At 49.6% G+C, this 57671-nt stretch carries 55 protein-coding genes and 2 other annotated features (2 of these 57 cut by a window edge); of the genes, 44 read left to right on the top strand and 11 right to left on the bottom strand.

What is annotated here, in order from left to right; all coding sequences use genetic code 11:
- Positions 1-1058, top strand: partial view of a diguanylate cyclase domain-containing protein gene (locus LQV63_RS31725; protein ID WP_233696067.1) — the 3' portion only. 466 nt of this gene lie to the left of the window's left edge; 1058 of the gene's 1524 nt are visible here — the last part of the coding sequence; its start codon lies off the left edge, out of view; the stop codon is at positions 1056-1058.
- A 91-nt stretch (positions 1059-1149) separates the two neighbouring features.
- Positions 1150-1347 (top strand): AbrB/MazE/SpoVT family DNA-binding domain-containing protein, encoded by a 198-nt coding sequence (locus LQV63_RS06340; RefSeq protein ID WP_019422660.1) that lies wholly within the window; start codon positions 1150-1152, stop codon positions 1345-1347.
- 61 nt (positions 1348-1408) lie between these two features.
- Here the strand turns inward: LQV63_RS06340 and LQV63_RS06335 are convergent, their stop codons facing one another.
- On the bottom strand, positions 1409-1726 hold the full coding sequence (locus LQV63_RS06335; protein ID WP_233696066.1) for a hypothetical protein: 318 nt from the start codon (positions 1724-1726) through the stop codon (positions 1409-1411).
- Between the two features lie 38 nt (positions 1727-1764).
- On the opposite strand from LQV63_RS06335, the gene LQV63_RS06330 reads away from it, so the two are divergent.
- From LQV63_RS06330 to LQV63_RS06320, 3 genes are all read left to right on the top strand, one after another.
- The gene (locus LQV63_RS06330; RefSeq protein ID WP_233696065.1) at positions 1765-2166 is read left to right on the top strand and encodes a hypothetical protein; all 402 of its coding nucleotides are present in this window, start codon (positions 1765-1767) and stop codon (positions 2164-2166) included.
- 106 nt (positions 2167-2272) lie between these two features.
- Complete coding sequence (locus tag LQV63_RS06325) at positions 2273-2653, top strand: VTC domain-containing protein (protein ID WP_233696064.1); 381 nt, start codon at positions 2273-2275, stop codon at positions 2651-2653.
- Positions 2601-3191, top strand: coding sequence for a DUF4956 domain-containing protein (locus LQV63_RS06320; RefSeq protein ID WP_233696063.1), 591 nt, complete (start codon positions 2601-2603; stop codon positions 3189-3191). Before LQV63_RS06325 ends, LQV63_RS06320 begins: the two co-directional genes overlap by 53 nt.
- A gap of 78 nt (positions 3192-3269) precedes the next feature.
- Here the strand turns inward: LQV63_RS06320 and LQV63_RS06315 are convergent, their stop codons facing one another.
- The gene (locus LQV63_RS06315) at positions 3270-3641 is read right to left on the bottom strand and encodes a helix-turn-helix domain-containing protein (protein WP_233696062.1); all 372 of its coding nucleotides are present in this window, start codon (positions 3639-3641) and stop codon (positions 3270-3272) included.
- Positions 3642-3871: 230 nt separating this feature from the next.
- On the opposite strand from LQV63_RS06315, the gene LQV63_RS06310 reads away from it, so the two are divergent.
- From LQV63_RS06310 to LQV63_RS06215, 20 genes are all read left to right on the top strand, one after another.
- Positions 3872-4330 (top strand): PilZ domain-containing protein, encoded by a 459-nt coding sequence (locus LQV63_RS06310; protein ID WP_019422655.1) that lies wholly within the window; start codon positions 3872-3874, stop codon positions 4328-4330.
- 124 nt (positions 4331-4454) lie between these two features.
- On the top strand, positions 4455-5216 hold the full coding sequence (locus LQV63_RS06305; protein WP_233696061.1) for a tyrosine-protein phosphatase: 762 nt from the start codon (positions 4455-4457) through the stop codon (positions 5214-5216).
- A 16-nt stretch (positions 5217-5232) separates the two neighbouring features.
- Positions 5233-6000 (top strand): YveK family protein, encoded by a 768-nt coding sequence (locus LQV63_RS06300; RefSeq protein ID WP_019422653.1) that lies wholly within the window; start codon positions 5233-5235, stop codon positions 5998-6000.
- The gene (locus tag LQV63_RS06295; RefSeq protein ID WP_019422652.1) at positions 5981-6652 is read left to right on the top strand and encodes a CpsD/CapB family tyrosine-protein kinase; all 672 of its coding nucleotides are present in this window, start codon (positions 5981-5983) and stop codon (positions 6650-6652) included. The genes LQV63_RS06300 and LQV63_RS06295 overlap by 20 nt, the downstream gene beginning before the upstream one ends.
- A 292-nt stretch (positions 6653-6944) precedes the next feature.
- The gene (locus LQV63_RS06290) at positions 6945-8294 is read left to right on the top strand and encodes a lipopolysaccharide biosynthesis protein (protein ID WP_019422651.1); all 1350 of its coding nucleotides are present in this window, start codon (positions 6945-6947) and stop codon (positions 8292-8294) included.
- Complete coding sequence (locus tag LQV63_RS06285) at positions 8242-9609, top strand: phenylacetate--CoA ligase family protein (RefSeq protein WP_233696060.1); 1368 nt, start codon at positions 8242-8244, stop codon at positions 9607-9609. Before LQV63_RS06290 ends, LQV63_RS06285 begins: the two co-directional genes overlap by 53 nt.
- 16 nt (positions 9610-9625) lie before the next feature.
- Entirely contained in the window at positions 9626-10720 is a 1095-nt protein-coding gene (locus LQV63_RS06280) for a glycosyltransferase (RefSeq protein WP_233696059.1), read from the top strand.
- A gap of 16 nt (positions 10721-10736) precedes the next feature.
- Positions 10737-12125: a hypothetical protein gene (locus LQV63_RS06275; protein ID WP_233696058.1), complete on the top strand. Its 1389-nt coding sequence runs from the start codon at positions 10737-10739 to the stop codon at positions 12123-12125.
- 37 nt (positions 12126-12162) lie between these two features.
- A complete protein-coding gene (asnB, locus tag LQV63_RS06270) occupies positions 12163-14127 on the top strand; it encodes an asparagine synthase (glutamine-hydrolyzing) (protein ID WP_233696057.1) in 1965 nt (654 codons plus the stop codon).
- A gap of 96 nt (positions 14128-14223) precedes the next feature.
- Positions 14224-16236, top strand: coding sequence for a carbohydrate-binding protein (locus LQV63_RS06265; protein WP_233696056.1), 2013 nt, complete (start codon positions 14224-14226; stop codon positions 16234-16236).
- A gap of 134 nt (positions 16237-16370) precedes the next feature.
- On the top strand, positions 16371-17561 hold the full coding sequence (locus LQV63_RS06260) for a glycosyltransferase (protein WP_233696055.1): 1191 nt from the start codon (positions 16371-16373) through the stop codon (positions 17559-17561).
- A gap of 44 nt (positions 17562-17605) precedes the next feature.
- Positions 17606-18628 (top strand): NAD-dependent epimerase, encoded by a 1023-nt coding sequence (locus tag LQV63_RS06255; protein WP_233696054.1) that lies wholly within the window; start codon positions 17606-17608, stop codon positions 18626-18628.
- Positions 18629-18634: 6 nt separating this feature from the next.
- Positions 18635-19807: a glycosyltransferase family 4 protein gene (locus LQV63_RS06250; protein WP_233696053.1), complete on the top strand. Its 1173-nt coding sequence runs from the start codon at positions 18635-18637 to the stop codon at positions 19805-19807.
- Between the two features lie 21 nt (positions 19808-19828).
- Positions 19829-20722: a UTP--glucose-1-phosphate uridylyltransferase GalU gene (gene galU / locus LQV63_RS06245; RefSeq protein ID WP_019422642.1), complete on the top strand. Its 894-nt coding sequence runs from the start codon at positions 19829-19831 to the stop codon at positions 20720-20722.
- Positions 20723-20727: 5 nt separating this feature from the next.
- A complete protein-coding gene (gene tuaD / locus LQV63_RS06240; RefSeq protein ID WP_233696052.1) occupies positions 20728-22056 on the top strand; it encodes a UDP-glucose 6-dehydrogenase TuaD in 1329 nt (442 codons plus the stop codon).
- 62 nt (positions 22057-22118) lie between these two features.
- The gene (locus tag LQV63_RS06235; protein ID WP_233696051.1) at positions 22119-23525 is read left to right on the top strand and encodes a right-handed parallel beta-helix repeat-containing protein; all 1407 of its coding nucleotides are present in this window, start codon (positions 22119-22121) and stop codon (positions 23523-23525) included.
- 96 nt (positions 23526-23621) lie between these two features.
- On the top strand, positions 23622-24221 hold the full coding sequence (gene rfbC / locus LQV63_RS06230; RefSeq protein ID WP_233696050.1) for a dTDP-4-dehydrorhamnose 3,5-epimerase: 600 nt from the start codon (positions 23622-23624) through the stop codon (positions 24219-24221).
- A complete protein-coding gene (gene rfbD / locus LQV63_RS06225; RefSeq protein WP_233696049.1) occupies positions 24218-25111 on the top strand; it encodes a dTDP-4-dehydrorhamnose reductase in 894 nt (297 codons plus the stop codon). The genes rfbC and rfbD overlap by 4 nt, the downstream gene beginning before the upstream one ends.
- A gap of 29 nt (positions 25112-25140) precedes the next feature.
- On the top strand, positions 25141-26172 hold the full coding sequence (locus LQV63_RS06220; RefSeq protein ID WP_233696048.1) for an LCP family glycopolymer transferase: 1032 nt from the start codon (positions 25141-25143) through the stop codon (positions 26170-26172).
- Positions 26173-26252: 80 nt separating this feature from the next.
- The gene (locus LQV63_RS06215; RefSeq protein WP_233696047.1) at positions 26253-26468 is read left to right on the top strand and encodes a diaminopimelate decarboxylase; all 216 of its coding nucleotides are present in this window, start codon (positions 26253-26255) and stop codon (positions 26466-26468) included.
- Between the two features lie 55 nt (positions 26469-26523).
- Here LQV63_RS06215 and LQV63_RS06210 read toward each other — a convergent pair whose 3' ends face one another.
- From LQV63_RS06210 to LQV63_RS06200, 3 genes are all read right to left on the bottom strand, one after another.
- A complete protein-coding gene (locus LQV63_RS06210; RefSeq protein ID WP_019422635.1) occupies positions 26524-26976 on the bottom strand; it encodes a bactofilin family protein in 453 nt (150 codons plus the stop codon).
- A 26-nt stretch (positions 26977-27002) separates the two neighbouring features.
- Positions 27003-28076: a M23 family metallopeptidase gene (locus LQV63_RS06205; protein ID WP_233696046.1), complete on the bottom strand. Its 1074-nt coding sequence runs from the start codon at positions 28074-28076 to the stop codon at positions 27003-27005.
- A gap of 115 nt (positions 28077-28191) precedes the next feature.
- Positions 28192-30393 carry a penicillin-binding transpeptidase domain-containing protein gene (locus LQV63_RS06200; RefSeq protein ID WP_233696045.1) on the bottom strand — a complete coding sequence of 734 codons (2202 nt, stop codon included), beginning with the start codon at positions 30391-30393 and terminating at the stop codon, positions 28192-28194.
- Between the two features lie 222 nt (positions 30394-30615).
- Between LQV63_RS06200 and cls the strand changes: the two genes are divergently transcribed.
- Positions 30616-32043, top strand: a complete 1428-nt coding sequence (gene cls / locus LQV63_RS06195) for a cardiolipin synthase (RefSeq protein WP_233696044.1) — start codon at positions 30616-30618, stop codon at positions 32041-32043.
- 99 nt (positions 32044-32142) lie between these two features.
- Here cls and ligD read toward each other — a convergent pair whose 3' ends face one another.
- From ligD to ku, 3 genes are read right to left on the bottom strand one after another with little or no spacing between them, the layout of a single operon-like run.
- Positions 32143-33051, bottom strand: coding sequence for a non-homologous end-joining DNA ligase (gene ligD / locus LQV63_RS06190; protein WP_233696043.1), 909 nt, complete (start codon positions 33049-33051; stop codon positions 32143-32145).
- A gap of 48 nt (positions 33052-33099) precedes the next feature.
- Positions 33100-34083 (bottom strand): ATP-dependent DNA ligase, encoded by a 984-nt coding sequence (locus tag LQV63_RS06185; RefSeq protein WP_233696042.1) that lies wholly within the window; start codon positions 34081-34083, stop codon positions 33100-33102.
- 3 nt (positions 34084-34086) lie between these two features.
- Entirely contained in the window at positions 34087-35166 is a 1080-nt protein-coding gene (gene ku, locus LQV63_RS06180) for a non-homologous end joining protein Ku (RefSeq protein ID WP_233696041.1), read from the bottom strand.
- 182 nt (positions 35167-35348) lie between these two features.
- Between ku and LQV63_RS06175 the strand changes: the two genes are divergently transcribed.
- From LQV63_RS06175 to LQV63_RS06145, 7 genes are all read left to right on the top strand, one after another.
- A complete protein-coding gene (locus LQV63_RS06175) occupies positions 35349-35540 on the top strand; it encodes an H-type small acid-soluble spore protein (RefSeq protein WP_019422628.1) in 192 nt (63 codons plus the stop codon).
- 175 nt (positions 35541-35715) lie between these two features.
- Positions 35716-36195, top strand: coding sequence for a tRNA (adenosine(37)-N6)-threonylcarbamoyltransferase complex ATPase subunit type 1 TsaE (gene tsaE, locus LQV63_RS06170; RefSeq protein WP_019422627.1), 480 nt, complete (start codon positions 35716-35718; stop codon positions 36193-36195).
- Between the two features lie 2 nt (positions 36196-36197).
- A complete protein-coding gene (gene tsaB / locus LQV63_RS06165; protein WP_233696040.1) occupies positions 36198-37055 on the top strand; it encodes a tRNA (adenosine(37)-N6)-threonylcarbamoyltransferase complex dimerization subunit type 1 TsaB in 858 nt (285 codons plus the stop codon).
- A gap of 70 nt (positions 37056-37125) precedes the next feature.
- Positions 37126-37629, top strand: a complete 504-nt coding sequence (rimI, locus tag LQV63_RS06160) for a ribosomal protein S18-alanine N-acetyltransferase (protein ID WP_051004521.1) — start codon at positions 37126-37128, stop codon at positions 37627-37629.
- A 63-nt stretch (positions 37630-37692) separates the two neighbouring features.
- Positions 37693-38742 (top strand): tRNA (adenosine(37)-N6)-threonylcarbamoyltransferase complex transferase subunit TsaD, encoded by a 1050-nt coding sequence (gene tsaD, locus LQV63_RS06155; protein ID WP_233696039.1) that lies wholly within the window; start codon positions 37693-37695, stop codon positions 38740-38742.
- 193 nt (positions 38743-38935) lie between these two features.
- Positions 38936-39218, top strand: a binding site (T-box leader).
- A gap of 80 nt (positions 39219-39298) precedes the next feature.
- Positions 39299-39572, top strand: a binding site (T-box leader).
- Positions 39573-39654: 82 nt separating this feature from the next.
- Complete coding sequence (locus LQV63_RS06150; RefSeq protein WP_233696038.1) at positions 39655-41268, top strand: 2-isopropylmalate synthase; 1614 nt, start codon at positions 39655-39657, stop codon at positions 41266-41268.
- Between the two features lie 325 nt (positions 41269-41593).
- Positions 41594-42634, top strand: coding sequence for a S66 family peptidase (locus LQV63_RS06145; protein WP_233696037.1), 1041 nt, complete (start codon positions 41594-41596; stop codon positions 42632-42634).
- Between the two features lie 351 nt (positions 42635-42985).
- Here LQV63_RS06145 and LQV63_RS06140 read toward each other — a convergent pair whose 3' ends face one another.
- Positions 42986-44959: an ABC-F family ATP-binding cassette domain-containing protein gene (locus LQV63_RS06140; protein WP_233696036.1), complete on the bottom strand. Its 1974-nt coding sequence runs from the start codon at positions 44957-44959 to the stop codon at positions 42986-42988.
- Positions 44960-45340: 381 nt separating this feature from the next.
- Here LQV63_RS06140 and LQV63_RS06135 point away from each other — a divergent pair, with 381 nt between their 5' ends.
- From LQV63_RS06135 to groL, 7 genes are all read left to right on the top strand, one after another.
- The gene (locus LQV63_RS06135) at positions 45341-46000 is read left to right on the top strand and encodes a 5-formyltetrahydrofolate cyclo-ligase (RefSeq protein WP_233696035.1); all 660 of its coding nucleotides are present in this window, start codon (positions 45341-45343) and stop codon (positions 45998-46000) included.
- Positions 46001-46028: 28 nt separating this feature from the next.
- Positions 46029-46508 carry a cyclic pyranopterin monophosphate synthase MoaC gene (moaC, locus tag LQV63_RS06130; protein WP_233696034.1) on the top strand — a complete coding sequence of 160 codons (480 nt, stop codon included), beginning with the start codon at positions 46029-46031 and terminating at the stop codon, positions 46506-46508.
- Positions 46509-46576: 68 nt separating this feature from the next.
- A complete protein-coding gene (locus tag LQV63_RS06125) occupies positions 46577-47068 on the top strand; it encodes a MogA/MoaB family molybdenum cofactor biosynthesis protein (protein ID WP_019422618.1) in 492 nt (163 codons plus the stop codon).
- A gap of 161 nt (positions 47069-47229) precedes the next feature.
- Positions 47230-47499: a twin-arginine translocase TatA/TatE family subunit gene (locus tag LQV63_RS31720; RefSeq protein ID WP_026011179.1), complete on the top strand. Its 270-nt coding sequence runs from the start codon at positions 47230-47232 to the stop codon at positions 47497-47499.
- A 99-nt stretch (positions 47500-47598) separates the two neighbouring features.
- Positions 47599-48381, top strand: coding sequence for a twin-arginine translocase subunit TatC (gene tatC / locus LQV63_RS06115; RefSeq protein ID WP_026011178.1), 783 nt, complete (start codon positions 47599-47601; stop codon positions 48379-48381).
- A 400-nt stretch (positions 48382-48781) separates the two neighbouring features.
- Entirely contained in the window at positions 48782-49063 is a 282-nt protein-coding gene (gene groES, locus LQV63_RS06110) for a co-chaperone GroES (RefSeq protein WP_019422615.1), read from the top strand.
- Positions 49064-49186: 123 nt separating this feature from the next.
- The gene (gene groL / locus LQV63_RS06105) at positions 49187-50815 is read left to right on the top strand and encodes a chaperonin GroEL (protein ID WP_019422614.1); all 1629 of its coding nucleotides are present in this window, start codon (positions 49187-49189) and stop codon (positions 50813-50815) included.
- Positions 50816-50951: 136 nt separating this feature from the next.
- Here groL and LQV63_RS06100 read toward each other — a convergent pair whose 3' ends face one another.
- A complete protein-coding gene (locus tag LQV63_RS06100; RefSeq protein WP_233696033.1) occupies positions 50952-51665 on the bottom strand; it encodes a hypothetical protein in 714 nt (237 codons plus the stop codon).
- A gap of 542 nt (positions 51666-52207) precedes the next feature.
- Between LQV63_RS06100 and LQV63_RS06095 the strand changes: the two genes are divergently transcribed.
- Both LQV63_RS06095 and LQV63_RS06090 read left to right on the top strand, forming a co-directional pair.
- Positions 52208-55447 carry a polysaccharide lyase family 8 super-sandwich domain-containing protein gene (locus LQV63_RS06095; RefSeq protein WP_233696032.1) on the top strand — a complete coding sequence of 1080 codons (3240 nt, stop codon included), beginning with the start codon at positions 52208-52210 and terminating at the stop codon, positions 55445-55447.
- A gap of 107 nt (positions 55448-55554) precedes the next feature.
- Positions 55555-55734 carry a hypothetical protein gene (locus LQV63_RS06090; RefSeq protein WP_233696031.1) on the top strand — a complete coding sequence of 60 codons (180 nt, stop codon included), beginning with the start codon at positions 55555-55557 and terminating at the stop codon, positions 55732-55734.
- Between the two features lie 114 nt (positions 55735-55848).
- Here the strand turns inward: LQV63_RS06090 and LQV63_RS06085 are convergent, their stop codons facing one another.
- A complete protein-coding gene (locus tag LQV63_RS06085) occupies positions 55849-55956 on the bottom strand; it encodes a DUF6254 family protein (protein ID WP_019422609.1) in 108 nt (35 codons plus the stop codon).
- Between the two features lie 338 nt (positions 55957-56294).
- Between LQV63_RS06085 and mgrA the strand changes: the two genes are divergently transcribed.
- Together mgrA and LQV63_RS06075 are read left to right on the top strand one after the other, a co-directional pair.
- Positions 56295-57284 carry an L-glyceraldehyde 3-phosphate reductase gene (gene mgrA / locus LQV63_RS06080; RefSeq protein WP_233696030.1) on the top strand — a complete coding sequence of 330 codons (990 nt, stop codon included), beginning with the start codon at positions 56295-56297 and terminating at the stop codon, positions 57282-57284.
- Positions 57285-57381: 97 nt separating this feature from the next.
- A protein-coding gene (locus LQV63_RS06075) for an alpha/beta hydrolase family protein (RefSeq protein ID WP_233696029.1) crosses the window boundary here: on the top strand, positions 57382-57671 show its 5' portion. It continues 1405 nt past the right edge of the window; the window shows 290 of its 1695 coding nt (coding positions 1-290); the start codon lies at positions 57382-57384; the stop codon falls past the right edge of the window.

Here is a 57671-nt window from a genome sequence, read left to right as displayed (position 1 = left end):
CCTCGGATGAGGACAACCTGCTCGGCACTGTGTCGATTATGACGTCCATGGAGTATGCACATCCCTATTTCATGGCGGTGCTCAATACTGTAGCTGACTCGATTGAACGCGAGCTGCTCTTGCGGAGCCAGAACCGCAAGTTGAATATTTTGAACCATATTATGATGGATACGACGCGCAATGGCATCATCATTACGGATCGGCACGGTCGCATTACTGAATTCAATTCATACGCGGAACAATTGACAGGGCTATCCCGGAACGCTCTTATACAGCAGCCGGTATTCGATATCAAGCCAATGGGGCCTTATATCGATGAGGTTATTCGCACCGGCAAGACCTGCGAGGATATTGAGGTAGTCGTCTGTCACACCGCAACGGGGGCAAGACAGGTGTGCCTGTTCAATGCGCTTCCCATTTTGGACGAGCACGGCAACAGAACCGGGGCGTTCGGGCAATTCCGGGATATTACGGAAAGAGTCGAGGCGGAGGGACGCTACAATTACTTGGCTTATCACGACGACTTGACGGGCCTGCCGAACCGCAGGCACTACAAAGAGCATGTGGCCCAGCTAATCGCAAAAGCGAAGAAGGATAAGCAGATGATGGCCGTTCTTTACTTGGACTTGGATCGCTTCAAGCAGGTCAATGATACGCTCGGACACAGTAAGGGCGACTATCTGCTGCAGGAAGTAGCTGCTCGAATGCGGACCTTTTTGCCTGCGGAGATGATGATGAGAATGGGCGGGGATGAGTTCATTATTCTGCTTCCGAACATCAGGCGCTTGGAAGATGCTCAGAATACGGCGCAGGAAGTGCTGCAGTTGTTCGAAGAGGATTTTATGATTGCTCATTACCAGTTCCGTCTAACGACGAGCATAGGCATCGCGATCTTCCCCCATGACGGCCTGGATGCGGAGACATTGCTTACACATGCCGATATGGCGATGTATGAGGCGAAAATGCTCGGCAATGGATATGCCGTCTATTCTCCGGCCATGGCCCGCAATTCTCCTGAAAAGCTATCGATGGCGCCTGAACGGAGACGCGCACTGTAGCAGCGTGAGTTCATTATGTACAAATTCATGAATGAATATTAGTGAAAAAATCAATGCCTGCGCCGCGGGAAAACGAAAGGAGTGCAATGAATTGAAGCGTAAGCTCATGCGAATCGGGAACAGCTTCGGTGTCATTTTTACTAAGGAGATGTTGGACAAGCTGGATGCGGAGTGCGGTGATACGTTGGATGTGGAGATTAGTGAACGGACAGGGGAAGTCATCATCAGAAAGTCTCCCACAGGCGGCAATCAAAAACGGTTTCATGAGTTAGGCAAGGCGTCTATATGAAATATTTAAAAACGAGAACATAAACATGCACTCCGCCACAATCCAGGGAGTGCATGTTTATTTATTTCCCATACAGTTCCGGAATGTGATAGAAATGATGCCCGGGCTCGGAATGCGTGAGGAATCCTTTTCGTTCGTACTCGAGCTCTTTCTGAACCGTTTTTGGCTTGAGCTTGATGTCGTAGTAATCCATATAATGCTCGAAATAAGGGAAGGCTTGCACTGCGTTGCGATTTTTTGTTCCTGCGCTGTAGTCCCATGCTGCCACGCCGTAGCCGTCGAGCGAGAAGACGCCGGCAGCCGCCTCGTTTATACGGAAGAACTTGCGCAATACGTTCTCGGACAGCGAATCATAGTCCATTTTGCTGATGGACAGCATCTTTGTTCCGTAAATTTCTCAAGGCTAAGGTAACAGAAATGAAAACCTGCATTAACCCGGAAAGAACGAAAGCCCTGCTCGATCATTACCGTCAGGCGGCGCCCGGGATTACGCTGCGTCCGCCGGATATCGGACATCTTCCCGGAACGCCGCAGGAGTATGCTCGGGAGTGGGAGCGGCTAATCGGACTCCCCGAACAGAACGAGAAGCGCTTCTTCACTGCACTGGAGAATCCGTTGCCGGTCTACCTAGGTGAAGTGAAGCGGGAGAATGGGGAGTGGCTGTTCGTATGGTCGAACTCATACGATTTGCAAGGGGACGATATAGCCTACCACTTTCAAATTAGCCAAACGCCGGACTTTGCGAAGCCGGTAGTGGAGCAGGTGCCGTGTGTCTATGGCCGGGGGCGAATCGAGCAGAGATTGAATGGAATAAGATGAGAGAGAAGAAGGTTAGAGATATGCGGGATCGAAAGAAGCTTCGGCACGAATTGAAATTTTATATCCATTATCATGAATTTATGGGCTGCGGGAACGGATTAAATCGTTGTTGCTGCTGGATCAGAACTCGGTTGACGAGCACGGGTATCATATCCGGAGCCTATATTTCGACAACATCTATGAATCTGCGTTGCACGATAAGGTCGATGGCATTTTGAACCGGCGGAAATATCGCATTCGCATTTATAACAAGAGCGATGCCGTCATCAAGCTCGAACGGAAGAGCAAGTGGAACGAATATGTCGCCAAAGAATCGGCTCCGATGACACGCAGTGAATTTGAACGGCTGTACCGGGGTGACGCTGAATTTTTACGGGAAGCGGATTCGGAATTGAAGCTGGGGCATTCAATAAAATTGCGTGGGTGGACATGTTTTGGGGGATGGTCGCTTCGTTCCTCATCGGATGTTCATCTACTGGACTTATAAGAAGTGCTTCCGCGGCGTCGTCTACAATCATAGCTACAATGTCACGTTCGTATTGATGTCGATTATGACGCTTATCATCATGACGATCAGCACTAATATCGTCCTGTCTTTGGGCATGGTCGGCGCATTGAGCATCGTGCGCTTCCGCACGGCCGTTAAAGATCCGATGGACATCGTATATATGTTTTGGGCCATATCGGTTGGCATTGCGAACGGAGCAGAGATCTACCCCGTGTCCGTATTCGGTTCGCTGGCTGTAGGAGCAGCAATCTTCTGGCTGTCCCGCCGCAAGGTGAGGGATGCCCCTTATCTGCTTATTGTCAAATATGAGGAACCGGCTCAGGACGAGGTGCTCTCGCGCTTGCGCAAGTTGAAGTATGTGCTTAAATCGAAGACGGTGCACAAGCAAATGACCGAAATGACGGTCGAAACCCGACTGCGCGATGACAATACCACTGTCATCAAGCCATTGGATCCCCCCGATCTAACGAGACATCGGGGGGGGGGATCTTTATGCTTGCAGCGCGTAGAAATATAAATTATGCCCCGAACTACTCCTATTGGGAGTGGCTAGGGCGTTAAATGCTTAGGCTAGTTTTTACGTTGATGCGCAGACCTAAAGCCGCATGGACCGTTCCGCCCGCACGAAAGCAATGAATCGACGCGCTTCTTCCTCCGTTAATTCACGACCGTCCACAGTAAGCCGGAACTTTTTGAGCAGCTCCTCATCCGACAGTTCAAGCCCATCTGCAAACATAAGTACCTCTTGCGTTGCCTGCGCATTCGGACTGGACAGACGCCCGACTAAATAATCGATGGAAACCCCAAATTGATCCGCTAGTTTAGTCAACGTTTCAAAGTCAGGTTTGCGGCGATCCTTCTCGTAATGAGATAACGCAGCCCGCGTAATCCCCAGCAATTCAGCCAACTCTTCTTGAGTCCATCCTTTTCCTTCGCGCAGCTCCGCGATACGGATTCCGGTGCTCATTTGAAATAAACCTCCCTTTTCAATCCAAATCCAATCATTGTGAAACAAAACGTATCGAATGCACAAAACAAACCTGAGAAAAGGATTGACATGTTACAAATCGTATCGTAAAGTAAAGAAGTGATTCGATACATAATGTATCTAAAGGAATGATGATGTAACATCAAGTATCATTATGCCATGCTGCAATGAGTAGTAACATCACTTTATATCAAGAAGAGGATGAAGTTATGGAGCATAGTGAGCCTAAAGAACAAAGAAACTATGTACGGCTTCATATGAATGAGACCATCATCGCAAGGATGTCCATCGAGCAAGTAAACGGTGTGTCCGTAAACAGTCGATCCAAGCCTGTCCTCATCACTGAACTTAGTCCGGGCGGTCTGCGCATGCTAACGCACTTGGAACTCCCGTCGTCCTCCCATTATTTGCTCGGTTTCCAATTGATGATCAAGCAGGTTGAAATGAAGCTGAATGGTCATGTTGTATGGAGGGACGCGGACGAAAGCCAATTTCGCTATGGCATCTCTTTACGTTTAACAGCATCAGAGCGTCGGGCGCTCATCTCCCTATTAAACATGTACCTCACGACGCTGTGTCCAGACCAGCTAAAAATTCACGAGCTGTACAAGTCAATGTCTCTCTATTATTTGCATACTAGCAAACAGCACCTGGACCAGAGCATATGAAATCCAAATTCCAGTCTATTTTACCACATAAAAATTTTGTAGTTCAATCATACTCGTCAAAGAAATCCATTATACAGATGATGCCGATTCGGCGCCAAGCGCCTGCCCAGACGGAGTGTAAATTATGATCGATATTCATTGTCATCTGCTGCCTGGAATGGATGACGGACCGGCCCATGAAGAAGAGGCGCTTCGCATGGCTCAAGCAGCTGTTCGAAGCGGAATTCATACGATTATAGCGACTCCCCATCATGCTACGAGACGCTATCGTAATGCCTCCGACCATATTAAGCAACAAGTAGGGGCGTTTAGTGAGCTGCTGAAGGAACGCCTTATTGAGTTGCGTGTCTTTCCCGGACAAGAATATCGGCTGAATGGCAACTTCGTTGAAGATTACCAGTGCGGTTCCATTCAACCGTTAGCTGATGGGCCATACGTGCTTGTCGAATGGCCAGCGCAAGAAATCCCGGTCTATTTCTCCAAGTTCCTCACTTATATGAATCAATATCAACTACAAATCATTGTTGCCCATCCTGAACGAAATGCAGCCATTATGAAACGTCCAGAACAGGTGTATGACTGGATTGAGCAAGGTGTTCTGTTCCAAGTGAACGCGCAATCCTTATTGGGTGGATTCGGAACAAAAGCACAAAAATCAGCAGTGCTGCTATGTAAAAAGCATTGGGCGCATTTTCTTGCTTCTGATGCCCACAGCGTACTGAAACGAGGCTTCTTCCTGCGCGAAGGTTATGCGGCGCTGCAAGAAATCGGCGGACTTTTTTATGTCGATACGATGAAAGAAAATGCCCGTCGGGTACTGCATGGCGAGCAGGTGCTTCCGTTTCGGGCGGCCAGTCCGATGAAGGCGATACGTTTTTTTCAATAAGGAGGACAGTAAGGCAATGAAGGAATGGGACTTGAAAACGATGCTGCGCATGCTGAGGAAGAAGTTGTGGCTCATTTTACTTTTTACATTGATTTGCACCGGCGGAACATTGTATTACAGTATGGCTCTGGTGACACCGGTCTATGAAGCATCTACGAAACTGATTGTAAACAAAACGAGAATCGTCGAAGGGGAAAGCACACTCAATCTGAATGATTTGGAAGCTAATATGCAATTGATTTCCACATATAAGGAATTGATTAAAACCGACTGGATGATTAAAGACGTTCTTGCGAAATACTCCGAGCTTAATATGAACAGCAAAGCATTGCGCGACAGTGTCACGGTAAGCTCTACGAATAAGACTCAAGTGATGACCATTAGCGCCATAGCCCCTTCTTATGAGCTTGCCAGTAAAATCGCAAACGGCATTGCGGAACAATTCATGAAAAAAATACCCGACTTAATGCAAGTGGACAATGTAACAATATTAAATCCGGCAGACCCTGCGCTTGAGCCGGGACCGGTGAAACCGAACATCATCCTAAATGCGTTGGTAGCCTTTATACTTTCGTTCATGATAAGCATCGGGACGATCTTCGTACGAGAGTACTTCGATGATTCCATTCGCGTGGAAGAGGAGCTGCAGCAGCTGCTGTCTTTGCCGACCTTGGCCGTCATTCCTAAAATAAACCGCAAATCCTACAAGTCAGCCAAACATCGTCAGACTTCGATCTCATACACAAAGGCAGGTGAGGCTACTAATGCTTCGACAAATGCGTAAACCGGCATTCATTACTAGAGACTATCCTCACTCTTACGTTTCCGAGCATTATCGCCAATTAAGGACAAATATAACCCAGTTGCTGAATGAAGGACGCATGAAGAGCATTGCTGTCACGTCGGCGAACCAAGGAGAGGGCAAGACGACAACCGTAATTAATTTGGCGATCTCGTTTGCAATGGGAGGGAAACGGACCGTCATTGTGGATGCGGATTTGCGGCGGCCTTCTGTCCATCAAGTATTCAATGTAGGTAAAAGCTTGGGACTATCCTCGCTTCTAAATGACACGACCGCTCTGGATCAAGTGCTGCGGGAAACGGAAATTGAGCATTTATGGGCCCTCCCGGCCGGCGCAATTCCCGATAACCCGGCTGAGTTGCTCTCTGGTCAGCCAATGAATGAATGTCTGCAGCAATTGCAGTCAAGGTTCGATGTTGTGCTGGTCGATTGCCCGCCGGTATTGCCCGTAGTTGATTCCAAAATTATAGCAAATAAATGTGACGGAGTCGTGCTGGTCGTCTTGGCCGGCAGGACGAAAGTGCAAGCGATAAAAAAGGTGAAGCAGCAATTCGAAATCGTAAAAGCGAATCTGCTGGGTACCGTTCTAAACGGTCAGGAGAAATATAAATCGGAATGGTATGACTACTATTAGTCGTGCTCAAAAGGGTCAGTCCACTAAGGGACTTTCGTAAACTTTCGTAAACTTTCGTAAGGTAATGCCTACTACACCTATATCATTGTAGGCACTCGGCCATGCTGTGGGTAAGCTTGGGGCCTTAGACGTTCGTCGTCGAGGGTGTGGCGTGAGGAGGGGTTTGATGCCCCAGTCTGCATGATGACGGCTTGTCAGGCAAGGTATGAAGTTAAAGCGATTTAACGCCGTACTTTGTTTTACAAGCATTCTTCGGATCGATGCAAATACATTAGATTGTAGGTGTTGAAATTTGTCCATATTGGCGCTCCCTAAAAGCAAGCTTTTCAAAAATGCAGCCGTTCTAATGTCGGGAACCGCGCTGTCACAGGGGATTACGATTGCAGCGGCCCCATTGCTAAGCAGACTCTATACGCCGGAACAATTCGGAGTTTTTTCAATATATACGGCATTTGTCAGCTTGTTCTCCGTGACAGCGTGTTGGAAGTATGAAATGTCTATTGTCGTGCCTGAGCGGGAAAAAGAAAGCGTGAATCTCGTAAATGTGTCGATGATTGCGCTGCTGCTCACAACGTTGTGCACTGGTCTTCTAATGGTTATTATCGGACCGTATATCGGCAATTGGTTTGACGTCCCCCGCATGGATGTAGTGTGGACGGTATGGCTGCCGCTTACCGTATTTTCTATCGGAGGCTATCAATGCTTAAGCTATTGGTGCACCCGGAACAAAAAATATAAAAGACAGTCCATATCGCAAATCTTTCGTTCCACGGGTGTTACGGGCATGCAAATGACGGGCGGTGTGACAGGGTGGGGGGCGATTGGGCTTGTTCTCGGGCAGTTCGTAGGTCAAATGATCGCTACGGGAGTGCTGTTCTTCCAAGTATGGAAAGAGGACAAAGCAAAGTTCATTCAAGAAACGCACGTGGCGACGATGAAGGAGCAAGCCCGTAAATTTAAACAGTATCCGTTGTATAACATGCCGCAGACGATATTGAATTCGGTGGCTCAAAACATGACCCCCTTCTTGCTGGCCGTGTTCTTCGGACCGGCTGTCGTTGGGCTGTACGGATTATCTCTTCGCATGCTGCAGCTTCCCATTCATGTCATAAGCGAATCGGTTCGCAACGTTTATTTTCAACAGGCATCAGATATGCAAAATCAAGGAATGCCCCTATTTGGTTTATTGAAGAAGACGACCTTGGCGCTGATTGGCGCCGGTATTATCCCTGTGCTCATTGTTGTAGTGTTCGGGCCGCAATTATTCGCATTCGCGCTCGGAGGAACGTGGTACGAAGCAGGCGAATATGCCCGGTGGATGGTTTGCTGGTGGTTTGTCAATTTCTTTATGCCGCCTGCCTTTGTAACCGGCCAGCTCTATAATTTGCAGAAGCATTTGCTAGTGTATGAGATTATCTCGCTTCTACTTCGAGTGGCGGCCTTATTCAGCGGATTTGTATATAGCAGCCCGCTGCTGAGTATCGCGCTATATAGCTTGGTGGGAGTTGTGATGAATATGGGTTTGGTTGCGTCTATGCTGATCGTCTCGCGTAAACGCAGCTTACTTGCAGAGAAAGGAAGAGAAGAAGTTGATGGTGTTGAATCCGCTGAAAAAAGGGTTGACTCGAATTCGGATGTATAGACAAAAAGATGTGTTTGGCAAATATAAAACGCTGCATCAACAACAATGGCTCGCGCCTGAGGAATACGAGCAATATGTGCATGCGAAGATGAGCGCATTGCTTAAGCATGCTTGCAAGCACGTTCCCTTCTATCGCGACAACATCGGTGTGAACGAACTTATTCATCACAATGTCATCGATTGGCCCCGTTTTATGCAAATTCCGCTGCTGACGAAAGAGATCATACGAGAACATTACGGGCAATTGATATCGGAAGATATACAGGAGCGGAAATGGTTCGAAGAAACTTCCGGGGGATCAACGGGAGAGCCGATCCGGTTCATTCAAGACGAGGATACGATGTCTTGGATGCTGTCGTTGAAATTACTCTATGACCAGTGGACGGGTCGGGTGCCGGGAGACCGGCAAATACGCTTATGGGGATCGATGCGCGACCTGCTCATCGGCAAAGAAACGATGCGAACTTATGTTGGAAGATGGATGCGTAATGAACGATGGATTAATGCGTATCGCATGGATAAAGAACGGGTGAAAATGGCGGTCCATAGCATTAATGAATACAAACCGAAGCAAATCCTGGCCTATGTGGAAAGTATATATGAGCTGGCTCAATATATCGAACATCATCAAGTCTCAATCCATCATCCTCATTCGATTATGACGACGGCTGGCGTATTGTTTCCGCATATGCGGCAAACGATTGAAGACGTCTTCCAGACCAAAGTATACAACCGGTACGGATCGCGCGAAGTGGGTGATATTGCCTGTGAGTGTGAGCAGCATAAGGGATTGCACGTATCTGGACTTACCCATTATGTAGAAGTGCTGCGGGAGGATGGGACGCCAGCCGCACCGCATGAAGTCGGGGAGATTGTCGTTACGCCTTTATGCAACTTTTCCATGCCGCTAATACGATATCGTATCGGTGATCTGGGCGTCTGGTCTGATGAGAGCTGCACCTGCGGAAGGCCGTTCAAACTGCTCAAAGAAGTTACCGGCAGAATATGCGATACATTTATTAACGCGAACGGAACAAAAATTCAAGGGACCTATTTCAGTCAGCTCTTCTTCTACCAAGATTGGGTCAAACAATATCAAATCATACAAGAAACGGTTGAACGAGTGAAAGTTTTCGTTGTGCTGAAACATCCCGAAGTCGGCTTAAGCGGATATGAAGCTGAAATCCAAATGATTGACGATCAATTCAAGGCTGTGCTTGGTGAAGGCTGCGATATTACATATGAGCACGTTGAGGCTATATCTCCGCAAGCTTCAGGGAAATATCGCTACTTGATTTCCCATGTGATGGCATGACCAAAAGGAGCTGGATATGAAGAAAAAAGTGCTTTTTATTACTCCCAATTTGCATGGCGGCGGTGCAGAGCGAGTCGTTGTCAATTTATTGAAGCATATCGATCGGGATCGAATCAGCCCGTGCTTTATGACGCTGTCTTTGCACGGGCCATTTGTATCCCACTTGCCGGAGGATATAGCAGTTACCGATTTAGGCATTTCCCAAGTGCGTTACAGCGTGATCAAACTCGTCAATGAAATCAATCGTATTCAGCCGGATGTCATCATGTCTACGTTAATGCATTTGAACATCGCGTTGTTGGCGATTAAGCCGTTCTTGAAGGGGAACCCGAAAATCATCGTACGCGAGGCCAATATGCCCAGCCAGGAGTTGAAGCGCCGCGGCAAGCTGCACCGGCTATTATACAAATGGTATTATCCTAGGGCCGATCAGATTATCGCCCTGTCGAATGATATGAAGAACGATATTTTGCAGTCTAATGAACAGATCCAATCGCAACAAGTTACGATTATTCACAATCCGGTCGTACTGCATGAAATTCGGAAGTATGCGCAGGAACAGGTCAATCATAGGTGGTTATCGGATAAAAAAATGCCGGTCATCTTAAATGTGGGACGTTTGGAAGAGCAAAAAGACCACATCACATTGCTCCATTCATTCGCAATCGTTCATCAGCGCATGGATTGCCGGATGATTATTTTAGGTACCGGCAGTCAATATGAGAGGCTTAATGCGCTGGCACAGCAGCTTAACATTAGGGAGCATATCGATTTTGCGGGCTTTGTTGAGAATCCGTATATGTATATGAGACAATCTGATTTGTTTATTTTATCTTCCAAATATGAAGGCTTGCCGAACGTCTTGCTGGAAGCAATGGGGCTCGGTCTTCCGATCGTCTCTACCAATTGTGCAGGTGTTCCGGACGTGCTGGAAGAAGGAACGTACGGGAAAGTGGTGCCGATCGGAGATGCCGAGCAATTGGCTGACGGCATTTATGCCAAATTGACTTCCCCTGATCCTTCTGACTTTATGAAGCTGCGAACCCATGCAGAAAAATTTGATATTGAACGAATTGTGGACCAGTATACGGATTTATTTGTTGCCATTTGAGGGGAGGAAAACAAGAATGGGGTGGCTGGCCGTACCTGTTGCGATACTGCTCGGAGGGGTCATCCTGGTCACTGAACATGTTCGAAAAAAAAGAAATGGCCCGTTTGACTTTTTGTTTGCTGTCAGCGGCATTTATTTTATGTGCTTCAGTGTCATCCCGATCTATTGCGCTTTTTTACTTCCTGAAGAGTTGGATAGCTGGAGTTGGATTCTTATGAACTCCTTCTCTTCAACCTCATACTTCTACGCATCATTGTGCAGTCTGATCGGGTATCTGTTCATCGTGGCCGGATATTCCGCATGCTCGCGATTTCGCCAGGGCCAGGCTGACGACATGCAGCGGGAACGACCCGATAAGAAGGAACTATTTCCAGAGAGCCGTATGTTTGCCGCTTCCGCTGTGATCGCCTGTATCGGCTTAATAAGCTTTGTCATTTATACGTCCTCCATCGGCGGATGGTCCAAATTGTTCGAGTATGCGATCTTGCTTCGTTCCGGCACCGATTTTATTGAATCGAAATGGTTGTTTTTCAAAAACTTATCGACGTTCATTATGGTAGCCTCCTTATGTTTTTTTGCGCTTGCGAAGGAAGCAGAGCGTTCCAGCATTCGCTCGTGGTCACGTTTATGTTTTGTGCTGACCTTCGGCTTGTCGATGGTGCTGCTGTTTCATAAAGCAGGAAGAATGGAGATGGTCTCCTATTTAATTACGTTCCCGCTGGTCAACGTCGTCAGAAATAAAGCATGGAATATCAAACTCATCTTCGGGTTTGGGTTTTTTTTCGTCCTTATCGTCTTGTTTGGAAAACAAATTTTTAATTATTTTATTTATCCCGAAGGCGTCGGGAACCAGATGTCCAACATCGGATCGGAAGCGGGCAACATTATTTCTAAAGTGTTGCTGGAGTTCTCATTCCCATATGTGACGTTAGCGAATGCCATTCAGACGTTTCCGTATGAGAACATGTATCGGTTCTTCGTGGACATCCCGCTTGGCGTGCTCCATCTGGTGCCGTCCCGGCTCATCCCGCTTAATCTCCCGGAGACGGTGTCCGAGCTGAATACGTGGATGTTCCAAACAAAAGGTACAACGCCTGTCGATTTCGTCTCCTTCGGTTACTTCAATCTGGGGATTGCGGGTGTCGCTATTCTCGGATTCGCTTTTGGCGGTTTGCTTATTTTTATGGAACGGATATTTTCGGCAAACAAAAACTGGTTTATTGTCATTTACCGGGTTCATTGGATACTGTATTTCGCGTTTCGCATCATGTACAGCGATCCGCAGATGGCCTATCAATCCGCCTTTACGTACTTGATCGGATTAGGACTTGTGCTCATGTTTACGAATATAAACCGGCACAGAACAGCAGCCAATAACGGCTGGAAGATGAACTTAATTCATTAATGAGGTTGAACACGCACTTAAAGGGGAGTTATATCGAATGTGTGGAATTGTCGGAGTTGTCGCTCGGAATGCACCACTGACTATGGCCAAGATGGAAGCAACGATTAAAGATATGACGGACCGAATCGTCCATCGCGGACCGGATGCGTGCGGATGGTGGGGGGAAGATGGAACCATAGGGCTCGGCCACCGCAGACTGTCCATTATCGATTTGTCCGAACACGGACGACAACCGATGCTCTCTCCCAGCGGCCGCTATGTCATCGTGTTTAATGGCGAGATATACAACTACAAGGAGATCCAGACTTGGCTTCAATCAAGCGCGCCCGAACTGTATTCCCAATTGCGCGGACATTCCGATACAGAAACGATGCTGGCAGCTATTGAACAGTTAGGGGTGTACCGTGCTGTGCATCGGTTTATCGGCATGTTCGGATTTGCACTGTACGATCGTAAGGATAGGAAATTGCATCTTGTCCGGGATCGGATGGGGGAAAAACCGCTCTATTATGCTATTGGACAACAGAATGAGTTTCTGTTCGGTTCGGAATTAAAAGCACTGCAGGCGCATCCCCAATTCGTGAAGCATGTCGACCGGGATGCCATTGGCTTATATTTGCAGCATTGTTACATTCCCGCCCCGTATACGATCTTTCAAAGTTGCTATAAGCTGCTGCCAGGGACGATATTGACTTACGATACGCAGTCTGGAGCGCATGAAATACAGTCGTATTGGACGGTGGAACAAGCGGTTCAGAAGGGTCAAGGTAACACAAGGGGGATGAGTGAGCAAGAGGCGGTGAAGCAGCTGGATGCGCTGCTGCGCCAGTCGATCCGGGGGCAAATGGTTTCGGATGTGCCGATCGGAGCTTTTTTGTCGGGAGGGCTCGATTCCTCGACCATCGTGTCCATCATGCAAGCGCAAAGCTCGCAAAAGGTAAAAACCTTTACGATAGGCTTCCATGAGGAAGGATACAATGAGGCGGTGCATGCGAAGGAAGTAGCCCGTCATCTTGGCACGGATCATACGGAGCTGTATGTTACGCCGCAAGAAGCTCTGGATGTCATCCCCAAATTGCCGCAACTATACGATGAGCCTTTTTCCGATTCTTCCCAAATTCCGACCTATCTGGTCTCTGAGCTCGCTCGCAAGCATGTGACGGTCAGCTTGTCCGGAGATGGAGGGGATGAACTGTTCGGGGGATATAAGCGATATTTCATCACGCAGGATATATGGAGCAAATTAAACAAAGTGCCGGCGTTCGGCCGCGTCGGCGCTTCCAAGCTCATTCACTCGATTCCGGTATCCACATGGAATCAATTGTCGCGTTGGTGGTCTCCACTCAGAAAACGGGCTACCACGCCAGGCACGGCGGGGGACAAAATGTACCGTCTGGCGGAACTGATGAAAGACAGCAACTTGAATTCCCGCCAATTTTACCGGTACATGATTTCGCATTGGAAAGATCATTCCATCGTCATCGGAAGCGGTGCCCTGAATACGGTGTTTGAAACGGTGCCGAATCATGTCTTTTCCGACTTCTCCAATGAAATGATGTATTTGGATATGATCAGTTATTTGCCGGATGATATTTTGGTCAAGGTCGATCGTGCGGGAATGGCCGTCAGTCTGGAATCACGCATTCCTTTTCTTGATCACCGGATTGTAGAGTTCGCTTGGCAGCTGCCCGTTAACTACAAAATCAAAGGCGGTCAGGGGAAATGGCTGTTGCGGCAGGTATTGAATCAATACGTGCCGGAAACCATCATGAATCGGCCGAAGATGGGCTTCAGTGTGCCCATCGGTTCATGGCTGCGCGGACCGCTGCGCGAATGGGCGGAGCACTTGCTGAGCGAGTCGAGGTTAAAGCAGCAAGGATATTTGAATCCGGCGCCGATTCGTCAGCGGTGGAAGGAGCATTTGGAGGGCAAGCGAAATCGGCAGTACGATTTATGGGATGTGTTGATGTTTCAAGCTTGGCTGGAGGAGCAGACGAAATAGGCTGGAAGCCCATAGTGTTATAACTATACCATTCTTCTTCCTCACTCATATTTTATAGCAGGAAGCCCGACTGCTTGGGTGTGAGGGGGAATCAACATGGGCTCGAACACGGATAAGCTTCAGTTGAATTTATGGAATTGTTTTTTTCTAAACCGCGGCCAATATAATGAAAATTTATTCAGGATCGATAATGCCTATGGCGTGATCGATACAGTCAAGCACGATCTCGGCACCGTGAACGAACGATTAGGCCCGCTGCAGAGCGGGATCGCTTCCGTTCAACAGCACATGGAAGAAATACGAACCAAGCAGGCAGCCATGCGTGACGACATGACGAAGCTTCAGCACGACGTGGCGGAGTTGGAGCCGGGCGGCACATTTCCCCTGCAGGAATTTATCGAGCGGGGAGTAAACGTCACCTGGTACAAACAAGATACCGACAATGATTACACGAAGGCTTTGGCGGAAGCGTTGAAAGTCGGGCGCAACATCTATTTTCCGCCGGGAAGCTATGAAGTGAACTTTCCGAAGCTGCCGGAGGGCGTTCTCATTTACGGTCAAGGCGCGGTAATCATTGGCGGATTGAGTCTGAGCAGCAATACGATGATAAGCGGAATCCAATTTGCCGGCAAGACGAATTCCGGCACGTATTTGAATCCAGGCGTGTGGATAACAGAGGGGACTGGAATTTCGATCGAGAATTGCTTATTCGATCAAACCCGGATATATACGGGAGATCCCCAGAACGGCAAGGTCATCTCGAAAATACGAATTCATCGCTGTTCGTTTACCGGGGACTATAATGGGTTTCAGGTCGATCCGCAAGCGATTGAGATGTATGGTGCTTACGACGTGCAAATAACCGACAATCTGTTTGATGTGGCCAACGCACACCGCTTCCTGAAGATTAGTACGGCTAATCCGAGTACGACACCAGTTGTTCAGGACTTCTATAGTCGGCGTGTAGTTATATCCGGCAACGTCATGAAGGGATCCATGAAGGCCAATCATAAGCAGGTCATCGATCTGTTCGACGGTGCAGTGGAATTGGTTATAGCGAACAATGTAGTCGAAATTGACGGTGAGCCTGATGTGTTTCTGGAATGCAAGCCAGACGGGGCCCAGGGAGCTTCGACCAGCAAACATCGTCAAATCGCTGTCACCGGCAATTCCATACAAGTTCGTTCCAAGCATATTATCAGCCTGCTGGGTGCCAACTCCCTTCCATTTGAAGACGGATTGCAGACGTGCACCATCGTCGGAAATGAATTGAAAAGCACGCATCCGTCCCCATCGGAGGCAATCGATGTTCGCGGGTTCAACCAGACGATCATCGCGAATAACAACATTTTTTTTGAAGGTGATCAGTCATACCTTGTTGCCATTTGGTCGGCATGCAACGATGCCTTCTCCATTAGCGGCAACGTCGCGAATAAGGGCTCGATCCTCATTGAGAGCGAGGCTCAGACGAAGGAAGGAACGGATTACCGGACAGACTGGGAGCAAGGTATAGTAAAAGGAAACATTTTGCGCAATTACAGATATTATGGCGGTATTAATTTGATGAAGCTGCATATGACTCAGTTGATTGTCGAAGGAAATGTCATGCAATCCTCTGACGGAGCGAAAGTGAATTCCGCCATCTACATCGACTCTGAATCCATTGCCAACTTGATCTTGATAGGAAATATGAACAAGGCGATGCAAGAGTCGTTCAATCGCGTGCTGCTCGTGAACGGTGATATCGTACGCAGTACCGAAACGGGAAACTCGTGGAATGTGCGGGAAACCGAAGGGACGGCTCCGCCAGTGGGAGGGGCATGGAAAGTCGGTGACACGGTTCGCAACAAAATGGCGGTCAGCGGACAGTATATCGGTTGGGTCTGTGTTGCCGCAGGCCGCGCTTGCAAGACGGTCTGGCAGCCGAACACAGCTTACAATGTGAATGCGCTAGTCAATGCAAACGGAAAAGTGTATAAATGTACAAAAGCCGGCACTTCCGGAAATACCGCACCGACCCGAACGTCGGGCGACATAACGGATGGAACGGTAACTTGGCAGTATATCGACGTATTAGCCGTATTCAAAGCGTACGGAATGATCGTGTAAATGGAGAAGAGCCTATAGCAGGCTCTTTTTTCATATTAAAGTACGAGTTCAAAAAGGTCACTTTGAATATACTTGGTGATCAAAAGGAGGCTTTTTGAACAACCTCTTAAAGAGAATGGGCGGTGGGATATACGGTGGAGAAAACCAAAATTATGTTTCTCATATCCGGCCTTCATGTCGGAGGAGCGGAAATGATGCTGTATCGTCTAACCGATGCGCTGAAGGATCGTTATGACATCATGATTGTCTCCATGCTTCCGGGTGGACCAATAGCGGACATGATGAAGCAAAGCGGATTGCAGGTACAATCGTTGCACATGTCCTCGAAGAAAGACGTGCTTGCATTAATCGGTCTCATCCGGCTGATTCGGACATTCAAACCAGATATACTGCATTCATTTATGTTCCATGCCAACGTTGTCGGCCGAATTGTCGGGCGGATGTGCGGCGTTTCTACTGTCATATCGAGTATACGCAACACCTTTTTCGGCTCAACCCCGATGACAAGGCGTTCCAGATCTAAGTTCCGCGATGCCCTGCTAAGGTGGACGGATCGCTATTCAGACGCAACGACCATTATCTGTCACTTGGCTGCACAACGAATGATTAATGAGCGCATTGTCCCGCCCGAGAAACTGCACGTCATTTACAATGGCATCGATGCTTCTCCTTTCGTATGCCCAGATGAAGAAGCGAGATCGAATGTTCGCCGGGAGCTGGGGATTTCATCTGGGCAGCTAATGATTTTATCGGTAGGGCGCTTACAGGAGCAGAAAGGGCATATGTACTCGATTCAGGCGGCGGCCTTATTGATGAAGGCGGGATTCGATTTCAAATGGTTCGTAGCCGGAGAAGGGGAGATGAGAGAGGAGCTGACAGCGCAAATTGGTGCAAACCATTTACAGGACCGCTTCTGTCTGCTGGGATTGCGCAACGATGTACACCGATTACTGTGGGGATCTGACCTTATGGTGCTCGCCTCGAATTGGGAGGGGTTGCCTGGTGTCATTATCGAAGCGATGGCCGCTTCGACTCCGGTCGTATGCACGGACGTGGGAGGAAGCTCTGAGCTGGTCGTTCCTGATGAAACTGGGTTTTTGTGCCCCCCACAGGATCCGGACTCTTTATTTGCATGCATCTTCCAATATGCTTCACTCTCTCCGCAACAACAACATCTAATGGGAGCCCGCGGCGGGGAAAGAGCGGTTCAGCTGTTTAATCTGGAAAGCATGGTTCAGCGGCATGAAGAGATATATGATTCGTATTCGAAGTCTTCACCTGAATCAGTTGAACACAACAAAGACAAAGTGCTGGAATACAGATAGTGCGTGTTCAAAAAGGGGTTTTTGAAACAAATAGGAGGGGAACTATGGTGAAAGTAGTGACGGGAGCAGCTGGCTTTATTGGCTTTCATACAGCCAAAAGGCTGCTTGATGAAGGAATGGAAGTATTGGGAATCGACAATCTGAACGACTATTATTCGCCGCAGTTAAAGAAGGACCGATTAGAGCTGCTGCAACAGTATGATCGGTTTCAATTTCATCAGCTTGCATTGGAAGACGGAGATGCCATATTCAAGCTCTTGGGCAACGGCCATATTCACACCGTTATTCATTTGGCCGCGCAGGCCGGAGTGCGTTACAGCATTGACAATCCGAAGGCGTATGTGGATTCCAATATCGTTGGCTTCATCCATATATTAGAAGCATGCCGTCATCATAATATTCCCCATCTTATCTATGCATCATCGAGTTCGGTCTACGGGGCTAACGTAAGCATGCCGTTCTCCGTGCAGCATCCTGTGAATCACCCGGTCAGCTTGTACGCAGCGACGAAAAAAGCAAATGAATTGATGGCGCACACCTACAGTCATTTATATGAGCTGCCTACGACAGGACTCCGTTTTTTCACCGTATACGGACCGTGGGGAAGACCAGATATGGCGTACTATAAATTTGCCAGACTCATTCTAGAAGGCAAGCCGATACCGGTATACAATTATGGCCGCATGAAACGTGATTTTACGTACATTGATGATATTGTTGAATCGATCTTCCGCTTAATAGGGCATGTGCCAACAGCCAACCCGGACTGGGATCGGGCAACTCCTGATCCAGGCAGCAGCTATGCGCCATACCGTGTATACAATATAGGGAACCATCAGCCTGTCGAATTAATGCGGATGATCCAGATTCTTGGAGACTATTTGCACCGCACACCAGACTTGAACCTGCTGCCGATGCAGAATGGCGATGTTTGCGAAACCTTTGCCGATGTTGCAGATTTGAGCCGTGTCATTCAGTTCGAGCCGCAATTTACATTAAATGAAGGACTGAAGCGATTTGTCGAATGGTTTATTCATTATGAAGCTAAGCAAAAAACAGGAGCGTGATCGCAAGTGAAGAAAGTGGCGCACATCTGCACGAATGCCAAAAGTCATCGTATTTTGGTCGATAAATTAGCTCTAATTCAAAAAAAGGGCTACGATCTGCATCTGATTTCGTCCAGAGAAGGCTATGATCCGGAGTTGATGAGCCGACATACGATGACCTTGCATTTTGTCCCGATGAAAGAGACGGTAGCGCCTTGGAACGACATGGTTGCCATTGCTCGCCTTGTTCATTTGCTGCGAAGTGAGCGTTACGATATTGTGCATACCCATAATGCCAAAGCCGGAGTCATCGGCAGAATCGCCGCTTGGCTGGCCGGCATACCGTTAATCGTCCATACGACACATGGTCTTCCTTTCTACGAAGGGCAGAGTCGTCTGAAAAATACGATGTATCGCGAAATGGAACGGATCGGAGCTTGGTTCTGTGACGCGATTGCGTCTCAAAATCGGGAAGATATGAGCAAGATTAAAAAATACGCGCCAAGAAAACAAATACTCTATGAAGGCAACGGAGTCGATTTGGAGCTGCTTGACAGCCGCCGCGGCACGATCAGCGCTGCCGATATTGAACAATTAAGACTGCAGCATAACATTGGGCCGCATCAAAAAGTGATTTTAGTCGGAGCTCGTTTCGAGCCGGTTAAAAATCACTTTTTTTTATTGGATGGGTTGAAGCGGCTCAAGGATGAGCTTCAAGTCGATTTTGTCTGTCTGCTAGCTGGCAAGGGCGGATTGGAGCAAGAGGTGGAAGCAAGAATTAAGCTGCTCGAATTGGATCGCCATGTGCTGCGGATCGGTTATCACACAGACATCTATCCATACATTCAAATGGCGGATACCGTCGTTCTGACTTCGGAAAAAGAAGGCATCCCGAGAATATTGATGGAGGCCATGTCGTTCGAGAAGGCGGTGCTGGCGACCGATGTGCTGGGAACACGGGAGCTGATTCGTCATAACGAGACAGGTGTCCTCGTTCCGTACAAAGATGTGAACCTGCTCGCACAGCATTTAGGGCTGCTTCTGAATGATGATGCGCAGCGGGCGCGAATAGGCCGCATGGCTCGCGCATCGATCGAGCTAGAATTCAACGAGGATATCGTCACAAGACGCATACATGCTTATTACCGCGATCTGCTATCCCGCACGAATAGGCCCCAATCTACTTCCGTATCGGTGTAAAGAAAAAGGAGGATACCATATATGAAACTGAAGAAAGCAATCATTCCCGCAGCAGGACTAGGAACCCGTTTTTTGCCGGCTACGAAGGCGCAGCCGAAGGAAATGCTCCCCATCGTAGACACACCGACCATTCAATACATTATCGAAGAGGCAGTCGAATCTGGGATCGAAGATATAATGATCGTGACAGGCAGAGGAAAGCGAGCTATCGAGGACCACTTTGACCGTGCCATTGAACTGGAAGAGACGCTGGAGAAGAAAGAAAAATGGAAGGATCTGAGTGAGATTAGGGAAATCTGCAAGCTCGCTCATATTCACTATGTGCGTCAAGGCGAGCCTAAAGGATTAGGTCATGCCATTTGGTGCGCGCGGAAGTTTATTGGTGATGAACCGTTTGCCGTCTTGCTGGGCGATGATATTGTGCAGGCCGATCAACCTTGCTTGAAGCAACTCATCGAAATATATGACAAATATGAACAACCGATTGTCGGCGTTCAGCAAGTTCCGGAGCAAGATATTTCGAAGTACGGAATCGTTGCGCCAAGCGGCATAGCTCTCGAGCCGAATGTCATGAGGGTGTCGCATTTTGTAGAAAAACCATTGCGCGAGCATGCCCCTTCTTCCTTTGCCATTATGGGACGTTATATTTTGACTCCTGAAATATTCAATATTCTCGAACAGCAGCAGCCGACGACCGGAGGAGAAATCCAACTGACCGATGCGATTTCGAAATTGAATTATGAGCAAGATGTGCTTGCTTTTAATTTTCAAGGAATTCGATACGATGTTGGTGACAAATTCGGATTCATTAAAGCAACCGTTGATTTTGCTTTGCAGCGGAATGATTTACGAGCGGATGTGCTCAAATATTTACACGAGCTGTACGAAAGAGAACTCGTCGGGAGCGGGAGGTAATCTGAATGAATAACATTTGTGTGATGGGTACCGGTTACGTTGGCTTGGTGTCTGGGACCTGCTTTGCCGAGATCGGACATAACGTCATCTGCTGCGATGTGGACGACAACAAGATCGCCAAGCTTCAACGCGGAGAAATCCCGATCTACGAGCCCGGTCTGGAAGACATGGTGCAATCGAATGTGAAGTCAGCGCGGCTGCGCTTTACGACCGATATTGCACAGTCAATCCGTGAATCAGAAATCATATATATCGCAGTCGGCACGCCGATGTCTAACACCGGGGAGGCAGATCTGAGATATGTAATGGCGGTCGCGCAAACGATAGGACAACAACTGAACGGATACAAAATCATTGTTACGAAAAGCACGGTTCCAGTAGGAACGGGCAAAAAAATAGAGCAGGTAATCCGAGAACATATGAAAGACAAAAGCATCAAGTTTGACGTCGTTTCGAATCCGGAGTTTCTGCGGGAGGGCACTGCCATTGGGGACTGCCTATCTATGGAGCGGGCGGTAATCGGCGCTTCCAATCCGGAAGCGGCAATGGCCATTGCGCGGCTGCATGAACCGTTTCATACCAAAATATTCATTACGGACGTCGAGAGCGCGGAAATGATTAAGTATGCGGCGAATTCGTTTTTAGCCGTGAAAATTTCGTTTATTAACGAGATCGCCAACATTTGTGAACGCGTGGGGGCCGATGTGACGGATATTGCGGTCGGCATCGGCTTGGACAGCCGCATCGGCGATAAGTTTTTGCAGGCGGGAATTGGTTACGGAGGCTCCTGCTTTCCGAAAGATACGGAGGCGTTGAAGTTTATTGCGGAACAGAATGGAATTGAAGCGCGATTAATTCAAGCCGCCATTGAAACGAATGACAAGCAGCGCATGGTCGTCGTCGACAAATTGATGGAGGGACTCGGAGACATTTCCGGTTATAAAATCGCTATTCTCGGATTGGCATTTAAGCCGAACACGGATGACATGCGATATGCGCCTTCTTTGACGATTATTCCTGAGCTGATGAAGCGTGGTGCTCATGTGGTCGCCTACGATCCAATTGCTCAATACGAAGCGCCCAAATGGCTTCCTGCCGGAGTAGAGTATGTCAATGGCGTGTACGAGGCGGTAACTGACAGTGATGCGGCCATCATCCTCACGGAATGGGACGAAATTAAGTGGATGGATTTACATAAAGTGATGCGACTGATGAAACAACCGATTCTGATTGACGGGCGGAATTGTTTCTCATTAGAGAACATGCAGGGCTTGGGCTACTATTATGCAAGCATCGGGAGGAAGGTCATTACAGCGGAAAAAGTGCTGGCCTAACATAATAAGGGGACCTTCTTGAACTCGCGTGATAGATATACTGATGAAGAAGGAGATCGCAAATGAATATCCGCAACACAAATGGTTGGAATCGGAAAATCGATCGCAGAGCGCTGCTCACTTCATTGGGTATGTTCGGGGTCGGAATGGTAGGCGGCAATTGGTTGTCGAAAGAGCTGGAGCTCGGTGATGAGGGCGGTGACGTGGTGAACGCTGCTGCGGCTGCAGGTTCCGAAGCGAAGCTTAGTTGGCTGAATGTAAAATCGTTCGGAGCTAAAGGAAACAACAAAACAGATGATACCGCAGCGTTCCAAAAGGCATTGAAGCAGGCAGGGGGCGGTGTCGTATATGTCCCGAGAGGAACGTATGTCATCTCTGATACGCTGCAGTTGAAAGGGAACACATCGCTCATTGGGGATGGAAAAGCTCTGTCGATTATTCGGATGAGGGCACGGGGAAAAGACGGGATTCGTATTATCGATGCGAATCAGGCTTACGTAGGCCACATTCAAATCCGTGATGTGCTCAATCCGGGAGAAGCGGAAAGCCATGGCTTCAACATCATGTCGGGCAAACATGTCGTGTTGGAGCATTGCCAGGCCTTCAACTGTGATAATACGGGGATCCGAATCGGGTTCGATCATAGAGGCGTGACGGAAGACTGCAAGGTGCTTTTTTGCGAGGTGTCCAAAGTAGTTGAAGGCTCCGGCATCGAGGTTATTCGTGCCGATGGCGCCGTTGTGTTAGGCTGCACGGTTGCCGAATGTGCGCAGCACGGGATCCGTATATGCGGGGCAAAACGGGCCACTGTAAGTTACAATACGCTGTCCTATAACAACCAATCGGACATCTCGATCCAGGGGTTCGGGGACGGTCAAGACGTGTCGCATCGTGCCGAGCGGTTTTTGGTCTCCCATAATCAGTGTAAAGGCGGCGGGCAAAATGCCGGTATTATGCTGTTTAATTATGCGAATAACGGTGTCGTGTCCGAAAATGTCGTGCAAAACAATGTCGTGGGCATTGAAGCCTATGCGCCTAAGCAGCGGGGCAATTACGATGTGAGCTTCACCAACAATGTAATTATGCAGTGTCAAACCGGGATTCGTGTATTGGGAACGCAGAAAAGGTTGTATTTTAAGCAAAATGCAATTATGGACTTTGGGTTAAATGAGCTGGCTAAAAACACCGCGCAACTGACAGGGATCGATATTAACGGTCTCGGCGAGTCTCTCAATCATATATTTGTGGAGCATAACTCGATCACGAACGCTTGGAGCGAAACGGTTCAAATTGCCGTTAAAGTAAGAGAGCTCAAGGGCAACGCACAAATATGGATACGCCACAATCAAGTGGCGCTCCGCAAGCCGTTATCGGCCGGTTGGCTGCAGCATTTAGGGAATGAAGGGACGATCATTACGCGGGTAGGAAATGAAGAATCGAATGTAATGATTCCTATCGAAAACGTATAGAGTAAAGGACACTTTGAACAACCTCTTAGAGAACACCTTTTTGTGGTGACAAGCATATGATAATCAATATTGTGAGCATCACAAAGAGGTGGAAGAATGAAAGTTACTCATACGAAATTGAAAGAGGTATACATTATAGAACCGGACGTGTTCCAAGATGATCGCGGCTTCTTTATGGAAAGCTATCATGCGTTAAAATTGGAGCCGTACGGCATCATCCATTCGTTCGTGCAAGATAATCATTCGTTGTCGGTGCAGACGGGAACGCTGCGGGGGCTGCATTACCAATTGGCTCCGCAAGCTCAGGCCAAATTGGTGCGGGTGGTGGCAGGGGCCATCTACGATGTCGCGGTGGACATTCGACCGGGATCGGCGACGTTCGGACAATGGGTCGGTGTGGAGCTGAGCGCCTCCAACAAGCGGCAGCTGCTCATTCCGCATGGTTTTGCCCATGGGTTCTGCACGTTGGCGCCCGACACGGAGGTTCTGTATAAAGTAGATGCGTATTACGCTCCCGATCTGGATCGGGGAATTACATGGAATGATCCGGTCATCAACATCGCTTGGCCTATCCAGAGCCCGATCATGTCAGAGAAGGATCAGAAGCATCCCTTGCTGTGTGCCGCCGAACTGCCAAACGTAAATGGTGTGTTCCATGCGCCCACGGACGCTGGAAGCGAAGGCGAGCGCCTATGATGAATTCTCCTGCTGATAAAATACTTGTGACTGGCGCCAAGGGACAGCTAGGCGCCGAAATGATGGCCCTCCTTCAGCGGAAGGGGATAGTCGCGGTCGGTTACGGACGGGATGGACTCGATATTACGGATGCGGAGCAAGTGATGGACGTGATGCTGCGGGAGCGCCCGACTCATGTCATTCATGCTGGAGCTTATACGAAGGTGGATGATGCGGAAGGCGATCGGGATACCGCTTACCTGGTAAATGCGTATGGAACCCGCAATGTTGCGGTAGCAGCAGCGCAAGCCGGGTCGCGGCTCGTGTACATTAGCACCGATTATGTATTTGACGGACGGGCGGCGCATCCATACAACGAGTTCGAACCCGTGCGTCCGATAAATAGGTATGGGCGCTCCAAGTGGGAAGGGGAGCAATTCGTGCGCCAGCATCATTCCCGTGCATTCATCGTCCGCACCTCATGGGTATTCGGGGCTTATGGGGAGAACTTTGTGAAGATGATACTCCGCAAGGCGCAGACCGAGTCAGAGCTGCAGGTCGTTCACGATCAAGTCGGCTGTCCTACTTATACGCTCGACTTGTCAGAGGCGATCATTCGTCTGCTCGCGACCGATAAATACGGTACCTATCATATAACGAATAGCGGTACATGCTCATGGCATTCGTTCGCCGCTGCCATCGTGGCGGAAGCAGGCTTGTCCACGAAGGTTCGCCCTGTCGGAACATCGCAATTTCCGCGTCCGGCACGCCGTCCGGGATATTCGGTGTTGGAGCCAATGGCGCTGCGGCTGAACGGCTTTCCCCTGCTGCGGCATTGGACGGAGGCGCTGCAGCATTTCGTGAAGGAGTGCATGGAGAAGCCGCAGAGCGATTACAACGGGAAGAAGTAAAAGAAATATTACCGGTACCCGGAGGGGTTATGATGAAGCAACTATGGAATCGTTGGCGGCCTTGGCACAAGGTCGCCTTTGTGATGTTCGGCACCCTTCTGATTGCCGGGACGGTGGGGTGCATTACGGTATGGTACATGCTTAAAGAGACGGCAGATACGATGTATGAGCCGCTTCCTTCCCGCGAAAGGCCGTCGTTTCTGACATCCGATGGGGCGAATTCCGGCCGAACGGACCTTCCTAAGCTGTCCGCAGGTTCGGATGCTGACCGCAACCGCGCACCGCTATCCGTGCATGACGGCGGTATGCCCGATTTATCCGCCCAGGACCCATTCACGCTGCTCCTCATTGGAGTCGATGAACGGGACGGGGATCGCGGCCGCTCTGATACGCTTGCGTTCGTTACGGTTCAGCCGAAGCGGGGAACGGCATCTATTCTGAGCATTCCGCGGGATACGAGAACAAGGATTGAGGGGACAAGCACAGAGGATAAAATCAATCACGCCTACGCCTTCGGCGGTGTGCTGATGACCGTAGCGACCGTGGAGAAGCTGCTTCAGGCGCCTGTCCACTTTTATGTGAAGACGAATATGGATGGCTTTACGGCCATGATCGACGCAATCGATGGCGTGGATGTAGCGAACGCGTTTGACTTTGATTTGGATGGAGCCGTGTTTCAACAAGGGAATATTCATTTAAGCGGCAGTGATGCGTTGAAATTTGTCCGCATGCGCAAGCAGGACCCGGATGGTGATTTCGGCCGAATGAGCCGGCAAAGGCAAGTGCTGCAGGCGATGCTGCATAAAGCGGGCCGTCTCAGCTCGGCTGCCAGTTGGGGCACTCTGCTCGACCACGTAAAACGGTATGTGCGCACGAACATCCGGTTTGAGCAGTGGTCCGATTTATGGCTTCATTATCGCTCGGAGATTAATAATGTGGAGCATGACACACTGCAGGGCAAGGGCGCGAAAATTGGCGGAATTTATTATTTGCTTGTCGATGATCAGGAGAGGCAGCGGGTGAGGAAAAATATTTATAAAAATTTGGATGATACACCTTGACAAATGTATTCACAATACTTTACATTTATGATACGAATTGTAACGTGAGAGCGGACAATCGATGCAAAGGGGAGTGCCTAATGAAGACGGACATGCGGCAAACCGAGCAAGCGATATATTGTATTGGGTGCGGACAGATGCTCGACGAGGAACATTCCATGCTGCATTTTCGAACAGGATTTTATTATGGACGTATACCATTAGGCGCGTGTCAACCCTGCATAGCAGCCTATACACCGTTACAAATGCTATGGAGAGCGGTCATGTCGGAAACGGCGTACGGCTATCCGAATTAAGCATCTTTCCTACCGGTAATTCTTCTTCCTCTATATATGGAACGAGAAGCAAGCGCTACCCCGCTTGCTTCTCGTTCACCTTTTTCTCCTCTGTTTCCGAATTGCTTCCTTCCGCCTTGCGTTTTCCTTTGTGGGCGCCCGAATGATCTTCAGTAGGGGCCAGCCGCTCTACGAGACTGGTTCCGTTCAATATCCCACCTTCTTCGATAACGAGCAACCCGGATTCGCAATTGCCGCATACTTGGCCGGTTGAAGTGATAAGCAGCTTGCCGGAAGTATGTATGTCGCCGACGACGGTACCGGCAATGACGATGAAGCTGGCGGACAGCGTGGAGTGCGCTTCACCGCGTTCACCGATCGTGATGGAGCCGCTGCTTGTAATTTCCCCTTTGAATTTTCCGTCAATGCGGATATTGGATTCACAATGGATGTTACCTTCGAATGCTGTGCCAGGCCCGATAAAAGTGTCGGTTTGCTTCGGCTGATACGCTGCACGACGACGGAACATGTGTGATACCTCCTTATATGGCGCAGTTAATATTTCTCTCTGCTGCCTGACGATAGCTGCGGCTCCTTCGGCAGGACAGGCCGGCGATTTAACGGGGAAGGCTGACTGGTTGAAGAAGAAGCGGATGTCACGGACGGGGCGCTCCCTACGAACGGAAGCGGGTCAATCGGCTCGCTTTTCTGCACAACCTGGAAGTGAAGGTGAGGCCCGGTACTGCGCCCCGTACTGCCAACCTTCGCGATTTCATCCCCTTTTGCCACCCGCGATCCTGCCTCGACATCGATACGCTGCAAATGCATATACCAAGTGTCCAGCTGATTGACGTGGCGGATAATAATATAGTGGCCGCGGCCTGAATTGAATCCGGCTTCAATGACATCGCCGTCTGCAGCGGCATATACCGGGTCGCCCATCTCGCCGCCGATGTCGATACCTGCATGGAAGGCGGCTCGCCTGTTGAGGGGGTCCTGCCGGTATCCGAAGCTGGATGTGATGCGGCGTGACGTCGTCGGCCAGATGGACGGCGTTCCGTCTATCGTCGTTTGTTTCGTAAGCGCCTGCTTCATTGTAGCAGGAGCGCTCTGCTGTACTGTGGCGAGCATGTGGCGAACCTGTTCCAGATCGAAGCTGGAACGATGGGCAAGATCGATAATCTGCTCTGAGCGCACCTTTTGTTCCTCGCCGCCGACTTGAACGCGCTCGTTCCAAGCGGTGTGCCGAGCCGTATAGGTTGATGGACTATCTTTTTCCGTTCGGACGTCGATATAGCCCTCGACGAACTGCTGCATCTGCATCTCTAGATTACTCATCTGTTCCACGCGGTCTTTGACCGATTGAGTCTCGGAGGAGAGGCGGACGATCTCGTTCTGCAGCACACGAATCGCCTCATCTTTATCCTTCACGGTAATGTTCAATGCTAACGATTGATTGGAGAGCTGGCCTTCCAAATCGCGAATGTGAGCGGCCGATTTCCACTGCATGCTTAAAATAAGACCGGATATGGACAGTACAGCGGCAATCGGAACGGAGACAATTAGCATTTTCGACATATTCAATTGTCTGACCGTCTGTTCCGCGTCGCGGATGACAAGTAACGTCATTCTTCCCTTCCACCAACGCCGTTTCATCATATCACCTCGGCTTTAGCGTCAACTGCAAGTTTACTCTCTATTGCACTCTATTCAATTGTCTCTCCAAACATACCTTTTTATTTCGTCACTCTTTTACATCAGCTGTCTCTGCGGCGTCCTGATCAGCGTTCCGCTGCTTATAGATCGAGTGGCCGGATGCCAAAAACAGCTTTACACGTCGATTTCCGTCCTGATTCTGTTCCTCTTGCTTAACGACGTAACCTTCCCCCTCAATATCTACCTTCCATTCGAGCAATTGACAGATAGCGAGCGCATCGCGCAACGGCAGACCTGATAGGGAAGGCAGCTTGATTCGTTCGCGCTTGTCCGTCACCAAGTAGACTGCTTCCTCCGTGAACAGCTTTGTCCCTTCTGACGGATATTGCTCAAGCACCTTCGAACCGTTGCCCAGCACGACCGCATCGAGACTTTCCTGCTTAATGGATGCGACGGCAGCCTTGACTTCCTGCGCGATGTAATTCCCAGTGGTTGCCTGCGGCTTCGGCCCGCTCTGGTTCCCTGCGCCCCCGGCAGAATCGGCTGTGCGCGACGTGTCTGCAACGTTCTTTTCCGGCTTGACGCCCATATACTGCATCGTGCGCAGCATCGTGTCGCGGAAGGCGGGCATTGCCACACGGCCTCCAAGGGTATAGTCTCCGTTCATCTGCGGCTGATCCACGACAATAGCGACGACCGCCTTCGGATTGTCTGCGGGCGCATAACCGACGAAGGAAATGAGCCAAGTTGTTTTGGAATAGCCGCGTCCCTCTGGAATCTGGGCCGTCCCCGTCTTGCCAGCTACACGATAGCCGTCGATATAGGCAGGCTTACCCGTGCCATTAAGGATGACCTTCTCCAAGCGTTCGGTTACTTCTTTGGCCGTGGCAGCGGACACGATGCGCCGTTCGCCGCGCGGTGAAGAGGCAGGAGTGTGAATGATGCTCGGCTGCTTCCACGTCCCGCCATTCGCAATCGCTGCATAGGAGGTGGCGAGCTGGAGCGAATTGACGATAATCCCGCCTTGACCAAAGGTTGCCGTAGCGATTTCGGAAGGCCGCTCGAAGGCAATGATTGGTTTGGATTCGCTGCCTAATTCGATACCGGTCTGCTTCGCGAAGCCGAAGCGGGTAATGTAGTCTTTAAGCTTGTCCGCCCCAAGCTGTTCGAGCCCGAGCTTGATGAAGGCGACATTACTTGACTTCTCCAGTCCTTCCTGATAACTGATGTAACCCCATCCTTCAGTTTTGACATCGTGAATGGGGCTCCGGCTCCCTGACACGGTGATGTGTCCGGATTTGAAATGATCCTCCGCCCGGAATACACCTTCCTCGATAGCCGCGGCTAACGTGACTAATTTGAAGGTGGAGCCAGGCTCGTACCCGAAGTGGATCGTATGATTCGTCAAGGCGCCGATGTCGGGAATCTTCCAGTAGCTGTTCGGATTGAAGTCTGGCATGGAGGTCATGGCGAGCACCTCCATCGTGTTCGGATCCATGACGACGCCCATCGCTTTGTGCGGGCGCCATTCTGCCATCACCTGCTTCATTGCATCATTCAGAAAACGCTGAATTTCAATATCTATCGTCAACGTTACCGATTCTCCGTCCGTCGGGTATCGGATCGTCTCCTTGCCGCTTGGAATGGGATTGCCTCGGTTATCCTTCAGGAACTCCACCTTGCCGTCTTGGCCTTGGAGAAGAGCGTCGTATTTTGCTTCAGTTCCCGAGATCGCTTCGCCTTCCTTGTTAATGTAGCCGACAACATGGGCGGCTAATTCATTATAAGGATAGTAACGCTTCGTCGCTTTTAGAAGGCCAACGCCATAGTCTGGGAAATGCAGCCATTCGCCAAAGTCGTTATATTCCCCGAAATGCTCCTTGAAGCGATCCAGTTGGGTATAATCCATATTCCAGCCTTGTGTGTGAACTTCCACTTGCTGCTGCTTCGTTCGCTTGATGAGATCTTCCAGCTCGGATCGCGGCTTGCCAATGAGATTATGCAAGCCGCTGGCCACCTTGTCTTCCTGCTTAAGCTCTGCAATCTCTTTCGGAAACAGCACGAGGTTATATGCGGAGGCTTCCAGCGCCAGAGGCTTGTGATTGCGGTCGTAGATCGTGCCGCGCTTCGCCTGAAGCACTTCGCTGCGGGCCCAGGTTCGCAGGTTGCTTTCCATGTAAAAGTTATAGTTTACGACTTGAATCCAGAATGTGCGTATGATTAATACGATAAAGACGCATACCATGAGCATACCGAGAACGATGACACGCAATCGTATCCTCTGATTCATTGGTAAAATCCTCCTTGCCCGATTCGAATGGTAATATTTACTTTACCTTGATTGTTATTGTAGCGCAAGGCATAGAAGGCACTGCAAAGGCTAAAAGAAGTGTTCAAAAAGTCCACTTTTGACCGCGAAGATTCATGACCGGATTTCCGTTTCGCCCCGCCCCAAATTATGATATAGATTAAAATATGTAATTTCTTAACGAGTTCGGAGGTTAACCTTATTATGATATGGGTCGTAGTGGCGCTGCTCATTTATGTTTTTCAAATCATTACGATCGTGCTATTGGAGTATAAGCATCCTTCCAAAGCCGTTGCATGGCTGCTCATCCTGTTCTGTTTTCCGCTCATCGGCTTTGTGATGTACTATTTTCTAGCCCAGGAATATACAGCCCGCCGCCGGGTAAGGAAGCGGGAGCTATGGGCGGATGATATGAGCAAGCGCGACCAGGTGCAGTTTCGAGAGATACGAAATGTATCGGAATTGAATAACCGTGAAATGCAAGGACAAGCGAGGCTGTTCGCTTTGATTTCTTCGTTGTCCGCGAGCCCGATTACAGGCCGCAACCGAACGAAGGTGCTGACGAATGGTCAAGCCACCTTCGAATCCATGCTTGAGGCGATTCGTGCGGCGGAGCGCCATATCCATATGGAATTTTACATTTTGCGGGATGACGGCATCGGAACGATGTTTCAAGACGCTCTCATTGCCAAGGCGAGAGAAGGCGTAAAGGTGCGCATCATTGCGGATGGAGTGGGGAGCATTGAGCTGCGGCACAAATTTTTGCGCAAATTTCGGGAAGCAGGCATAGAGTTTCATTGGTTTTTGCCGTTGTCGGTTTCCTTCTTCCGCCGCCGCTTGAATTACCGCAATCATCGCAAAATTCTAGTCGTGGATGGAAAGACAGGCTTTGTGGGCGGCATTAATATCGGAGACGATTACTTGGGCCTGAACCGCAAGCTTGGCTTCTGGCGGGATACGCATCTGCGGGTAGAAGGGGATGCGGTATACGCATTACAGGCCGTATTTTTGCATGATTGGTCGTTCGTGAAGGAAGAGGCATTGACCCGTTCGGATATGTTCCCGGAACATCATTGCTCTGGACAGGAGCAGGTGAAGATGATCTCAAGCGGACCGGATACGAACTGGGATGCCATTCAGGAGCTATTTTTCGGGGCATTGAGTACGGCGAAGGATAGAGTATGGATTATAACGCCGTATTTCATTCCCGACCCCAGCATTCAATTGTCACTCAAGACGGCGGCAGTGAGCGGCATTGACGTGCGTATCATCATTCCAGGCAAGTCGGATTCGAAGATTGTGGACTGGGCTTCCTTATCGTATGTCGAGGAACTGATGCAGGCGGGTGTTACTTTCTATCAATATCAAAAAGGCTTTGCCCATGCAAAGACATTCATTATGGATCGTACGCTCGCTTCGGTCGGTACGGCGAATCTGGATATGCGGAGCTTCTTCAGCAATTTCGAATTAAATGCGGTGCTGTTTGATGAACACGCAATCGATCGTTTGGAGGAAGACTTCCACCAAGACTTTGCGGATAGTGTAGAGATTGACTATCATGCGTTCGCGAGACGCTCACGCTGGCAGCGGACTGCCGAGGCTTTTGCCCGGTTGCTATCGCCGCTTCTCTAAGAGGTTGTTCACAAAGTCCCAAGCGGCCTTTTTGAACACGTACTTTTAAGAAGTTGTTTAAAACAGGATGAGTCATCGGGGACAACCTCTATCGGAATTTTATGTTTGCTTCGTAAGCATTTGGGCGGACAGGGCCTGTAAAACCGCCTCAATGGGCTGAGGCACGGCCTGTTGAATGAGATCGCCGATAGCTTGCAGTCGTTCCGCCGCATTCAACAGATTGAACTCCCGCGGCTTCGGATTGCGATGGACCTCGTCCCAAGTAAGCGGCATCGATACAGATGCATAGCGTGTCGCCCGCGGTGTGTACGGTGCGGCAATCGTCCTTCCGGCATCGTGCTGCATGTAGTCAATGTAGATGCGATCGCCCCGGTTTTTTTTGAAGCGCTCAATCGTGAACAGCTTCGGGTGCTGTTCACATAGATAGGTGGCGAGCAGCAGCCCCAGCTCTTTTAACTGGGTGAAGGAAGGACCTTTCTTAATAGGTATGACCAGTTGCACTCCAGTGGCGCCGGATGTCTTCGGGATGGAATGAATGCCGAGCTGCTGAAGGAGCTGACCGACGATCGCGGCTGCCTCCATAATTCGCTCCTCTTCCTGTACGGAAGGATCCAGATCGATAATCCACTCGGAAGGGAATGGATCCTGCACCCGATGAAGGGAAGGATGGTACTCGATGCAGGCCAGATTGCCAAGCCAAATAAGCGTGGGCACATGCTGCAAGACGACATATTCAATCCCTTCCTGAACAGCGGTGTGTACGAATGCCGGTGTCGGGGCAGGCGCATTTTTTTGATAAAAAAAATGGCCGTCCACGCCGTCTGGATAACGAATCGTCGTTAAATAGCGATCTCGGCAGGCGGGCAGCAGAAAGGGGCTCAAGCGAATGAGCTCCTGGATGAACCGCACTTTCGTAATCCCCATCTCTGGCCAGAGCATCTTGTTCGGATTCGTAATGACAAGCTCATGGCCGTCTACATTCAACGCAGTAGACGCTTGTTTTCCCATTGAGTGTTTCCCTCCCGTTTCCTGATTCCTGTGACCCAATTGACCCTATTAGAGGTTGTTCAACAACGGAAAAATTTGAATTCGCGGATGTCGCAGCTGCCCTGCCGGCGTGTATTCGAGCGCAGACACACGAATAGGAATCGGCTGCTGGAACCATACGATCGGTTCGCGCATCAAGGAAGTTGGAATGGATCCAACGGCAGGGCGAGACGCTTCATATTGAACGGCCCAAGCGAGCAGCAGTTGCCGGTGGGTCTCGTCCAACCCAATGGAGGCTTTTCCGATATATTGCTGCTGCTCGTTCGTCAGCACGACGCTGGCGGGGCGCTTGCCGTTCAGCAGGAAGCCGACAGCCCAGCCATCAAGCTGCACGTCCTTCTTATGCTTGTACCAATCGCGGTGCTGCTTGCCCGACACATAGGGGGAAGCTTTGCGCTTGCTTACGACGCCTTCCCATTCATGCTGCTGCACCCATTCCCAGAGCGAAGCTCCATCGGAGAATGTATCTGCGACGAAGCAGTGGGCGCTCTTCTCCGGAATGAGCTCAGTCAGCATATGATGCCGCTCCTCGTACGGAAGTGATCTCACGTTCTGCTCGCGGATGCCGAGCACGTCAAAGACGACGTATGTGGCATGCAGGCCGGTATGGAGCGGATTCTGGCTGCGCGTCCGCTCACGCTGCAGCACGAGCGGGAATGAAGGCCGGTTCAGCGTCGGGTCGAAGACGACGACTTCGCCGTCAAGCAGCACGGATTGTCCGGCAAGCGAGGCGCATCGTTCCAGCGTGACCGTCACTTCGCCAAAGATTGCGGTTTTCTCCAACAATCGTTTGGAGAACAAGCGCACTTGGCCGCGATGGCACTGCGCTATGATACGGACACCGTCCCACTTCAGCTGATGCAGCCAGTCAGCACCCTCCGGGATGCGGTCCACAAGCAGCGGCGACATCGGCGGCGACGGAAGCGCAAGCGAAGCGGGAAGCGTTGGCTCTAATCGCGAATGGCGCGCGGATTCGCCGGCAGCGTCATTCATAGCCTACTGTGCCGCTTCATCCGCTTGCTTCTTCGCGGTCTTGCGCCGCGAGCGGCGAGCGGCTGGCTTCGCTTCTAGCTCTGCTTCCGCTGGCGCTGTGCCAGTCGCTTCCGCCGGAAGCCCTGCCGCCGCCTTGCGGGAAGTCCGCCGGCGCGTCGTTGGCGCCGCTTCCTTCGCCTCGCCCGCCGCTGCGGACGGGTCGGCTGTGGCCTTCTTCCGCGGCTTGCGCGACGCCGGCGCAGGTGCCGCCCCCGCACCGGTGCCCGAGGCGGTTGCCACTGCACGCCCAGTGCCCGGATCGGTGCCGAGCGGCTGCTTCATCGCATTGATGCTCGCCTGCAAGGCGGCCATCAAGTCGACGATGTTGTCCGCAGGCTGCACGGATGGCGCGGCGCTCACTTCTTGTCCAGCAATCTTCCGCTGTATTTGATCCAATAGCCGTGCCCGATATTCATCCGTATATTTTTCAGGTTCAAATTCGGTCGATAATTGGCTAATCAGCAGCTTGGCCATGTCGAGCTCCTTTGGATTCACCTCCACATGCTCAGGGACGTTCGGAACCTGAGATAAGGCACGGATCTCGTCTGGATAGAACATGGTCTCCATGACAAGGCAGTTGTCGATGACCCGAATCGCCGCCAGACTGCTCTTGGCACGAATCGTTACTTTGGCGATGCCAATCTTGGCGGTCTCTTTCAACGCTTCCCGCAGTAGCTGGTACGCATTCGAACCGGCTTGATCAGGGGACAAATAGTACGTTTTCTGGAAATAAACGGGATCGATCTCCTTTAAATCGACGAAATCCAAAATGGTAATGGCCCGGTTAGCATCTTCCTGCAACTGCTCCAACTCGTCCTTGTCGAACAGAACAAACTTGCCCTTCTCATATTCATATCCTTTTATGATCTCATCCCAAGCGACTTCTTTGTCACAGACGGGGCAGCTGCGAACGTAGGACAGCGGGCTTCCGCATTCTTTGTGAATCATGCGCATTGAGATGTCTTTGTCTTCAGTGGCGGTATGCATTTTGACGGGGACGTGAACAAGCCCGAAGCTTATGGCGCCTTTCCATACTGTATGCATGACGGTCCCTCCTTTGTTGTTTCACTGGGTCTGGTACTTGCCTTCTTCCGTGATATTGCGTGTTTTTACGTGCATTACTCTGCTTTCTTCTCAGTATGCGACCGATTTCTCGGATCTACCCATGCATGAAAAAGGCAGCTTTGAGTCACGTTAACAGCGACACCGTAAGGAGGAAGATAACGATGCATGTTAGTCGTGCGAAGCAAATTATCGAGATGACGGATACAGTGCCTGTCCGCTTGGATGACGAGCATCCCGTCTGGATAGAGAGTGTGGACGAAGCGAACGAGATGGCAACGGTTCAAGTAGGAACGAATCCGACCAATACCCATACTGTATCCGTGGGACGTCTGGTGGAAGAGAAGAAAAAGTGAATGATTGAACCGCATGATGGCGTCTGCAGCTTGCAGGCGTCATTTTTTGCGATGTGAATGATGTGGAAGCTTAGGGACAAAGCGGTTGGCAGCTTAGGATTTGTGATATAATAATGAATCAGTTACTAGAGGATGCGACTCATAGATTTTGATGTGGCTTTGTATGGAGGGAATTATGAATCAATCAGCGGAATTTGCCTTCCGATCCACGAGTGAAGCGGATACGGAGCGGTTAGCCGAACGGCTTGCCGCACGATTTCAACCGGGTACGGTTATTGGGCTTGATGGCGATTTAGGAGCGGGCAAGACCCGGTTCTCACAGGCGGTTGCCAAGGCGCTGGGCATTACGGAAATTGTGAATAGTCCGACGTTCACCATCATTAAAGAATACGAAGGCGTTGAATTGCCTTTATATCATATGGATGTATATCGAATATCGATGGCGGAAGCGGATGAACTGGGGCTGGACGATTATTTTTACGGTGATGGGGTATCGCTTGTGGAGTGGTCCAGCATTATTACGCCGATCTTGCCCCCGAAGTATCTTCACTTATTCATTCAGGCGGACGGCGAACACGAGCGCATTATTCGGCTGACAGCCTACGGTGAACCATATGTGACGTGGGTGAACGAACTTAAACGGATGGGAGTATAATCATGGCGGAACAACAAGGCATTCACAACGAACAGGTACTGGCTCTGGACACAGCTACGGCTATGATGACCGTCGCGCTGCTTAGACAAGAGCAAGTCGTCTGTGAGCATGAATCGCAAGCGGAGCGCAACCATTCCATTATGCTCGTGCCTGCCATTCAATCCATGATGAAGGAGCAAGGCTGGACTGGGAACGAAGTGGATCTGGTCACGGTTGGTGTGGGGCCTGGATCGTATACGGGCGTTCGCATTGCTGTAACGGCGGCCAAGACGATGGCTTGGGCGTGGCGTAAGCCGGTGATAGGGGTATCCAGCCTCCATGCGCTCGCTTTGAGCGGGGTGGAGCTGTGCTGTAAGGAACGGTCGCAGCAATGTGCGGGGCAAGGAATGACAGGCGACTGGATATTTCCGTTAATGGATGCACGACGGGGACAGGTCTACACGGCACGCTTTGCTGCAAGAGACAGGGCAACAGAGAACGGATGTCCTTATGTACAGCGTGAGCAGGAAGACGGTATCCGTCTGTTCAGTCAACTCGCAGAAGAGACCGAGCAAGCTTTGCGGGAGAGCGTCGGTGAGCAGGGTACCAAGTTGGCTCATTCCGTGAAGCGTGTATGGTTTGTAGGTGAGGTAGATCCGCAGCGAGAGGCGATCGAGGCGCTGCAGGCACAATTCGGCGAAAGGATTCAAGCGGTGGCCTGCACGATGAAGTCACATTGGATCGGCAGATTGGGGCTGCAGGCATGGCACAGCGGCGAATGGACAGACACACACCGAATCGAGCCGAATTACACGCAATTGGCAGAAGCGGAAGCGAAGCTGCTAGCCAAGGAACAAGCTGCCGCGAGGGCGAACAAGTAACCGTAAAAGGAGCGCGATCCGGATGGGACAAGCTGAACGGAGAGATGAGCAAGCCGCGTCTGAAGGACCAATGGATACCGATAAGCAAGGTGCAACGGGAGATAAGCGTCGTGGTGGCAGAGAAGAGGTTCCCGTCGACTTTCGTTGGATGGTTATTGAGGACATTCCCGGCGTCATGACGGTGGAGCATGCCTCTTTTACGATGCCGTGGACACCAGATGCCTTTCGCAACGAGCTGACGCAAAATCATTTTGCTAAATATGTCGTCATGATTTTCGAGGAACGTATTATCGGTTATGCCGGTATGTGGACGGTTCTTGATGAGGCGCACATTACGAATATTGCCGTTCTTCCCGAATTTCGGGGTCATGGACTGGGCGAGCGTCTGCTCTTAGAGCTGGTGGTGCGCGCCATGGCGCTTCAAATGCAGAAGATGACCTTGGAAGTTCGTGTATCCAATCAAGTGGCACAGCAGCTATACGCCAAGTTCGGATTTACAGGCTGCGGGATTCGAAAAGGTTACTATTCAGACAATCAAGAAGACGCGTTGATTATGTGGACGGATTTGGCATAGATGTTGGCGGTGAAAATTCCATCTTCTTTCAATAGCGTCGAATGACTAAAGCAGGTGAATTTATTGATAAATTGTAGTTCTGCACCATCGAAATCATGCATTATTCTGGCCATAGAAACGAGCTGCGACGAGACGTCGGTAGCGATCGTGCGTGACGGACGCGAAGTGTTGTCCAATATGGTGTCGAGTCAAATCGACGTTCACCGCCGCTTCGGCGGCGTCGTACCGGAGATTGCCTCCCGCAAGCATGTGGAGACGATAACGGTCATGCTGGAACAAGCGGTTGACGAAGCGGGCATTAGGATGTCGGATGTGGATGCGATTGCTGTAACGCAAGGTCCAGGCCTTGTAGGCTCGCTGCTCGTCGGCATTGTCGCCGCGAAGGCGTTGGCCATGGCGTTGGATATTCCGCTCATCGGCACACATCATATTGCAGGACATATATATGCCAATCAACTTACGGAACAATTGGTATACCCTTGTATGGCGCTTGTCGTGTCCGGTGGACACACAGAGCTTGTCCATATCGAGAGCGAAGGGCAGTTCCGCGTAATTGGGAAGACTAGAGACGACGCTGTTGGCGAAGCCTATGATAAAGTAGCACGGGCCGTCGGATTTCCTTATCCGGGCGGCCCGCATATCGACCGCTTGGCTGGCGAGGCTGACGATGTTACTGAGCTGCCGCGCGCTTGGCTGGATTCGGATTCCTATGACTTTAGCTTCAGCGGCTTGAAGTCTGCGGTCTTGAATGCGTTGAATCAAGCGAAAATGCGCGGTGAACTGTCGATTCATGCTGCGGTAGCACGCGGATTTCAGGAATCAGTAATCGACGTGCTGACGGGCAAAGCGATGCGTGCCGTACAAGAGTACAAAGTGAAGCAGCTGTTGCTCTGTGGCGGCGTGGCGGCGAATCGCGGTCTCCGTGCGGCTTTAAGTGAATGCTGCAAGGCGGAAGGCGTACCGCTTCTCGTACCGCCATTCGAATACTGCAGCGATAATGCGGCGATGATTGGCGCTGCCGCCTATTTGAAATGGAAGAGCGGACAATTCACTTCGCTTGATTTCACAGCAGAACCGCAGTTCTCCCTAGAAGGCTGGTCTACCGATAAGTAAAAGTTGTACATTTTACTGGATTATTTTCCAACGGATCTTACTTAGACCGCAGAGAATGATTGAGTACAACATATATAGTTCCGACTTTTATTAGCTAAGTGATCAACTATTTGTTCAAAAGGTATTGACTATGCTTGCAATGGACAATATAATATTCAACAAACCTAATCCTTCCATGGAATGGGAATATCGGTGAAACGCTAGGACCAGGAGTAGTAAGGTATAGACTTGTCTAAGAGAGCTGCGGGATGGTGCGACGCAGCGGCAGTTGACCTGAACTCGCCTGCGAGCGGAATGGTGGAATCGACTATGAAGTACGCCATTACGGAGCCCCCGTCATCGGGCGCGCACAGCGACGAATGTCCGGACATAGGCCCGACGTTGTGCGTATGAAGCGGATGGCTGCTTCATCTTTCGCGAAGATGAAGGCCCATCAAGTAGAGTGGTACCACGGCAGAACACCTGTCGTCTCTAATCGAGACGACGGGTTTTTTATTTTCAGAAACATAACTCGAAATTAAGACATCATTTGGAACGAACCTATAGACATGAATAAGATAACACGATGAACAGGAGTAGTAAGACAATAGACGCCTTGTCAGAGAGCTGCGGGATGGTGCGACGCAGCGGCGGAACGGTCTGAACTCGCCTGGAAGTGGAGCTGCTGAATGCGAAGCTGTATGGTCGATCGATTTCGAGCTACAGCGAAGTGTTAGGCCGCTACGGTCCCTCCCGTTACAAGGATCAAGCGGAAGCATGGCAACGTTACGTTTACGTTCGCCATCGCCTCAATTGGAGTGGTACCGCGGCAGCATCCTGTCGTCTCTATATTTTAGAGACGACAGGATTTTTTTGTGGAAATGGAAGCGTATGTGTACATCAATAATTAATGGATACTGGAGGATGAATACAATGAATAATGAACATCACTTTCATAGCATGAACGGGAAGAGAATCCACATATTCGATACAACGCTTCGCGACGGAGAGCAAGCGCCTGGCGCTGCTTTGACGCTGGATCAGAAGCTGACGCTGGCGTCTCAACTGGCACGGCTTGGAGTAGATGTTATGGAGCCGGGCTTCCCGGTATCCAGTCCAGGCGAGTTCGAAGCGGTGCAGCGTATCTCGCGCATGCTGCCAGAGGTGGAGATCTGCGGCTTTGCACGGGCGGTGCGCGGCGATATTGATGCGGCAGTGCGCGCAACAGCGGATGCCGCCTCTCGCCGCATCCATGTCTTCGTCTCCGCCTCGGATATCCATCTGAAGCACCAACTGCGCAAATCACGGGCAGAGGTAAAGCAGATGGCGCGGGAAACGGTCGCTTACGCAAAGCAATTCGTCGAGCGGATCGAATTTACGGCCATGGATGCGACTCGCGCGGATGTGGATTACGTCGTCGAAATGGTGGAGGCGGCCATTGAAGAAGGGGCGACCATCATCAATCTCCCCGATACGGTCGGTTACGCACTGCCTGAAGAATACGGGGCCTTATTCCGGAAGGTGCGTCAAGGAGCACGCGGAGCGGAGCATGTAACCTTCAGCGCGCACTGCCATAATGACTTGGGTCTGGCCGTGGCAAACAGCCTTGCCGCAATCCAGGCGGGCGCCACGCAGATCGAAGTGACTGTGAACGGGGTCGGAGAACGCACGGGGAATTGCGCGCTGGAGGAGCTCATCATGGCGCTCGACACAAGAGGCGAAGCTTTGCAAGCCGACACGCAAATCCGGCCCGAGTACTTGTATGAGACGTCGCGCATGGTCAGCCGTATGATGCATTTTCCAATTGCCTTCAATAAGCCTGTCGTCGGACGCAACGCCTTCCAGCACGAATCAGGCATTCACCAAGATGGATTGCTGAAGCATCGCAGCACCTATGAAATTATGGATCCGGTGAAGCTTGGCATTCCGCATCATATGATCATTCTCGGCAAGCATTCAGGTCGACATGCGTTGAAGCATCGTGCTGCTCAATATGGAGTGCAGTTGGACACGATAGAATTGGATGAGGTATACGATCGCTTTAAGGAAATAGCAGATAAGCAAAAGGTCGTCACGGACGATCAATTGCTGCAATGCATCGGGGAGACGCTGCATCAGCAACTGGAACCCATTCAACTGCTCGATGTGCAGGTGATCGCGGGCAGTTCTCGCGCTCGTGTCGCTTCCGTTACGGTCAAGGATCAAGCGACAGGGCTGGAATCTACTTATGCGGGAGTTGGCAGCGGGCCAATTGAAGCAGTCATTCGGGCAATCGCGCAATCTGTGCAGGCACCGGTCCAATTTGAAGACTTGGAGCTGCATTCCCTGTCTTCTGGAGAAGAAGCGTCGGGCGAGGCCGTCGTCGCGGTGTCCCTGCACGATCATACGTATCAAGGAAGCGCCATGAATCAAGATATTGTGCTGGCTGCTGCGCAAGCCTATATCGCGGCATGCAATCAAGCGCTTCGCGCCCAAGAGAACAGCGGGGATAGTGAGATCGAAGCCGTTCCAGCAGCTGTTCAAGCGCATGCCAAAGAGATATCCTAAGCCAGTGTGGACAAAGTTATCCACATATCCTGTTGAAAATGTGGATATAACGCTTACAGCCTTTCAGGACTTAAGTTCTATTTGCCATGAAAAAGGGGATAGATTTTGCACACAAAAGTGGTTTCCCTGTGGATAATGTGGATAAATCGGTGGATAATGTTGGTTTACAATAAATAAATACTGGTGCACCAATAAAAAAAACGAAGTTGGCTTGCAAAAAAGTTCTCATTTGCATGGGGCGATTTTGTGCATAACCTGTGACTTTCATGAACACATATTTTTCGTCAGAAGCAAGCATGAAAATCAGCATGCGTCATTCCATCAATTGTCCGACACAATCAAATATCCTGCACCGCTAAGAAAAGGAGATTGCATTGCCATTACCGCCCCTTCCAGTGGGGTTGAAGAACACTTGCATCATTTACTGACACGATCAAAACTGGCGTTCGAGGATTTGGGGTACGAGGTCATCGAAGGAAATACGATTTGGACGAATGATAAATGCGTTAGTTCTGGCAAGGAGCAAAGGGCGCGCGAACTTCAAGCCGTTCTGTCAGATGAGAAAGTGAACGCTGTTATTCCGCCTTGGGGTGGGGAATTCCTTATGGAAATATTGCCTCTCTTGGATTGGGATTCATTGAAAAATCAGCAGCCTAAATGGATTTTGGGATACTCGGATATCAGCACGTTCAACTTCGCCTATACGTTGCGAACAGGATGCGCTACGGCGCATGGAGTGAATTATATCGAGCTCGGTTCCGGCAATTGGGATGAGACTACTGCCCGTTGGGAGGACGTTTTGAACACGGAACATAACCAAACCGTTGTTCAGTCCTCCTCGGCTTTCTTTCAGTCTTTCTGGGACTTCTCCACTCCCGGATATCAATTGGATACCCCGACAAGTTGGAAGACGCTCGGCCAGGAAGAGGATTCAGCTTGCGGGCTTCGTTTTGCAGGGAGACTGTTAGGCGGTTGTCTGGATACCTTATCTATCCTTGTCGGCACACCATTTGCGCCAATAAATGAGTTCTCCCAAAAATATTGCAAACATGACGGGATCATATGGTACATGGAAAGCAGTGAAATGAGTGCGGCCGATATATACAGGCGTTTATGGCAGATGAAGCAATGCAGGTGGTTCGAAAATACGAACGGTTTTCTTTTTGGGAGACCAAATGGTTATGCGCCAACCCAAAATTTCGAACTGCAGGATGCGCTGCACCACATCTTCGATGATTTACAGATTCCTGTCATCTATGATGTCGACATTGGTCATGTTCCCCCGCAATTGACTTTGGTCAATGGAGCCTTAGCGGAGGTGTCCTCGGCTGACGGGGTAGGGAAGATAACGATGTCATTTTGTTAATAAGATGTAATGTGCAGAAGTGAAATATTTGGAGGGCCTAAGCTATGGGAAAAATACAAGACAGTGCTAAAGTGGTACAAAATGGGACTGATTTGTTTGACATGGTAGTGATGTAATCGCATTGGAAAATATGCAGTGGAATGGGGCGTTGTGGCGGCCAAAAGTCATTTAGACGGTATTTTTTCCAGTGGATCGGGCTGCTTTTCAGCGACTGCTGCGGAAAGCAAGCCAAACCACTGGATGATTTCCATTGAAACCTATCGTCATGAGATATAAGTTGGTGTTTCATTGCAGAAAATCAATAGAGGAGAGACAGTGTAGAACTGTCCCTCCCATCAGCCAGACTTGTGTCTATTCTTCCATCAGTTGCTCCCATTCCGCATACACGGCGTTCAGCGCGGCTTTGTTCGCGTCCAGCTGCTCTTGTATGGATTGAACACGCACATAGTCGTTGTACACATCTGGCTCGGCAAGCTCCAGTTCCCGTTCCGAGATTTCCGCTTCAAGCTCCGCAATCTGCTGCTCTAATAGCTCCAGCTTCCGCTGCCGCGCGCGTTCTTCGCGCTTGGCCAGCTTGTCCGCTTCAAATGCCGCGGCTCCGCTCTTGGCATCATCCGCATCATCCGCTGCTTTTCCGCTTTGAAACGTCGAGGGTTTGCCCGTGCTTCCGGTCGGCTGCAAGGAAGCGCGTATCGCTTCATCTTCAGCTAACTCCTGCTTTTTTACTTGATAATCGTCATAATTTCCCAGGAAATGACAGGTTCCCGACGTACTCAATTCCACTATGCGTTCTGCCATTTTGTTCAAGAAGTAGCGGTCATGAGAAATGAACAGCACGGTTCCTTCATAATCCATTAGCGCGGACTCTAATACCTCCTTGCTGAACAAGTCCAAATGGTTCGTAGGCTCGTCCAGTATGAGCATATTGGCTTGCTCGAGCATTAGTTTAGCTAAAGCGACCCGGGCTTTCTCTCCACCGCTCAAGGAAGCAATCTTCTTCAGCACATCTTCACCGCTGAACAGGAAGCTGCCCAGTACGGTTCGAATCCGCACTTCTTCAAGGTGAGGATAAGCGCTCCATACTTCCTCCAGCACGGTATTGCTGTTATTGAGCGTAGTCTGCTCCTGGTCATAGTAACCGATCGAGACGTTCGTGCCCCAATGGAACTGTCCTGCTTGCAAGGGATGCTTTCCAATCAACGTCTTCAGAAGTGTTGATTTACCGATCCCGTTCGGTCCGATTAATGCGACCATCTCTCCGCGCTTTAATTCAAAGCTTGCATGCTGAAAGAGTGGCGGGTGATTCTCATAGCCGACAGCCGCATCCTGGACGTAAAGCACGTCTTTGCCGCTTGGGCGGCTAATCTCGAAACGGAAATTAGCCTTTTTCAAATCACCAAGAGGTTTGTCGAGGCGCTCCATTCGGTCCAGTGCTTTGCGGCGGCTTTGAGCACGCTTGGTCGTCGATGCCCGGACAAGATTGCGTTGCACGAAATCCTCCATACGCGCGATCTCATCCTGCTGCTTCTCGTACATTTTTAATTGCTGCTCATATTCGGCCGCCTTCAATTCCATATACTTCGTGTAATTGCCGGTGTAGCGCTTCGCTTGGTGGCGCTCGATCTCAATAATTGTCGTCACCATCGCGTCCAGAAAATAGCGGTCATGGGAAACAACCAGAACCGCACCAGGATAGGAACGTAAATACGACTCAAGCCAGGTGAGTGTATGAATATCCAGATGGTTCGTGGGCTCGTCAAGCAGCAGGAGGTCAGGCTGTTGCAGCAAAATACGCGCCAGCGCCAGTCTCGTCTTCTGGCCTCCGCTCAACGTATGAATAGGAGTAGACGGATCCATTTGGCTGAAGCCCATTCCATGCAGCACGCTGCGGACGCGTGTTTCCATCTCGTATCCGCCTTGCTGGCGGAACCATTCCGAACGCTCCGCATAACGGTGCAGCGTGTCTTCGTACTTAGCCTCGTCTTCAGCCAGCTTCGGATCTGCAATCTGATGCTCCAAGGCTCTAAGCTCTTGTTCAGCTTCCATTAAATGCTCGAAGACATGCATCATCTCGTTCCATATCGAACGCTCGGATTGCAGGCCGCTATTTTGCGCAAGATAACCGATGCGCGTTTCTTTGGACTTAAAAATGGTACCGCCGTCTGGCGTCATTTCGCCAGCGATCAACTGAAGAAGCGTAGACTTTCCGGCGCCGTTAACACCTACCAGGCCGATGCGCTCCCGTTCAAGAATTTGCATCGTAATGTTCGTTAATACGGGGGTAATCCCGTATTTTTTGCTCATGCCGTTCACTTGAAGCAGCACTTTATATCTCCTCCGTTTTGGACAAGTTAAGGTTAAAGTATGATTAGAAAAGTCCCCAGTAAAAAAATGAGGCAAGTAAAAGAAAAATGTCGAATTTGCCTTAAGGTATACGTCGTAATTTCAAAGGGGTTTTTAAACAACCTCCTTAAGTGTACTAAAAAAAGTGGAAAAGTGCGATAAGCCTTTCTTTAGGAACAACAGTATAACCTATGCGAGAGCTGCTTGGAGAGGAAGAAAAAGCGGGAATGGTGGCGGAAATGGAATAAGGATGGTAAACTAAGGTTGAAAATCGTGAAAAACAATGAAAATCAGTGTAATTGTACATAGATGGAAGAATGGAGCAATCTCTCATTAGGGGTTAACGTGAAGGGGGGATTTCCTATGTCGGTAGTTGAGTTGAAACGACAAATACGGCAGCGCTTCAAGCAGCGACGACGTAATGTCACCGAAGAACAATATCGGTCAGCCAGCTTGGCAGCCTGCCGCAGAGCTGCTGCACACGTTGCGGAGCTGCGCGAACAACGCGGCCGTCCGTTGCGAGTTTTCGCCTATCTCCCTTTTGGCAAGGAACTGGATATTACACAATTGCTTTATGCATGCCGTGCGGCGGGAGATGTAATATATATTCCTCGGACGGAATCAGCCGATCATTCCATGACGCTGCATCGGTGGGATGATCGGACGCAGTATACTACCGGATGCTTCGGGCTGCAGGAGCCGGTGCAAGAGACGGAACAGCTGCCGGTTGAGGACTGGCCGCAGCTTGATGTCATTGTCGTTCCGGGAATTGCCTTTGACCGTCAAGGAGGCCGTATGGGGCTGGGCGCCGGCTATTACGACCGCTTTTGGAATGAATTGATTAACGTGCGTCGGTTATCCTTGGTCTCCGAGGACGAAGGGAAACCTGCATCAGACATACTGTTGCCGATGCGAATAAGCTGTCTTTACGCTTGGCAAGTAACTGAAAGAGTACCGATGGAACCCCACGATATTACGGTCGAGTGTTTGATTACGGAAGCCGACGTTATTTTTTGCATATAGAGCAGGAATTTCAGGAAGGAACACGAACATGGATCAATTAACCCATTTTAATGAAGAGGGACGCGCCAAGATGGTGGATGTGTCAGATAAGGACAGCACCGCGCGGAAGGCGGTTGCCCGCACAGAGGTTGCGATGCATCCGGATACGCTGCAGCGTATCAAGGCTGGACAGGTAAGCAAAGGGGATGTGTTGGCCGTTGCGCAGGTTGCCGGAATTATGGCGGCTAAAAATACGTCGCAGTGGATTCCGATGTGCCATCCTTTACTGCTGACGGGGGTGAATATCTCCTTCACGGATAATGGCGTTGATACGTTAACGATTGAAGCTGAAGTGAAGACGTCAGGCAAGACCGGAGTGGAAATGGAAGCGCTGACGGCTGTATCCGCAACCGCACTCACGGTGTATGACATGTGCAAAGCGATGCAAAAAGATATGGTGATAGGTCCGACGATGCTCATAACGAAGAGCGGCGGCAAAAATGGAGATTATCGAGCGAATCATGCTTAACATAAAGTAATACATAGAATCGATTAAGGACAACCCGATAAGGGGAATTCGTGGAAGGAGGAACGGGCATGCGCTGGAAAGTGGCGATTCTAACAGCAAGTGACAAAGGATCGCGTGGGGAACGTGAGGATACGAGTGCGCAGGTCATTCGCGAGCTGGTAGAAGAAGAGCTTCATGGAGAAATTGTCGAATACCGTATTGTACCCGACGAGATGAATGATATTTCGGCTTCCCTCATTGAGATGGCCGATTACTTTCGAGCGGACCTGATCATTACGACGGGGGGAACGGGGCTGGCGCCACGGGATGTGACCCCAGAAGCAACGTTAAAGGTCGTGGAGCGGGAAGTTCCGGGACTCGCTGAAGCGATGCGGCTTGCATCGATGCAGAAGACGCGCCGGGCCATGTTGTCACGCTCAGTATGCGGTATTCGCGGCAACACGTTGATTATTAATTTGCCGGGCAGCCCCAAGGGTGTTCACGACAATATGATGGCTATCATGGATCAATTGCCGCATGCACTGGAAATTGTAAGTGGCAACTATGGCGATCACGAATAATGATCATATCTTCAAAATATTGTTACAGTTCTTGGTATTTTACGGATAACAGGTATGATATGATGTAGATCACAGGAAGCTTTTAGTGGTTGTTCAAAAAGCTGAAAAACGTCCTTTTTGAACACGTGCTCTACACTAATGCGACGAAGGGAGAATACGCTGTGTTAAATGGTATTGGAGTATCAGGTGTTCTGTTGCTTTTGATCATTGCATTGTTGTTGTTCGGACCAAATAAACTGCCGGAGCTCGGACGAGCATTCGGGCGTACGCTGCGTGAATTCAAGGCGGGCGCGCGTGATATTATGGGAGATGAAGAAGAGACGAAGCCTGCCCGTAAGGAAGTGCAATCCGTCGACGTGAATCAAGCGCCGGCCGCATCGGCTCCCCAACCTGCCGCCAGCACTGAGCAACAACGTCGTTTGCCTGAATAATAGCGGTTTGAGGCGCTATTATTTCTTTGTATGCGCAGGCATGCACAGTGCTTGCGCAAGCTACAACGTCATGAACAGGTTGGTGTAGGTATGTCGCAAATGACTGAAGAGACAGAAGATCAAATGACAATTGTCGAGCATATTACGGAGCTGCGCAAACGGATTCTTTATGTCGTAATCATGCTGGTCGTCGGACTCATTGGCGGATTACTGCTCGCTGACCCGATATACGATTATATGCGCAATACGGAACCGGCGAATCAATTTAATTTGCACGGATTTTCGCTATGGGATGGCATCGGCATTTACATGAAATTTGCCTTCATCGTGGCTCTTGCCATTACTCTTCCGTTTATTATGTATCAGCTATGGGCGTTCGTAAGTCCAGGGCTCAAATCGGAAGAGCGGCGAGCTGCGCTTCGTTATGTCCCGTTTGTGTTTATCCTCTTTTTGCTTGGCTTGTCGTTTGCGTATTTTGTGGTATTTCCGATGGCGTTTGAGTTTACGTCAAAAATTAACAAACATATGGAGCTGGCGGAGACGTACGGCATTACGCAGTATTTTACGTTTATGTTCAACATCCTGCTGCCGATGTCTTTGTTATTCGAGCTCCCAGTTGTCATTATGTTTCTCACGCGGATTCGACTCTTGAACCCGCTGCGCTTGCGGAAAATGCGCCGCTTTGCTTATTTTGGTTTAATTGTGCTCGGAACGATGCTGTCACCGCCAGATATTATCTCTGATATTCTCGTTTCTATCCCGTTGCTGATTTTGTATGAGGTGAGCGTATTCACTTCTTCGATAGTGTACCGCAAACAGCTGGCCGAACAGCAAGCATGGGAAGAAGAATTCGATGGTTCGTCGGATGCGACGACGGCTTGATGACAGTGAGCGCAGAACGATATATGATGAAAAGATGCAGGTTTAAAGGGATGCGGAGAGCATTTTTTTGAATCTGCATTCTTTGATCCTGAAATGAGTGAGTTCAATTGGTGACTCGTACTGCTGCTCGGACGAAGGATTTGGCTGCTGTAAAAGGGGATAAGATGCTCAAGGAACAAGGGATGGATGGAAGTGGAAGAGCAATCTTAAAAATTTTTAACCCGCTACCCTCTTGCAATCGAAACCTAAAATCAGTATCATAGAAATTGGTTATTAGCACTAGAGGTGCTTGAGTGCTAACACTGGATATCCGTTTTGTTTTTGGGAATCCGGTCCGTCGCCTTCAAGCGGCGGTGGATTCTTCACCTTATAACTTCTTCTTTAAAAGGAGGCTATTTTCATGATCAAACCTTTAGGTGAACGCGTATTGATTGAAGCAATCGCGAAGGAAGAAACTACAGCTTTCGGTATCGTATTACCGGATTCAGCTAAGGAGAAGCCGCAAGAAGGCAAAGTCATCGCGGTAGGCAATGGCGTATGGAAAGACGGCCAACGTGTGCCTTTAGATGTAAAAGAAGGCGACGTGGTTATTTTCTCCAAATACGCAGGAACAGAAATCAAATACGAAGGCAAAGAGTATTTGATTATGAAAGAAAGCGACATTCACGCAGTAATCGGCTAAGTAGCCGCATCTGCGCTAAGTTTGCTGAGTTGTCAAACATATGGATCTGACCAAGGTCAGATCACACGCACGAATCATACATGAACTAACAATAATTCGAATTGTATCGAGGAGGGTTTCACGATGGCAAAAGAAATTATGTTCTCTGAAGACGCACGTCGCGCGATGCTTCGCGGTGTAGACGCTTTGGCGAATGCCGTGAAAGTAACGCTCGGTCCTAAAGGCCGCAATGTCGTGTTGGAGAAGAAATTTGGTTCCCCGCTTATCACGAACGACGGTGTAACGATTGCGAAAGAAATCGAGTTGGAAGATGCGTTTGAGAACATGGGCGCTCAACTCGTTAAAGAAGTAGCAACGAAGACAAACGACGTAGCCGGTGACGGTACGACAACTGCAACGGTATTGGCTCAAGCGATGATTCGCGAAGGCTTGAAGAACGTTACTGCAGGCGCTAACCCTATGGTCGTGCGCAAAGGTATCGAAAAAGCTGTAAAAGCGGCTGTTGAAGACTTGAAGAAAATTGCGAAGCCAATCGAAGGCAAGCAAAGCATTGCTCAAGTTGCGGCGATTTCCGCGGACGACGAAGAAGTGGGCACTCTGATTGCGGAAGCAATGGAGAAAGTCGGCAAAGACGGCGTCATCACAGTAGAAGAATCCAAAGGCTTCAACACTGAGCTTGAAGTGGTTGAAGGTATGCAATTCGACCGCGGCTACATCTCCCCGTACATGATTACAGATACGGATAAGATGGAAGCTGTATTAGAAAATGCATACATCTTGATTACGGATAAGAAAATTTCCAACATCCAAGAAATCTTGCCTGTATTGGAGAAGGTCGTTCAACAAGGCAAGCAATTGGTTATCATCGCTGAGGATGTCGAAGGCGAAGCATTGGCTACTCTCGTAGTGAACAAACTTCGCGGCACATTCACTTGCGTAGCAGTGAAAGCTCCTGGCTTCGGCGACCGTCGCAAAGCAATGCTGCAAGATATCGCTGCATTGACAGGCGGCCAAGTCATTACCGATGAGCTCGGTCTTGAGCTGAAATCGACGACTGTGGACCAATTGGGCTCCGCTCGTCAAGTACGCGTAACAAAAGAAAACACGATTATCGTTGACGGCAGCGGCAATAAATCCGACATCGATGCACGTGTGAACCAAATCCGTACGCAATTGGAAGAAACAACTTCCGAATTCGACAAAGAGAAGCTGCAAGAGCGTCTTGCTAAATTGGCAGGCGGCGTTGCAGTAATCAAAGTCGGCGCAGCTACGGAAACAGAATTGAAAGAGCGCAAGCTTCGCATTGAAGATGCTCTGAACGCAACTCGCGCAGCTGTGGAAGAAGGCATCGTTGCTGGTGGTGGTACGGCATTGATGAACGTATACCAAGCAGTATCGGCAGTTAAATCTGTTGGTGACGAGTTGACAGGCGTAAACATCGTATTGCGTGCACTGGAATCTCCGGTTCGCACGATTGCGGACAACGCGGGTCAAGAAGGCTCCGTTATCGTTGAGCGTCTGAAAAATGAAAAAGTGGGCGTAGGCTACAACGCGGCAACTGGCGAATGGGTTGATATGATTGCCCAAGGTATCGTGGACCCTGCGAAAGTAACACGCTCCGCACTGCAGCACGCAGCTTCCGTTGCAGCTATGTTCTTGACAACTGAAGCGGTTATCGCTGACAAACCGGAACAAGATAAGCCTGCAATGCCTGATATGGGCGGCATGGGTGGAATGGGCGGCATGATGTAATCCATCAGCCCTCAGGTTTGATATAGCAAGAAATAAAGGCCCCGAAAGGGGCCTTTTTCTATGGAAAAGTCACTAAAAAGTAACAAAAATAAATTACCATAGCAAAATAGGTCGTTCACTTGCAATATCAGCTTAATTATTGAGTCTTTTGAATGGTGGATAATGTAAAAAGTATTGCAATTGTAGTACCGCCGCTAACGTTATCAAATGAATAAACCGTGGTTGGCACGCCTGTCATCGTAACATTATCTCCATCTAAAATATCGCCTGTTGAATCCATAAAAACACCAACAACAGAGTTGTCATTATCGTCTATAATGTGTATGCTTGCGATAGTTCCTATCTCCGTTTCTTCTTCTTCTATTTCTTCAACGAATCCACTGACGGTTACCATTTTATCTAAGTAAGGTTTTATATTTTTCAATAAATGGCGAGTGGTAATGCTTGCATCAACTTCAGCTTTTGCGGCACTTTTGCTTTCGGATGTAACAGCAGGAAATAATTCGTAATGATCAACAATATAGTTATAAGTTTTTTCATCAATTGCGGTATTTTCAGCTAAATGGGGAACTATTAAAGACATTGCATTTGCTGCATATGTTTTCTGAGAGTTCTCTTTTGCGGAAGCCTTTTCCTCCGTTTTTTTCTGCGCTATTGCTCCTTCCGCTTCTTTCTCAGCCAGCTCTTTTTTTAATTTCTCAGCTTCTGCCTTTAATTTTTCATTCTCTGTCTCTACTTCCTGCTGCTTAGCGGTATTGTTTGCATTATTATTCTTACTATCGTTGTTGCCGCAAGCCGAAATAATAGTGATAGACATCAAGATTAATAATAATACTTTTCGTTTTCGCATACCTCATTCTCTTTTCTTAGTCCCCATCGGCTGGGGAATTTGCTGAATACATGATGTTATTTATCATCGCATCCGCAACACTACACATCATTCTGATTTCTGATGAGCCTTGTATGTAATACTTGAGCTCGTTGCGAATCGAAGAACTATCGAAATGTTGATTCGGTCGTATTGTACCATGTTCATGGTACTATCTCTATGAAATTAGTGGAAAAATAGAAAAGCCTCGGAGTGATCCAAGGCTTTTCTTATTCCATGCGAAGCGAGAGCCTTTTTTCATGTGGAGTTACAACGTTTCTCAAATCCGCATATACTTCCTTATAGGTATCTCCCAAAAAGCTTCTCTACCATATCTTCATTTACTTTGAGATTACCTTGCCAAGCTGCCCAAGGCATTTCTATATCGGAACGTAATGGCATGTTCAAAGTGCGCTCTTGATTGTGCATATTGGCCTCTTGCCATTACGTTATTCTGCCGTATAATATAAACGAATGTAAGCGCTATCTTTCTGACTACTTTAAAACGGAAAGGATGAATGTTCTTGCACAATCGTCACATCAACCGTCGGAGGCGCACCGCTTGCGGACTATTCGCCTTCGCATTACTGTTTCCTTGCATTTCTGTTACCGCTCACTCGCAGACCGTTGCCGAATCCGCCGCAATCGTAGGGTCTGCTGCCGCTTCATCCTTGTATCCCGCCGCAAACGTTTATCCGAATTTACTGAACAATCCAAGCTTTGAAGAGGTGCGAACTTCGAATCGATGGAAGGACAATATTGAACCGCTGCATTGGAGCGAATGGACTCCTTCCGGTTCACCTGTCCTGTCCGTAACGGACACGGTTTACAAGGGGGAGCGAGCCATACGTGTGGATGCTGATGTGGTCAGCCGCGCTGCCGTGCTGCAGGATGTTAACGTCGAGCCAGACCGCAGCTATGCGCTGTCGTTGGCGATGAAGGCCGAAAGGGTGCGGACGGAAGTATCATACGGCGGCGTTTATGTACGGACGCAGTTCTTCGAGGCCAATGGCACCAAAGCGGGTGATGGCCCGTCTACTGTCAAGCTTAAGGGCGATACCGATTGGGAGCTCCATACATTGCCGATACGGATTCCGGGCAAAGCGACACGATTGCGGATTGAGTTGTTTCTCGAATCGGCTACAGGAAGCGCTTTTTTCGATGAAGTGCAGCTAAGACGGACAGATGAACCGGTCATTAACAGCCTGCTGCTCCAGCCGAATCCGGCTAGTGTGCGATCGGGGGAATCGATTCGCTTGACCCCAATCCGATTCCCGTCGGGAACGGAAGAAATTCCATACAAGTGGACTTCGCTTGACCCGGAGGTGGCCGAGGTGACGCAAGAAGGCGTTATCACTGGAATAAAGGAGGGAACTGCAGTGATTCGAGTGGAAACACCGAATGGCAAGGTGGAAGCCGTATCTAGGGTCCATGTGGAACCGGTTGATCGGAAGCAGGACTTCCGGAACATGCGGGACAAGTGGGTTAACCGTTTGACAGGCAACGCATTGTATCATCCCGGAGATCTCGATTTTGACAGCAAAATAGCGGAGCTGGATGCGAAAATTCGGAACGAGAGCCGATCCGGACTGTTAGATACAATGAACATGGCACCGGATCGGTTAAATTTGTGGGGAGAGGAACCTCCGGCTCATGTGTCTTCGGCGCCTTCCAGCAACATGGATAAGCTGAGAACGATGGCGGTGGCGTATCGTACGCCAGCTTCACTGTTCTACCAAAGCGATGAGCTAAGGCGAGCGATTGTCTCCGGTATGGATTTTGTCTATTCGCATCAATATAACGAACGGACCAAGACGTTTGGAAATTGGTGGGACTGGGAAATAGGCTCCGCACGCATGCTGGGAGATTTAATGGTGCTTATGCATGATGATCTGACGCCGGATCAGCTTCGCCAATATGCTGCCGCCATTGATAGGTTCGTGCCGGATCCGAAAATTAGGTTTACCGTAAACCCTGATATCGTGGAGAATGGCGCGAACTTACTTGACAAGGTGATGGTCGTCACGCTGCGCGCCATGGCTGTTGACAATAGTGCGAAGCTGCTTCAGGCGCGGAATGCGCTCGATACGGAATATCAATATGCCGCATCTGGGGATGGCGTCTATGATGACGGCTCGATTATCCAGCATGCCAATATTGCCTATACCGGAAGCTACGGCGCGGTTCTGATATCGGGCATGGCTGACGCATTCTACCTGTTCAACGGATCGGCTTGGCCGATTGAGCATGCGAATGCGGACATCGTGTACGATTGGGTGTTTGACTCCTTCGAGCCGCTCATCTATAAAGGCGCGATGATGGACATGGTGCGCGGACGCGCTATCTCGAGGGCGGCATCGGAAGACCATGTGTCCGGCCGTGCTGTTGCAATGTCGCTGCTTCGCTTGGCGGAAGGAGCGCCGGTGGAGAAACGCCAGCGCATCCGTTCCATGATCAAAGAATGGGCCTTGTCCGATACGACGCTGCAGCCTTATTTTACCGGTCTGAATATATACGAAATGAGCCTGGTAAAAAAACTGTTGTCGGATGAATACGTTGTTCCAAGAGGCGAGTTGGTTAAACATCAGTTGTTTGCCGCAATGGATAGATCCGTACATTTGCGTGAACGGTTTGCCTTCGGCATCAGTATGTTTTCCCCGCGCATTTCCGCCTTTGAATTCGGGAACGGTGAGAATGTGAAGGGTTGGTATACGGGTATCGGGATGACGTCGCTATATAACGGCGATCTGTCCCAATTCAGCGACGGATATTGGGCAACCGTTGATATGGGACGCCTGCCCGGCACAACAACAGACCATGTGCTGCCTGAACCGAAGGATTGGGCATCCTACTATAATCCGAAGTCGTGGGTGGGCGGAGCCTCGTTGGACGGCATGTTCGGCACAGCCGGCATGGAATTTGCAATGAGCGCCAGCACGAAAACAGGTTTGGAGGGCAAGAAGTCATGGTTCATGTTTGATAACGAAATTGTGGCACTTGGCACTGATATTCGAAGCATTGGCAACAGAGCGGTGGAAACGATTGTGGAGAACCGCAGGCTGAACGGGCAAGGCACTAACCGGATTATTGTAGACGGGAACGACATGCTGTCACAGCGGAATGGCGAAGAGATACTTGAGCGTGCTTCGTGGGCACACATGGAAGGGAATACGTCGAACTCTGACTTGGGCGTCGTATTTATAGATCCTCAGCCGATCCGCATTATAAGGGAAACGCGGATGCATTCATGGCGGGAAATAAACCGAAATCCAAATGTGCGTGACGATCTCCTGACGAGACATTACGGCAGCCTGGCCGTTCCACATGGCGTTGAACCGAAAGCGGGTTCATACCGTTATGTGCTGCTGCCGAACGCTGATCCAGAAGAGACTGCAGCGTATAGCAGAAATCCGGACATTCATATCCTTCGCCAAGATAGTCGAGTGCATGCGGTGTCCGATGGCAAGAGCGGACTAACCGGCGTTCATTTCTTTGCCCCTGCGGAGGTGGAAGGGCTGCGTGCGGAAAATCCGCTTGCATTGATGATGAAGAAGACAGATACCGGTGTCACCATAGCTCTATCCGATCCGACCCAGACACGGCAACAGCTAACTTTTTATTGGGATAAAGCGGATGATGAGCTTAAACTTGCATCATCCGATCCTTCCATTGAAGCCACTCGAATAGATAAAGGGTGGAAAATCGTCGTTCGCACAGAGGGCTCTCGTGGTAAAAGCCATACGGCTCGCTTTCAATTGCGATAGAGATATGCAATTGTGCGAAATGCCAGAAATATTCATTGATCGACTCGCTTCTCATATTATTTCCGTACACATCTCTAATTATGACAGTCAAGACGAGAAGCATTGGAATGCCAGGCGCAGGAATCAATCAGTGGCCGCTCATCATGGATCGATTGGCTCAGGCTGGATATAGCGGCCCTTTCTTGTGTAAAATATGGGAAACCGACACAGCACGTGACATTACATACATTTGGCATGATTTACAGCGGCGTTATGTGTTATATAAAGAAGCCAGTCGGGAACCATAAACGCAACGACGGAAATGGAAGCCCCTCTTTACTTTCCGTTTATATCCGTAACGTAATAGAGGCGTTTGAGCGCATCATTAACCGATGCTCAAGCGCCTCGAATTTACTTACTCTTTACTCTTCTACAAGTTCTTTAAAGGACTTGATTTTGCCATGTGGCGGATGAGGGGTCTGCTTTCGAATTTTATTAGCATTTTCTCGGCGGTGTTTAGGAATGGACATGATTGATTATTGCCTCCTTCATAGCATAAAAGTATTGTTCTCGTTCCGCTGAATTCTGCAGCGATGCAGACGACAACTTTCCAGATATACTCCTGATCCCGACTGATCCCAACGTGCCGTCAGGCTTCAGCGGACCGTGTCATTAATATGGTCTGTACGAAGCACACCTATCCCCGCCAAAGTCAGGTGTGAAAGGTCACTGGAGTGGAGAATAACCCCTTTCAACGAATCTCGAACAGACATTAACAAGTAAAGACCCAATAGATTATAATAAATAAGAATACATATCTTAATTTTTCGATACTCGCGCGTTTATGTGGGAAGGAGAGTGAGCTTGAATGGAATTCTTGGCAGATTCTAAGCGTTATGACTCCATGATATACAATCGCTGCGGCCGATCGGGCCTAAAGCTTCCGGCGATTTCGCTTGGATTATGGCATAACTTTGGCGGCGTTGATTCAACAGAGAACGGCCGAGCGATGCTAAGACGAGCATTTGATCTGGGGATTACGCATTTTGATTTAGCGAACAATTACGGTCCTCCTCCGGGATCGGCTGAAGAAATGTTCGGCAAGATGATGAAGCAAGATTTTCTCCCTTATCGCGATCAGATGGTCATCTCCACGAAAGCGGGCTATTACATGTGGGAAGGACCATACGGAGAGTGGGGTTCTAAAAAATATCTCGTAGCCAGTTTGGATCAGAGCTTGAAGCGTATGGGACTGGATTATGTAGATGTTTTTTACTCTCATCGTCCAGATCCTAACACGCCGCTGGAAGAGACGATGGCGGCTTTGGATTTAGTCGTGCGTCAAGGTAAAGCCTTATATGTGGGAATTTCATCGTATGATGCTGAGCAGTCAAATGAAGCAATCCGTATTCTGAAAGAACTAGGCACGCCGCTCCTGATTCATCAACCTTCTTATTCGATGCTCAATCGATGGATTGAAGATGGTTTGCAGGACGTTCTAGACGAGCATGGCGTCGGCAGCATCGCGTTCTGTCCGCTGCAGCAAGGCTTGCTGACGAATCGTTACTTGAATGGCATTCCGGAAGATTCACGCGCGAAGAAGTCTAGCGGATTCTTACAAGAAAGAGAAGTTTCAGAGGATGTCATTATAAAGGTGCGTATGCTGCACGAGATCGCAAGCAGCAGAGGACAATCGTTGGCTCAGATGGCGCTTGCCTGGGTGCTTCGCGGCGGACGTGTCACATCTGCATTAATCGGTGCCAGCCGCATCAGCCAAATTGAGGAGAATGTTAAAGCATTGGATAATCTCGCCTTTGCGGAAGAAGAATTAGAAGAGATTGAACGAATATTAGGCTGAAAACGTAATAACGTAATAACGTAATATAGGAGGCTAGTTATTAGCCGAATCTAAAAACCCTACATGAAAAAACATAAGAGAGATAAGGGGAAGAGGCATGAACAAATCAGTATGGAGATGGATGATGAGCGCTTGCTTGTTGTTCGGAAGCATGGCACCAGCAGCGTTGGCGGCGGAAGAAACTCCAGCCATTGAAAAACTTGGGGAACAAGAAAGTGCCACGATGGTGCCGTTAAGACAAGCAGTTGAATCTATCGGGGCTTATGTGAAATGGAATTCGGAAGATAAGACCGCCAAAGTCACTTATGGTGAACTTGTGTGGACGGTTCGCTTGAATGAAGATCGATCAGATGTGAATGGCCAGGAATTAAAGCTTGCGGCTAAAGC

Origin of the sequence: Paenibacillus profundus, from assembly GCF_021369635.1 — a bacterium.
GTDB lineage: Bacteria > Bacillota > Bacilli > Paenibacillales > Paenibacillaceae > Paenibacillus_B > Paenibacillus_B profundus.
This window is presented reverse-complemented; position numbering and strand designations above follow the sequence as displayed.

What these genes read in the sequence shown, in the direction of transcription:
- LQV63_RS06335 (WP_233696066.1), bottom strand. Translation starts at nt 1,726, where the DNA reads ATGCTGTCCATCAGCAAAATGGACTATGATTCGCTGTCCGAGAACGTA.
- LQV63_RS06330 (WP_233696065.1), top strand. Translation starts at nt 1,765, where the DNA reads ATGAAAACCTGCATTAACCCGGAAAGAACGAAAGCCCTGCTCGATCAT.
- LQV63_RS06315 (WP_233696062.1), bottom strand. Translation starts at nt 3,641, where the DNA reads ATGAGCACCGGAATCCGTATCGCGGAGCTGCGCGAAGGAAAAGGATGG.
- LQV63_RS06310 (WP_019422655.1), top strand. Translation starts at nt 3,872, where the DNA reads ATGGAGCATAGTGAGCCTAAAGAACAAAGAAACTATGTACGGCTTCAT.
- LQV63_RS06305 (WP_233696061.1), top strand. Translation starts at nt 4,455, where the DNA reads ATGATCGATATTCATTGTCATCTGCTGCCTGGAATGGATGACGGACCG.
- LQV63_RS06300 (WP_019422653.1), top strand. Translation starts at nt 5,233, where the DNA reads ATGAAGGAATGGGACTTGAAAACGATGCTGCGCATGCTGAGGAAGAAG.
- LQV63_RS06295 (WP_019422652.1), top strand. Translation starts at nt 5,981, where the DNA reads ATGCTTCGACAAATGCGTAAACCGGCATTCATTACTAGAGACTATCCT.
- LQV63_RS06280 (WP_233696059.1), top strand. Translation starts at nt 9,626, where the DNA reads ATGAAGAAAAAAGTGCTTTTTATTACTCCCAATTTGCATGGCGGCGGT.
- LQV63_RS06275 (WP_233696058.1), top strand. Translation starts at nt 10,737, where the DNA reads ATGGGGTGGCTGGCCGTACCTGTTGCGATACTGCTCGGAGGGGTCATC.
- asnB (WP_233696057.1), top strand. Translation starts at nt 12,163, where the DNA reads ATGTGTGGAATTGTCGGAGTTGTCGCTCGGAATGCACCACTGACTATG.
- LQV63_RS06265 (WP_233696056.1), top strand. Translation starts at nt 14,224, where the DNA reads ATGGGCTCGAACACGGATAAGCTTCAGTTGAATTTATGGAATTGTTTT.
- LQV63_RS06255 (WP_233696054.1), top strand. Translation starts at nt 17,606, where the DNA reads ATGGTGAAAGTAGTGACGGGAGCAGCTGGCTTTATTGGCTTTCATACA.
- galU (WP_019422642.1), top strand. Translation starts at nt 19,829, where the DNA reads ATGAAACTGAAGAAAGCAATCATTCCCGCAGCAGGACTAGGAACCCGT.
- tuaD (WP_233696052.1), top strand. Translation starts at nt 20,728, where the DNA reads ATGAATAACATTTGTGTGATGGGTACCGGTTACGTTGGCTTGGTGTCT.
- LQV63_RS06235 (WP_233696051.1), top strand. Translation starts at nt 22,119, where the DNA reads ATGAATATCCGCAACACAAATGGTTGGAATCGGAAAATCGATCGCAGA.
- rfbC (WP_233696050.1), top strand. Translation starts at nt 23,622, where the DNA reads ATGAAAGTTACTCATACGAAATTGAAAGAGGTATACATTATAGAACCG.
- rfbD (WP_233696049.1), top strand. Translation starts at nt 24,218, where the DNA reads ATGATGAATTCTCCTGCTGATAAAATACTTGTGACTGGCGCCAAGGGA.
- LQV63_RS06220 (WP_233696048.1), top strand. Translation starts at nt 25,141, where the DNA reads ATGATGAAGCAACTATGGAATCGTTGGCGGCCTTGGCACAAGGTCGCC.
- LQV63_RS06215 (WP_233696047.1), top strand. Translation starts at nt 26,253, where the DNA reads ATGAAGACGGACATGCGGCAAACCGAGCAAGCGATATATTGTATTGGG.
- LQV63_RS06210 (WP_019422635.1), bottom strand. Translation starts at nt 26,976, where the DNA reads ATGTTCCGTCGTCGTGCAGCGTATCAGCCGAAGCAAACCGACACTTTT.
- LQV63_RS06205 (WP_233696046.1), bottom strand. Translation starts at nt 28,076, where the DNA reads ATGACGTTACTTGTCATCCGCGACGCGGAACAGACGGTCAGACAATTG.
- LQV63_RS06200 (WP_233696045.1), bottom strand. Translation starts at nt 30,393, where the DNA reads ATGAATCAGAGGATACGATTGCGTGTCATCGTTCTCGGTATGCTCATG.
- cls (WP_233696044.1), top strand. Translation starts at nt 30,616, where the DNA reads ATGATATGGGTCGTAGTGGCGCTGCTCATTTATGTTTTTCAAATCATT.
- ligD (WP_233696043.1), bottom strand. Translation starts at nt 33,051, where the DNA reads ATGGGAAAACAAGCGTCTACTGCGTTGAATGTAGACGGCCATGAGCTT.
- LQV63_RS06185 (WP_233696042.1), bottom strand. Translation starts at nt 34,083, where the DNA reads ATGAATGACGCTGCCGGCGAATCCGCGCGCCATTCGCGATTAGAGCCA.
- ku (WP_233696041.1), bottom strand. Translation starts at nt 35,166, where the DNA reads ATGCATACAGTATGGAAAGGCGCCATAAGCTTCGGGCTTGTTCACGTC.
- LQV63_RS06175 (WP_019422628.1), top strand. Translation starts at nt 35,349, where the DNA reads ATGCATGTTAGTCGTGCGAAGCAAATTATCGAGATGACGGATACAGTG.
- tsaE (WP_019422627.1), top strand. Translation starts at nt 35,716, where the DNA reads ATGAATCAATCAGCGGAATTTGCCTTCCGATCCACGAGTGAAGCGGAT.
- tsaB (WP_233696040.1), top strand. Translation starts at nt 36,198, where the DNA reads ATGGCGGAACAACAAGGCATTCACAACGAACAGGTACTGGCTCTGGAC.
- rimI (WP_051004521.1), top strand. Translation starts at nt 37,126, where the DNA reads ATGGATACCGATAAGCAAGGTGCAACGGGAGATAAGCGTCGTGGTGGC.
- LQV63_RS06150 (WP_233696038.1), top strand. Translation starts at nt 39,655, where the DNA reads ATGAATAATGAACATCACTTTCATAGCATGAACGGGAAGAGAATCCAC.
- LQV63_RS06135 (WP_233696035.1), top strand. Translation starts at nt 45,341, where the DNA reads ATGTCGGTAGTTGAGTTGAAACGACAAATACGGCAGCGCTTCAAGCAG.
- moaC (WP_233696034.1), top strand. Translation starts at nt 46,029, where the DNA reads ATGGATCAATTAACCCATTTTAATGAAGAGGGACGCGCCAAGATGGTG.
- LQV63_RS06125 (WP_019422618.1), top strand. Translation starts at nt 46,577, where the DNA reads ATGCGCTGGAAAGTGGCGATTCTAACAGCAAGTGACAAAGGATCGCGT.
- tatC (WP_026011178.1), top strand. Translation starts at nt 47,599, where the DNA reads ATGACTGAAGAGACAGAAGATCAAATGACAATTGTCGAGCATATTACG.
- groES (WP_019422615.1), top strand. Translation starts at nt 48,782, where the DNA reads ATGATCAAACCTTTAGGTGAACGCGTATTGATTGAAGCAATCGCGAAG.
- groL (WP_019422614.1), top strand. Translation starts at nt 49,187, where the DNA reads ATGGCAAAAGAAATTATGTTCTCTGAAGACGCACGTCGCGCGATGCTT.
- LQV63_RS06100 (WP_233696033.1), bottom strand. Translation starts at nt 51,665, where the DNA reads ATGCGAAAACGAAAAGTATTATTATTAATCTTGATGTCTATCACTATT.
- LQV63_RS06090 (WP_233696031.1), top strand. Translation starts at nt 55,555, where the DNA reads ATGCCAGGCGCAGGAATCAATCAGTGGCCGCTCATCATGGATCGATTG.
- LQV63_RS06085 (WP_019422609.1), bottom strand. Translation starts at nt 55,956, where the DNA reads ATGTCCATTCCTAAACACCGCCGAGAAAATGCTAATAAAATTCGAAAG.
- mgrA (WP_233696030.1), top strand. Translation starts at nt 56,295, where the DNA reads ATGGAATTCTTGGCAGATTCTAAGCGTTATGACTCCATGATATACAAT.